The organism is Streptomyces sp. NPDC059874 (assembly GCF_042731135.1).
Lineage (GTDB): Bacteria > Actinomycetota > Actinomycetes > Streptomycetales > Streptomycetaceae > Streptomyces.
On record NZ_JBHWJY010000032.1, the window covers coordinates 1 to 56,426 of the forward strand.

Annotated in this window: 48 protein-coding genes and 1 tRNA gene (1 of these 49 running past the window's edge); 31 read left to right on the forward strand and 18 right to left on the reverse strand. The window is 72.1% G+C overall.

Annotated elements, in window-relative coordinates; all coding sequences use genetic code 11:
- Nucleotides 1–206: 206 nt before the first annotated feature.
- Both ACFV9H_RS19660 and ACFV9H_RS19665 read left to right on the forward strand, forming a co-directional pair.
- On the forward strand, nt 207–1,136 hold the full coding sequence (locus tag ACFV9H_RS19660; RefSeq protein WP_385399684.1) for an NUDIX hydrolase: 930 nt from the start codon (nt 207–209) through the stop codon (nt 1,134–1,136).
- Nucleotides 1,133–1,981, forward strand: a complete 849-nt coding sequence (locus ACFV9H_RS19665; protein WP_385399686.1) for an MBL fold metallo-hydrolase — start codon at nt 1,133–1,135, stop codon at nt 1,979–1,981. The genes ACFV9H_RS19660 and ACFV9H_RS19665 overlap by 4 nt, the downstream gene beginning before the upstream one ends.
- Here ACFV9H_RS19665 and ACFV9H_RS19670 read toward each other — a convergent pair.
- The gene (locus ACFV9H_RS19670) at nt 1,978–2,784 is read right to left on the reverse strand and encodes a nucleotidyltransferase domain-containing protein (protein WP_385399688.1); all 807 of its coding nucleotides are present in this window, start codon (nt 2,782–2,784) and stop codon (nt 1,978–1,980) included. The genes ACFV9H_RS19665 and ACFV9H_RS19670 overlap by 4 nt on opposite strands.
- Before the next feature lie 121 nt (nt 2,785–2,905).
- Complete coding sequence (locus ACFV9H_RS19675) at nt 2,906–3,580, reverse strand: Crp/Fnr family transcriptional regulator (protein WP_003981529.1); 675 nt, start codon at nt 3,578–3,580, stop codon at nt 2,906–2,908.
- Between the two features lie 278 nt (nt 3,581–3,858).
- On the opposite strand from ACFV9H_RS19675, the gene nth reads away from it, so the two are divergent.
- The 3 genes from nth to ACFV9H_RS19690 all read left to right on the forward strand — a co-directional run bounded on the left by nth (nt 3,859) and on the right by ACFV9H_RS19690 (nt 6,725).
- A complete protein-coding gene (nth, locus tag ACFV9H_RS19680) occupies nt 3,859–4,698 on the forward strand; it encodes an endonuclease III (protein ID WP_385399840.1) in 840 nt (279 codons plus the stop codon).
- Nucleotides 4,699–4,804: 106 nt separating this feature from the next.
- Entirely contained in the window at nt 4,805–5,509 is a 705-nt protein-coding gene (locus tag ACFV9H_RS19685; protein WP_385399690.1) for an NUDIX hydrolase, read from the forward strand.
- Between the two features lie 13 nt (nt 5,510–5,522).
- A complete protein-coding gene (locus ACFV9H_RS19690; RefSeq protein ID WP_385399693.1) occupies nt 5,523–6,725 on the forward strand; it encodes a MarP family serine protease in 1,203 nt (400 codons plus the stop codon).
- A 289-nt stretch (nt 6,726–7,014) separates the two neighbouring features.
- Here ACFV9H_RS19690 and ACFV9H_RS19695 read toward each other — a convergent pair whose 3' ends face one another.
- The 5 genes from ACFV9H_RS19695 to ACFV9H_RS19715 all read right to left on the reverse strand — a co-directional run bounded on the left by ACFV9H_RS19695 (nt 7,015) and on the right by ACFV9H_RS19715 (nt 14,708).
- On the reverse strand, nt 7,015–7,983 hold the full coding sequence (locus ACFV9H_RS19695; RefSeq protein ID WP_385399695.1) for an alpha/beta fold hydrolase: 969 nt from the start codon (nt 7,981–7,983) through the stop codon (nt 7,015–7,017).
- Nucleotides 7,980–8,438: a phage holin family protein gene (locus ACFV9H_RS19700; RefSeq protein ID WP_385399697.1), complete on the reverse strand. Its 459-nt coding sequence runs from the start codon at nt 8,436–8,438 to the stop codon at nt 7,980–7,982. The genes ACFV9H_RS19695 and ACFV9H_RS19700 overlap by 4 nt, the downstream gene beginning before the upstream one ends.
- 72 nt (nt 8,439–8,510) lie before the next feature.
- Complete coding sequence (nhaA, locus tag ACFV9H_RS19705; protein WP_385399700.1) at nt 8,511–9,944, reverse strand: Na+/H+ antiporter NhaA; 1,434 nt, start codon at nt 9,942–9,944, stop codon at nt 8,511–8,513.
- 191 nt (nt 9,945–10,135) lie between these two features.
- Complete coding sequence (gene acs / locus ACFV9H_RS19710; protein ID WP_385399703.1) at nt 10,136–12,133, reverse strand: acetate--CoA ligase; 1,998 nt, start codon at nt 12,131–12,133, stop codon at nt 10,136–10,138.
- A gap of 238 nt (nt 12,134–12,371) precedes the next feature.
- Complete coding sequence (locus ACFV9H_RS19715) at nt 12,372–14,708, reverse strand: SulP family inorganic anion transporter (protein WP_385399705.1); 2,337 nt, start codon at nt 14,706–14,708, stop codon at nt 12,372–12,374.
- A 291-nt stretch (nt 14,709–14,999) separates the two neighbouring features.
- On the opposite strand from ACFV9H_RS19715, the gene ACFV9H_RS19720 reads away from it, so the two are divergent.
- Nucleotides 15,000–16,307 carry a hypothetical protein gene (locus ACFV9H_RS19720; protein ID WP_385399708.1) on the forward strand — a complete coding sequence of 436 codons (1,308 nt, stop codon included), beginning with the start codon at nt 15,000–15,002 and terminating at the stop codon, nt 16,305–16,307.
- Here ACFV9H_RS19720 and ACFV9H_RS19725 read toward each other — a convergent pair.
- A complete protein-coding gene (locus tag ACFV9H_RS19725) occupies nt 16,261–17,292 on the reverse strand; it encodes an ATP-binding protein (RefSeq protein ID WP_385399711.1) in 1,032 nt (343 codons plus the stop codon). The genes ACFV9H_RS19720 and ACFV9H_RS19725 overlap by 47 nt on opposite strands.
- Before the next feature lie 109 nt (nt 17,293–17,401).
- Between ACFV9H_RS19725 and ACFV9H_RS19730 the strand changes: the two genes are divergently transcribed.
- Complete coding sequence (locus ACFV9H_RS19730; protein ID WP_385399714.1) at nt 17,402–18,223, forward strand: oxidoreductase; 822 nt, start codon at nt 17,402–17,404, stop codon at nt 18,221–18,223.
- Nucleotides 18,224–18,596: 373 nt separating this feature from the next.
- Here ACFV9H_RS19730 and ACFV9H_RS19735 read toward each other — a convergent pair whose 3' ends face one another.
- The gene (locus tag ACFV9H_RS19735) at nt 18,597–19,469 is read right to left on the reverse strand and encodes an HAD family hydrolase (protein ID WP_385399717.1); all 873 of its coding nucleotides are present in this window, start codon (nt 19,467–19,469) and stop codon (nt 18,597–18,599) included.
- Nucleotides 19,470–19,984: 515 nt separating this feature from the next.
- Between ACFV9H_RS19735 and ssd the strand changes: the two genes are divergently transcribed.
- The 7 genes from ssd to ACFV9H_RS19770 are packed head-to-tail and all read left to right on the forward strand — an operon-like array spanning nt 19,985 to nt 24,923.
- Nucleotides 19,985–21,133, forward strand: a complete 1,149-nt coding sequence (ssd, locus tag ACFV9H_RS19740; RefSeq protein WP_385399843.1) for a septum site-determining protein Ssd — start codon at nt 19,985–19,987, stop codon at nt 21,131–21,133.
- On the forward strand, nt 21,130–22,278 hold the full coding sequence (locus tag ACFV9H_RS19745) for a TadA family conjugal transfer-associated ATPase (RefSeq protein ID WP_385399720.1): 1,149 nt from the start codon (nt 21,130–21,132) through the stop codon (nt 22,276–22,278). The genes ssd and ACFV9H_RS19745 overlap by 4 nt, the downstream gene beginning before the upstream one ends.
- The gene (locus ACFV9H_RS19750; protein WP_385399723.1) at nt 22,275–23,174 is read left to right on the forward strand and encodes a type II secretion system F family protein; all 900 of its coding nucleotides are present in this window, start codon (nt 22,275–22,277) and stop codon (nt 23,172–23,174) included. The genes ACFV9H_RS19745 and ACFV9H_RS19750 overlap by 4 nt, the downstream gene beginning before the upstream one ends.
- The gene (locus tag ACFV9H_RS19755) at nt 23,174–23,950 is read left to right on the forward strand and encodes a type II secretion system F family protein (protein WP_385399725.1); all 777 of its coding nucleotides are present in this window, start codon (nt 23,174–23,176) and stop codon (nt 23,948–23,950) included. Before ACFV9H_RS19750 ends, ACFV9H_RS19755 begins: the two co-directional genes overlap by 1 nt.
- A gap of 49 nt (nt 23,951–23,999) precedes the next feature.
- A complete protein-coding gene (locus ACFV9H_RS19760) occupies nt 24,000–24,197 on the forward strand; it encodes a DUF4244 domain-containing protein (RefSeq protein ID WP_385399728.1) in 198 nt (65 codons plus the stop codon).
- Complete coding sequence (locus tag ACFV9H_RS19765) at nt 24,184–24,570, forward strand: TadE family type IV pilus minor pilin (protein WP_385399731.1); 387 nt, start codon at nt 24,184–24,186, stop codon at nt 24,568–24,570. The genes ACFV9H_RS19760 and ACFV9H_RS19765 overlap by 14 nt, the downstream gene beginning before the upstream one ends.
- Entirely contained in the window at nt 24,567–24,923 is a 357-nt protein-coding gene (locus ACFV9H_RS19770; protein ID WP_385399733.1) for an Rv3654c family TadE-like protein, read from the forward strand. Before ACFV9H_RS19765 ends, ACFV9H_RS19770 begins: the two co-directional genes overlap by 4 nt.
- Before the next feature lie 141 nt (nt 24,924–25,064).
- On the opposite strand, the gene ACFV9H_RS19775 is transcribed toward ACFV9H_RS19770, so the two are convergent.
- Entirely contained in the window at nt 25,065–27,560 is a 2,496-nt protein-coding gene (locus ACFV9H_RS19775; RefSeq protein ID WP_385399736.1) for a DEAD/DEAH box helicase, read from the reverse strand.
- 81 nt (nt 27,561–27,641) lie between these two features.
- Here ACFV9H_RS19775 and bldG point away from each other — a divergent pair, with 81 nt between their 5' ends.
- The 11 genes from bldG (at nt 27,642) to ACFV9H_RS19830 (ending at nt 43,934) form a co-directional block, all read left to right on the forward strand.
- Nucleotides 27,642–27,983, forward strand: a complete 342-nt coding sequence (gene bldG, locus ACFV9H_RS19780) for an anti-sigma factor antagonist BldG (RefSeq protein WP_008743037.1) — start codon at nt 27,642–27,644, stop codon at nt 27,981–27,983.
- Nucleotides 27,984–28,117: 134 nt separating this feature from the next.
- On the forward strand, nt 28,118–28,558 hold the full coding sequence (locus ACFV9H_RS19785) for an ATP-binding protein (protein WP_385399738.1): 441 nt from the start codon (nt 28,118–28,120) through the stop codon (nt 28,556–28,558).
- A 307-nt stretch (nt 28,559–28,865) separates the two neighbouring features.
- On the forward strand, nt 28,866–31,271 hold the full coding sequence (locus ACFV9H_RS19790) for a sodium-translocating pyrophosphatase (protein WP_385399740.1): 2,406 nt from the start codon (nt 28,866–28,868) through the stop codon (nt 31,269–31,271).
- Nucleotides 31,272–31,433: 162 nt separating this feature from the next.
- Entirely contained in the window at nt 31,434–32,000 is a 567-nt protein-coding gene (locus ACFV9H_RS19795; protein ID WP_385399743.1) for a small secreted protein, read from the forward strand.
- Nucleotides 32,001–32,157: 157 nt separating this feature from the next.
- The gene (locus ACFV9H_RS19800) at nt 32,158–33,687 is read left to right on the forward strand and encodes a methyltransferase (RefSeq protein ID WP_385399746.1); all 1,530 of its coding nucleotides are present in this window, start codon (nt 32,158–32,160) and stop codon (nt 33,685–33,687) included.
- 126 nt (nt 33,688–33,813) lie between these two features.
- Nucleotides 33,814–34,011, forward strand: coding sequence for a hypothetical protein (locus tag ACFV9H_RS19805; protein WP_385399749.1), 198 nt, complete (start codon nt 33,814–33,816; stop codon nt 34,009–34,011).
- Between the two features lie 325 nt (nt 34,012–34,336).
- Nucleotides 34,337–37,165 carry a type I DNA topoisomerase gene (gene topA / locus ACFV9H_RS19810; RefSeq protein ID WP_385399752.1) on the forward strand — a complete coding sequence of 943 codons (2,829 nt, stop codon included), beginning with the start codon at nt 34,337–34,339 and terminating at the stop codon, nt 37,163–37,165.
- Nucleotides 37,166–37,488: 323 nt separating this feature from the next.
- Nucleotides 37,489–40,713 (forward strand): dTMP kinase, encoded by a 3,225-nt coding sequence (tmk, locus tag ACFV9H_RS19815; protein ID WP_385399754.1) that lies wholly within the window; start codon nt 37,489–37,491, stop codon nt 40,711–40,713.
- Between the two features lie 76 nt (nt 40,714–40,789).
- Nucleotides 40,790–42,001 (forward strand): DNA polymerase III subunit delta', encoded by a 1,212-nt coding sequence (locus tag ACFV9H_RS19820; protein WP_385399757.1) that lies wholly within the window; start codon nt 40,790–40,792, stop codon nt 41,999–42,001.
- Between the two features lie 190 nt (nt 42,002–42,191).
- Nucleotides 42,192–43,751 carry an alpha/beta hydrolase gene (locus ACFV9H_RS19825; RefSeq protein ID WP_385399759.1) on the forward strand — a complete coding sequence of 520 codons (1,560 nt, stop codon included), beginning with the start codon at nt 42,192–42,194 and terminating at the stop codon, nt 43,749–43,751.
- Nucleotides 43,752–43,860: 109 nt separating this feature from the next.
- Nucleotides 43,861–43,934, forward strand: a tRNA-Thr gene (locus ACFV9H_RS19830).
- A 99-nt stretch (nt 43,935–44,033) separates the two neighbouring features.
- Here the strand turns inward: ACFV9H_RS19830 and ACFV9H_RS19835 are convergent.
- The 5 genes from ACFV9H_RS19835 to ACFV9H_RS19855 form a co-directional block, all read right to left on the reverse strand.
- A complete protein-coding gene (locus ACFV9H_RS19835; RefSeq protein ID WP_385399761.1) occupies nt 44,034–45,233 on the reverse strand; it encodes an ABC transporter permease in 1,200 nt (399 codons plus the stop codon).
- Nucleotides 45,223–45,933 carry an ABC transporter ATP-binding protein gene (locus tag ACFV9H_RS19840; RefSeq protein WP_385399763.1) on the reverse strand — a complete coding sequence of 237 codons (711 nt, stop codon included), beginning with the start codon at nt 45,931–45,933 and terminating at the stop codon, nt 45,223–45,225. The genes ACFV9H_RS19835 and ACFV9H_RS19840 overlap by 11 nt, the downstream gene beginning before the upstream one ends.
- A complete protein-coding gene (locus ACFV9H_RS19845; protein WP_385399766.1) occupies nt 45,930–47,327 on the reverse strand; it encodes a peptidoglycan-binding domain-containing protein in 1,398 nt (465 codons plus the stop codon). The genes ACFV9H_RS19840 and ACFV9H_RS19845 overlap by 4 nt, the downstream gene beginning before the upstream one ends.
- Nucleotides 47,328–48,281, reverse strand: coding sequence for a hypothetical protein (locus tag ACFV9H_RS19850; RefSeq protein WP_385399768.1), 954 nt, complete (start codon nt 48,279–48,281; stop codon nt 47,328–47,330).
- A gap of 119 nt (nt 48,282–48,400) precedes the next feature.
- Complete coding sequence (locus tag ACFV9H_RS19855) at nt 48,401–48,739, reverse strand: hypothetical protein (protein ID WP_385399770.1); 339 nt, start codon at nt 48,737–48,739, stop codon at nt 48,401–48,403.
- 327 nt (nt 48,740–49,066) lie between these two features.
- Between ACFV9H_RS19855 and ACFV9H_RS19860 the strand changes: the two genes are divergently transcribed.
- Nucleotides 49,067–49,216 (forward strand): hypothetical protein, encoded by a 150-nt coding sequence (locus ACFV9H_RS19860; protein WP_385399773.1) that lies wholly within the window; start codon nt 49,067–49,069, stop codon nt 49,214–49,216.
- Nucleotides 49,217–49,339: 123 nt separating this feature from the next.
- On the opposite strand, the gene ACFV9H_RS19865 is transcribed toward ACFV9H_RS19860, so the two are convergent.
- Nucleotides 49,340–49,591 (reverse strand): hypothetical protein, encoded by a 252-nt coding sequence (locus ACFV9H_RS19865; protein ID WP_385399775.1) that lies wholly within the window; start codon nt 49,589–49,591, stop codon nt 49,340–49,342.
- 7 nt (nt 49,592–49,598) lie between these two features.
- The gene (locus ACFV9H_RS19870) at nt 49,599–50,063 is read right to left on the reverse strand and encodes a hypothetical protein (protein WP_385399778.1); all 465 of its coding nucleotides are present in this window, start codon (nt 50,061–50,063) and stop codon (nt 49,599–49,601) included.
- Nucleotides 50,064–50,280: 217 nt separating this feature from the next.
- Here ACFV9H_RS19870 and ACFV9H_RS19875 point away from each other — a divergent pair, with 217 nt between their 5' ends.
- From ACFV9H_RS19875 to ACFV9H_RS19890, 4 genes are all read left to right on the forward strand, one after another.
- Nucleotides 50,281–51,486, forward strand: a complete 1,206-nt coding sequence (locus tag ACFV9H_RS19875; protein ID WP_385399780.1) for a serine hydrolase domain-containing protein — start codon at nt 50,281–50,283, stop codon at nt 51,484–51,486.
- Nucleotides 51,487–51,555: 69 nt separating this feature from the next.
- Nucleotides 51,556–52,026, forward strand: a complete 471-nt coding sequence (locus ACFV9H_RS19880) for a GNAT family N-acetyltransferase (protein ID WP_385399783.1) — start codon at nt 51,556–51,558, stop codon at nt 52,024–52,026.
- Nucleotides 52,027–52,082: 56 nt separating this feature from the next.
- Nucleotides 52,083–52,598: a SigE family RNA polymerase sigma factor gene (locus ACFV9H_RS19885; RefSeq protein WP_385399786.1), complete on the forward strand. Its 516-nt coding sequence runs from the start codon at nt 52,083–52,085 to the stop codon at nt 52,596–52,598.
- A 77-nt stretch (nt 52,599–52,675) separates the two neighbouring features.
- Nucleotides 52,676–53,947, forward strand: coding sequence for a hypothetical protein (locus ACFV9H_RS19890; RefSeq protein WP_385399789.1), 1,272 nt, complete (start codon nt 52,676–52,678; stop codon nt 53,945–53,947).
- A 1-nt stretch (nt 53,948) separates the two neighbouring features.
- Here the strand turns inward: ACFV9H_RS19890 and ACFV9H_RS19895 are convergent, their stop codons facing one another.
- A complete protein-coding gene (locus tag ACFV9H_RS19895) occupies nt 53,949–55,619 on the reverse strand; it encodes a bifunctional 3'-5' exonuclease/DNA polymerase (protein WP_385399791.1) in 1,671 nt (556 codons plus the stop codon).
- A gap of 243 nt (nt 55,620–55,862) precedes the next feature.
- On the opposite strand from ACFV9H_RS19895, the gene ACFV9H_RS19900 reads away from it, so the two are divergent.
- A protein-coding gene (locus ACFV9H_RS19900) for a DUF2786 domain-containing protein (RefSeq protein ID WP_385399794.1) crosses the window boundary here: on the forward strand, nt 55,863–56,426 show its start. It continues 657 nt past the right edge of the window; only the first 564 of its 1,221 coding nucleotides appear in the window; it begins with the start codon at nt 55,863–55,865; its stop codon lies beyond the right edge, outside the window.

Below are 56,426 nucleotides of genomic sequence, written 5' to 3' on the forward strand. Positions count from 1 at the left end.
GGGCTGGATTGTCCTGGCGGACGACAGGAGCGAATCCAGCCCCTCCGGCGTTTGAGGAGCGGGGGGTCGGGGCGGAGCCCCGGGTCTTTGAGGCGCGCGCGGCAGGCGGCTGTAGCCGTATCCGGCCCCGCCGGGCGGAGCCCAGGGAGGCCGGGCGCAGCCAAGGGGCCCTCGAACATCGGGGCGGATGGTCGTAGCATCCCGGCATGCCGAATCAGCAGCAGGCGCAGCCCACCCCGCCCCCCGCCGGAGGCCAGTGGTACCCCCCGGAGTGGCCCGACCGCATCCGCGCGCTCGCGGACGGTTCCCTCATCCCGGTGGAACCGAAGCGCGCCGCCACCGTCATGCTGCTGCGCGACACCACCGCCGGCCCCGCCGTGCACATGCTGCGCCGGCGGGCCTCCATGGCCTTCGCCGGAGGCGCGTACGCCTATCCCGGGGGCGGAGTGGACCCCCGCGACGAGGAGCACCAGGTCGGCTGGGCCGGGCCCAGCCGGGCCGAGTGGGCCGAGCTGCTCGGCACGGACACCCGCACCGCCCAGGCCATCGTCTGCGGAGCCGTACGGGAGACCTTCGAGGAGGCCGGCGTCCTGCTCGCCGGGCCGAGCGCGGACACCGTCGTCGGGGACACCACCGGCGACGACTGGGAGGCCGACCGCGAGGCCCTCGTGGCGCGGGAGCTGTCCTTCGCGGAGTTCCTCGACCGCCGCGGCCTGGTGCTGCGTTCCGACCTGCTCGGGGCGTGGGCACGCTGGATCACCCCGGAGTTCGAGCAGCGCCGCTACGACACCTGGTTCTTCGTCGCCGTCCTTCCCGAGGGCCAGCGCACCCGCAACGCCTCCACCGAGGCCGACCGGACCGTCTGGATCCGCCCGGCCGACGCGGCCGCCGGATACGACAAGGGCGAGCTGCTGATGATGCCGCCCACGATCTCCACCCTGCGCTCCCTGGAGCCGTACGGGAGCGCCGCGGACGCGCTCGCGGGGGCCCGCGGCAAGGACCTCACCCCCGTGCTGGCCCGGGCCGCTCTGGAGGGCGGGGAGCTGATCCTGAGCTGGCCGGGCCACGACGAGTTCACCAAGCGCGTCAGCGCCGGCCCCGGCTCCGGCCCCACCCGCCCCGGAGGCACCGAGTGACCGACGCCGCCGCACTGCCCGGACAGCCCCGCGGAGTGGTCTCCTCCGGGCCCGCGACCGCCCGCGCGGTGAACATCCTGGCCCCCAACGCCTCCGCGATGACGCTGGACGGCACCAACACCTGGCTCCTGTCCGAGCCCGGCTCCGACCTGGCCGTCGTGATCGACCCCGGCCCGCTGGACGACGTACACCTGCGCGCGGTCATCGCCGCCGCCGAGCAGGAGGGCAAGCGGATCGCCCTCACCCTGCTCACCCACGGCCACCCCGACCACGCCGAGGGCGCCGGCCGCTTCGCCGAGCTCACCGGCACCAAGGTCCGCGCCCTGGACCCGGCCCTGCGCCTCGGTGACGAGGGCCTGGCTGCCGGGGACGTGATCCGGACCGGCGGGCTGGAGCTGCGCGTGGTGCCGACCCCCGGGCACACCAGCGACTCGCTCTGCTTCCACCTGCCCGCCGACCGGGCGGTGCTGACGGGCGACACCGTCCTCGGGCGCGGCACGACCGTCGTCGCCCACCCCGACGGCCGCCTGGGCGACTACCTGGACTCCCTGCGCCGCCTGCGCTCGCTCACCGTCGACGACGGCGTGCACACCGTCCTGCCGGGCCACGGGCCGGTGCTGGAGGACGCGCAGGGCGCCGTGGAGTTCTACCTGGCCCACCGGGCGCACCGGCTCGCCCAGGTCGAGACCGCCGTCGAGAACGGCTTCGTCACCCCCGAGGCCGTGGTCCGGCAGGTCTACGCGGACGTGGACCGCTCCCTGTGGCCGGCGGCGGAATGGTCCGTCCGGGCGCAGCTGGAATACCTCCAGGAGCACGGCCTGATCCCCGGCGGCCCCGAGCTCTAGGCCGAACGGGGGGTCTTCGTGCCGTGCCGGGCCGTGTACTCGTCCGCGAGCCACGGTCCGAGGTCCTCCACGTACGCGCGCAGCACCGCCGGGTCCGCGACCGGATCCAGCGCCACGGCGGCCGCGGCCCGCATCTGCGCCGCGCGCTCGGGGTAGTACAGGCCGAAGACCTCCGCGGACTCGGTGAGGTCGCTGGTCCAGCCGCCCCACCGGGGCATGACCAGCGTGAAACCCGTCCGGACCAGCTGCCGGGCCCAGGCGCGGCTCAGCTTGCGGAGCTCCTCCGGGGTGGACGCGGTCTGCGCCTTGGCGCGCCAGGCGGGCAGCCGCTCGGCGAGATCACCGTTGGTCTCGCGGGCGAGGAGGCTGTCGGGACGGTAGCGCGGCAGGTGCTCGGCCAGGTCCGCGCCGAGCAGCGGGGTGCACAGGCAGGCGAGGAACCAGCCCAGGTCGAATCGTTCCGCCTCGCTCAGCAGGGTGTCCTTGCCGAAGAGCAGGAGGCCGACTCCGTCGATCTCCGCGAATTGCTCGTCGAGCCCGCGCGCCAGGACCTCGGCGGTGTCCCGGTCCTCGGCGGCGGGCTCGTGGTTCAGGGCGAGCAGCAGGTCGAGGTCGGACCGCCCGGGCCGGGCCGCCCCGCGCGGCACGGACCCGTACAGGTAGGCGCTGTGCAGCCGGCGTCCGTACGCCTCGACGATCCGCTCCCGCGCGGCCGCGACGACCTCCCGGAACTCGTCCTGCACCTGTCCGAGCGATCCCTCGCGCTCGAAGTACCCGTACGCGTCCAGCCCTCTGTGCTCCATGCCCTCACTGTGCCGGTCCCCTCGCCGGGGGCCTCTGGCCGAAACGCCGGGCGCCGCACTCGGACGTGCGAAAGGGGCCCCGCCCATCCGGGCGGGACCCCTCACACGGCCAAGATCAGCGTCAGCGGGACCGCTTCGCGAGCCGCTCCACATCCAGCAGGATCACCGCACGCGCCTCCAGCCGCAGCCAGCCGCGGCCGGCGAAGTCGGCCAGCGCCTTGTTCACGGTCTCGCGCGACGCGCCGACGAGCTGGGCCAGCTCTTCCTGCGTGAGGTCGTGCACGACGTGGATGCCCTCCTCGGACTGCACGCCGAACCGGCGCGACAGGTCCAGGAGCGCCCGCGCCACACGGCCGGGAACGTCGGAGAAGACCAGGTCGGACATCTGGTCGTTGGTCTTGCGCAGGCGGCGGGCGACGGCGCGCAGCAGCGCGGTCGCGACCTCGGGCCGGGCGTTGAGCCAGGGCTGGAGGTCGCCGTGGCCGAGGCCGAGCAGCTTGACCTCGGTCAGCGCGGTGGCGGTGGCGGTGCGCGGGCCCGGGTCGAAGAGCGACAGCTCGCCGATCAGCTCGCCGGGGCCGAGGACGGCCAGCATGTTCTCGCGACCGTCGGGGGAGGTGCGGTGGAGCTTCACCTTGCCCTCGGTCACGACATACAGCCGGTCGCCGGGGTCGCCCTCGTGGAACAGGGCGTCACCGCGTGCGAGGGTCACCTCGCCCATGGAGGCGCGGAGCTCCGCGGCCTGCTCGTCATCGAGCGCCGCGAAGAGCGGGGCGCGCCGCAGAACGTCGTCCACGAGTCTCTCTCCTATGTCGACCAGCTCAGGGGACCGGTCCCCCATTTTGCCGGACGGCTCAAACAGTGCGATCAATCACTACCAAGGATGCCGGACGGAGGCCCGTGCTGTGCGGTGAGCGACCAATCGGGGTGGTGTTACCGGAGGTCCGGGCGGGTGTCAGCGCCCGGCCTTAGGCTGGCCGGGTGTCCAATAAGCCGGTGAGAGCACAGGCCAAGGGGTCCGCGGGAGTGACGGCGACCCACGATTCAGCCGTGGGCGAACAAGCCCCCGCGGAGGTGTCCGCGAAGCCCCGACCCGCCCCTCAGGGCAAAGGTTCGGCCAAAAAACAACAGGCTGCCAAGCCCGAATCGCACCTGGCCATGGTGCGCAGGGCCCGCCGCATCAACCGCGAGCTGGCCGAAATCTATCCGTACGCCCATCCGGAGCTCGACTTCCGCAATCCCTTCGAGCTGCTCATCGCGACGGTGCTGTCCGCCCAGACCACCGACCTGCGCGTGAACCAGACGACCCCGGCCCTCTTCGCCGCCTACCCGACCGCCGAGGACATGGCCGCGGCCGTTCCCGAGGATCTGGAGGAGCTGATCCGGCCAACCGGGTTCTTCCGGGCCAAGGCCAAGTCCCTGCTCGGCCTCTCGCAGGCCCTGCGGGACAACTTCGGCGGGGAGGTCCCGGGCCGGATAGAAGACCTCGTGACCCTGCCCGGAGTCGGCCGCAAGACGGCGAACGTGGTGCTGGGCAACGCGTTCGGCGTCCCCGGGATCACCGTCGACACCCACTTCGGCCGGCTGGTGCGCCGCTGGAAGTGGACCGATCAGGAGGACCCGGAGAAGGTCGAGGCGGAGATCTGCGCGATCTTCCCGAAGAGCGAGTGGACGATGCTCTCGCACCGTGTCGTCTTCCACGGCCGCCGGATCTGCCACTCGCGCAAGCCCGCCTGCGGCGCCTGCCCGATCGCCCCGCTGTGCCCGGCCTACGGGGAGGGCGAGACCGACCCGGAGAAGGCGAAGAAGCTGCTCAAGTACGAGAAGGGCGGTCAGCCGGGCCAACGCCTGACCCCACCCCCGGACTACCCGGGCCTGCCGGCCCCGGCAAGATCCAGCCCCTCCGGCGTTTGAGGAGCGGGGTGCGGGGCGGAGCCCCGGCAACGGCGCCGCAGCTGTAGGAACGAATCGGGACCCGGACCGCGTTTGGCGGTGTGGGAGAACACGGACAGGGGTGCCTATGACGCGCGGTACACGGGACGAGACCACAGCTGCGGCCGGCCCGGCCGTCTCCACTGCCGGCCTGCCCGATTGGCTCGCCCCCGTCGCCGAGGCGGCCCGCTCCGTGGAGGGTCCGCAGCTGAGCCGGTTCCTGCCCCCCGCCGACGGCCGCGGCCGGCAGTCGGCCGTGCTCGTCCTCTTCGGCGAGGGCCCGCGCGGCCCCGAGCTGCTGCTCATGGAGCGCGCCGGGACCCTCCGCTCGCACGCGGGGCAGCCGTCCTTCCCGGGCGGCGCCCTCGACCCGGAGGACGGCGACCCGGCCACCACCGGCCCGCTGCGCGCCGCCCTGCGCGAGGCCGAGGAGGAGACCGGGCTCGACCCGTCCGGGGTCCAGCTCTTCGGGGTGCTGCCCAGGCTCTACATCCCGGTGAGCGAGTTCGTCGTGACCCCGGTCCTCGGCTGGTGGCGCACGCCCAGCCCCGTCGGCGCCGTGGACCCGGCCGAGACGGCCCGCGTCTTCACGGTTCCCGTGGCCGATCTCACGGACCCGGCACACCGGGTCACGACCGTTCACCCCGGCGGCCACCTGGGGCCGGGTTTCACCGTCGAATCGGCTCTGGTCTGGGGTTTCACCGCCGGGGTGATCGACCGGATCCTGCACTTCGCGGGCTGGGAGCGCCCGTGGGACCGATCACGGCAGGTCCCGCTCGACTGGCGCTCATGAGACGGTGGCCCACGTGAACGTGCTGGACATCTTGTTGTTGGTCGCCGCCGTGTGGTTCGCGATCGTCGGCTACCGCCAGGGGTTCGTCGTCGGCATCCTGTCGGTGATCGGCTTCCTCGGCGGTGGCCTCGTCGCCGTGTCCCTGCTGCCGCTCGTGTGGGACCGGGTGACCGACAACGGCACCCAGGTGTCCACCACGGTCGTGGTCATCGCCGTCGTCGTGATCATCGTCTGCGCCTCCATCGGCCAGGCCCTGACCACTCACCTCGGCAGCAGACTGCGCCGCCGCATCACCTGGTCTCCGGCGCGCGTGATCGACGCGACCGGCGGAGCCCTGGTCAACGTGGTCGCGATGCTCCTGGTGGCCTGGCTGATCGGCTCGGCGCTCGCCGGGACCTCGCTGCCCACGCTGGGCAAGGAGGTCCGCAGCTCCAAGGTGCTGCTCGGCGTGGACCGCGTGCTGCCCGACCAGGCGAACAGCTGGTTCCTGGACTTCAGCTCCACCCTCGCGCGCAACGGTTTCCCGCAGGTGTTCACCCCGTTCTCGAACGAACCCATCCCCGAGGTGCAGGCGCCGGACCCGGACCTCGTCACCAGCCCCGTCACCGAGCAGGCCAAGCGCTCGATCGTGAAGGTCGTCGGCACCGCGCCCAGCTGCAGCAAGGTGCTCGAGGGCACCGGGTTCGTCTTCGCGCCGGGCAAGGTGATGACCAACGCGCACGTCGTCGGCGGGGTCGGCGAGCCGACCGTGCAGGTCGGCGGCGAGGGCAAGCTGTACGACGGCAAGGTCGTGCTCTACGACTGGCAGCGCGACATCGCCGTCCTGGACGTGCCCAAGCTGAAGGCGCCCGCGCTGGAGTTCACCGAGAAGGACGCGGTGAGCGGCAACGACGCGATCGTCGCCGGCTTCCCGGAGAACGGCGCGTACGACGTGCGCGCGGCCCGGGTCCGCGGCCGGATCAACGCCAACGGCCCGGACATCTACCACCGCGGCACCGTCCGACGGGACGTCTACTCGCTGTTCGCGACGGTCCGCCAGGGCAACTCCGGCGGTCCGCTGCTGACGCCCGACGGCAAGGTGTACGGGGTCGTCTTCGCGAAGTCCCTCGACGACCCGAACACCGGCTACGCGCTGACGGTGGACGAGATCCGCGACGACATCCGGATCGGCAAGACGGCCGACCGGCGGATCGACAGCCAGGGCTGCGCCCTCTGAAGTCGCGGACCCGACGTCCCCCTACGTCCGTGGATGGCGCAGGCGCGCCGAGACCCACAGGGCCCGGCGGCGCAGGATGCGCGGAATCCCGAGTCGGAGGTCGTGGCCGTGCCGGCCTGCCCTCTCGTGGGCGCCCGGCGCTGCGGCCGAGCGGTCTTCGTGTGCGGTGTCACCGTAGTCGTGCGTCCAGCCCATACTCCGAGCTGTGCCCGTGCCCCAAGGTCGGTAACCCCTTCCGGGGTGGCCAATTGGCCTATGCGCCAGGCAATTGAATGCTTGTCATATCGGATTAACGGTCCGGTTCGGGGTCTTTGAGCCAATTCACCAACTCGGTGGAGAACGCCACCGGGTCCTCCTCGTGCGGGAAGTGCCCGAGACCGTCGAACAGCCGCCACCGGTACGGGGCTTCGACGTACTCCCCGGAACCGGCCGCGCTCCGCGTTCGCATCACCGGGTCCAGCGAGCCGTGCAGGTGCAGCGTCGGCACGCGCACCGGCCGCTTCATCCGCCGGTTGAACTGGAGCCCGTCGGGCCGCGCCATCGACCGCATCATCCAGCGGTACGGCTCCACCGAGCAGTGCGCGGTGGACGGGATGCACATGGCCCGCCGGTACACGGCGATGTCCTCGTCGGTGATGGACTCCTGCAGCCGGGGACCCGACCACTCCCGGATCAACTCGCCCACGAGGGCACCGTCGTCGGCGACGAGCTGCCGCTCGGGGACGAACGGTCGCTGGAAGCCCCAGATGTGCGAACTGGCCCGGGTCTGACCGAAGTCCGAGAGCATCGCCGAGCGCCAGCGCCGTGGATGGGGCATCGAGGAGACGACGAGCCGGCGCACCAGCTTGGGCCGCATCACGGCCGCCGTCCAGGCGAGGTACCCGCCCAGGTCGTGCCCGACGAGGGCGGCGTCCGGCTCGCCCAGGGACCGTACGACCCCGGTGATGTCGAGCGCCAAATTGGCCGGGTCGTAGCCGCGCGGGGTGCGGTCGCTGCCGCCCACCCCGCGCAGGTCCATCGCGACCGCTCGGTACCCGGCGTCCGCGAGCGCGGTCAGCTGGTGCCGCCACGTCCACCAGAACTGCGGGAAGCCGTGCAGGAGCAGCACCAGCGGCCCGTCACCGAGCTCGGCGACGTGGAAGCGGGCGCCGTTGGCGGCGACGTCCCGGTGCGTCACCGTTCTCCCGCCGGGGAGGTCGAGCCGTACCGCCGTGGCAGCAGTGGGTGGCGTGCTGGGGTCCGGCGTGGGCGCTGTCATGAGGACGAGCGTGCCACACCCACAGCCTGGTCACTCACCGGCCGAGGATGCGGCTTGACGGTCCCGACGAGCGCGGCGGTCTGCTTGACCGAGTCGATGGTCTTCACCGGCGGCTTGACCTTCTTGAACTTGGCGATGGCGAGCAGCCCGATCAGACCCGCCAGCAGCCAGAACGCTCCGCCGACGATCAGGAAGGACCAGGCGAGCCCGAGCCCGAGGTTGTGGATGCCGTAGGCCGCGGCGAAGCTCAGCACCGGCAGGGAGAAGAGCACGAGCACTCCGGCGACGATCGCGGCACCGCTGCCGATGCCCGCGCGCTTGACGTCCTGCTTGATCTCCACCTTGGCGAGGGCGATCTCGTCGTGCACCAGGGCGGACATCTCGGCGGTGGCCGAGGCGACCAGCTGGCCCAGCGTGCGCTCGGCTCCCTGCGCCCCTTGGTCCACTGCGCTCATCGCTCTCTCCCTTTGTCGTCTGCTGCGTGTGCTGCCTGTGTCGCCGGCGGCTGTCCTCCGTCGTCAGTCAGATCATGCCGGACGGTCGGCCTCGTTGCTGGCCCCGGCCGCCGCTTCCGACGCGGCGTGCGCCGCCGCATCGGCCTTGCGGCGGTGTTCCGAGGCCCTCTCCTCGTAGATCTTCGCCATCCGCAGGTGGTACGCCGGGTTGTGCTCCTCGTAGATGTCCGGGATGCCGTCCTGGTCCTCGTCGCGCTCCTCGGCCTCGGTGAGCGCCCTGTACTTGCGGTCACGGAGCTTGAGCAGGACACAGGAGATGATCGCGGCGATCAGGGAGCCGATCAGGACGGCGGCCTTGATCTCGTCGGTGAGGACCGGGTCGCCGGCGAAGGCGAGCTCGCCGATCAGCAGCGAGACGGTGAAGCCGATGCCGGCGAGTGAGGCCACGGCCAGTACGTCGGGCCAGGCGAGGTCGTCGTTCAGCTCGGCCTTGGTGAAGCGGGCGGCCAGCCAGGTGCCGCCGAAGATGCCCACCGTCTTGCCGACGACCAGGCCCAGGACCACGCCGAGGGTCTCGGGCCGGGTGAAGACCTGGCCGATGGACTCGTCGGAGAGGGAGACGCCGGCGGAGAAGAGCGCGAAGAGCGGTACGGCGAGACCGGCCGAGACGGGTCGGACCAGGTGCTCGATGTGCTCGCCGGGGGACTGCTGTTCGCCCTCTTTGGTGTGGCAACGGAGCATCAGGCCCATGGCGACGCCGGCGATCGTGGCGTGGACCCCGCTGTTGTACATCAGGCCCCAGATGACCAGGGCGAGCGGCACGTAGACGTACCAACCGCGGACGCCCCGGCGCAGCAGGAACCAGAAGAGGACCAGGCCGACGACCGCGCCGCCGAACGCCAGGAAGTCGATCTCGTTCGTGAAGAACACCGCGATGATGATGATCGCGAAGAGGTCGTCGACGACGGCGAGGGTCAGCAGGAACGCGCGCAGGGCGGAGGGCAGCGAGGTGCCGATGACCGCGAGGACGGCGAGCGCGAAGGCGATGTCGGTGGCGGTCGGGACGGCCCAGCCGGCCTGCGAACCGTTGCCGAGGGTGTTGACGAGGGCGTAGACCCCGGCCGGGACGGCCATGCCGCAGACGGCTGCGATGACCGGGAGGGCGGCGGCCTTGGGGTCGCGCAGGTCGCCCGCGACCAGCTCGCGCTTGAGCTCGATGCCGGCCACGAAGAAGAAGACCGCGAGCAGGCCGTCGGCGGCCCAGTGCTGGATCGAGAGGTCCAGGCCGAGGGAGGCGGGGCCGATGTGGAAGTCCCTGACGGACTTGTAGCTCTCCGCCAGTGGCGGGGTGTTCGCCCAGATGAGGGCTGCGATCGCGACCACGAGGAGCAGCACACCGCCGACGGTCTCGGCGCGCAGGGCGTCGGCCACGAAGCGGCGCTCGGGCAGCGAGAGCCGGCCGAGGAGCTTGTGGCTCTGGTTGTCGGTGGGCTTGGGCGTGGCCACGGTGGGGCACCTCCGGGGGTCGGTTGGACGGCATGGCGAAGCTCTTTGCCGACCAGACTTCCCGGCGCACCCTGTGGTTTTTACGCTTTCAATATTTTACAGGGTGTACGCGAGGGCGTATCCGGCGATCATCACTTTATGCGCGAAAGGGGCACCCGGCGCGCCGCGCCGGGTGCCCCTTTGGTCGTGTCTCAGTCCTCGCTGGAAGCGCTCGGCAGCCTGCTCTGGATCAGGCTCATCACCGAGGAGTCGGCGAGCGTGGTGACGTCGCCGACGGCGCGGTTCTCGGCCACGTCGCGCAGCAGACGGCGCATGATCTTCCCGGAGCGGGTCTTCGGCAGCTCCTGGACCGGCAGGATCCGCTTCGGCTTGGCGATCGGGCCGAGGGTGGTGCCCACGTGGTTGCGCAGCTCGGCGACCAGCCCCTCGGTCTCCGAGGCGCTGCCGCGCAGGATCACGAAGGCCACGATGGCCTGGCCGGTGGTCTCGTCATTCGCGCCCACCACGGCCGCCTCGGCGACCGAGGGGTGCGAGACGAGCGCCGACTCGACCTCGGTGGTCGAGATGTTGTGGCCGGACACCAGCATCACGTCGTCCACCCGGCCGAGCAGCCAGATGTCGCCGTCCTCGTCCTTCTTGGCGCCGTCACCCGCGAAGTACTTGCCCTCGAAGCGCGACCAGTAGGTGTCGATGAACCGCTGGTCGTCACCCCAGATGGTGCGCAGCATCGACGGCCACGGCTCGGTGAGGACCAGGTAGCCGCCTCCGCCGTTCGGGACCTCGTGCGCCTCGTCGTCCACGACGGTGGCGGAGATCCCGGGCAGCGCGCGCTGCGCCGACCCCGGCTTGGTCTCCGTGACGCCGGGCAGCGGAGAGATCATCATCGCGCCGGTCTCGGTCTGCCACCAGGTGTCCACGATCGGGCAGCGGTCGCCGCCGATGTGCTTGCGGTACCAGATCCAGGCCTCGGGGTTGATCGGCTCGCCGACCGAGCCCAGCACGCGCAGGCTCGACAGGTCGAACTTCGCGGGGATGTCGTCGCCCCACTTCATGAACGTACGGATCGCCGTGGGCGCGGTGTAGAGGATGGTGACGCCGTACTTCTGCACGACCTCCCAGAACCGGCCCTGGTGCGGGGTGTCCGGCGTGCCCTCGTACATCACCTGGGTGGCGCCGTTCGCGAGGGGCCCGTAGACGATGTAGGAGTGCCCGGTCACCCAGCCGATGTCGGCGGTGCACCAGTAGACGTCGCTCTCCGGCTTCAGGTCGAAGACCGCGTGGTGCGTGTACGCGGCCTGCGTGAGGTAGCCGCCGGAGGTGTGCAGGATGCCCTTGGGCTTACCCGTGGTCCCCGAGGTGTAGAGGATGAAGAGCGGGTGCTCGGCGTCGAAGGCCTGCGGGGTGTGCTCGGTGGACTGCCGGCCGACCAGGTCGTGCCACCAGACGTCGCGGCCCTCGGTGAAGGCGGTGTCCTGTCCGGTGCGCCGTACGACGAGCACGTGCTCGACCTGCGGGCACTTGGCGACGGCCTCGTCGATCGCGGGCTTCAGGGCGGTCGCCTTGCCGCGGCGGTAGCCGCCGTCGGCGGTGATGACCAACTTGGCGTCGGCGTCCTGGATGCGGGAGGCGACGGCGTCGGCGGAGAAGCCGCCGAAGACCACGGAGTGCGCGGCGCCGATACGGGCGCACGCGAGCATCGCCACGACCGCCTCGGGGATCATCGGCAGGTAGACGGCGACGCGGTCGCCGGCCTGGACGCCGAGCTCCGTCAGGGCGTGGGCGGCCTGGGAGACCTCGTCCTTGAGCTGGGCGTAGGTGATCGCGCGGCTGTCGCCTGGCTCGCCCTCGAAGTGGAGGGCGACGCGGTCGCCGTTGCCGGCCTCGACGTGCCGGTCCACGCAGTTGTAGGCGACGTTCAGCTTGCCGTCCGCGAACCACTTCGCGAAGGGCGGGTTCGTCCAGTCGAGCGTCTCGGTCGGCTCCGTGGCCCAGGTCAGCCGCCGGGCCTGCTCGGCCCAGAAGCCCAGCCGGTCCGCGTCGGCCTGTGCGTACGCAGCCTCTGTGACGTTGGCGGCGGCGGCCAGATCGGCGGGCGGTGCGAACCGCCGCTCCTCCTTGAGCAGATTGGCCAGGCTTTCATTGCTCACGAGATCTCCCTTTCCCAGGGTGTCCGTTGTGTCCCCGGGCATAGCTCATCAGTCGGTGGCCCGGGTGACAAGGGGTAGCCGACAATTGGTTTAGACCTATATCGCGACTCGGTACCGCGTGGGCACGGCGTGCGAAGACCCCTTCCCGCCGCAGGGTGCGAGAAGGGGCCACACGATTGCACGGATACGGGAGGGTATCGGTTCAGGCGTCGTGCCCAGGTGCCGTGCGCGGGCGTCGTGCGTGGGCGTTGTGCTCGGGCGTCGCGCTCGGGCGTCGCGCTCAGGCGTTCTGACCGACGCTGTCGAAGACCCGGCAGTCGAAGAAGTCCTCGCCTTCGGACAGCAGGTACGCCTGGGCCTCGCCCACGTGGAAGTACATCCCGTGCAGTTCGAGGGTGCCCTCGGTGAGCCGCCTGGCCACCGACTCGTGCGCCTTCAAGTGCTCCAACTGCTGGACCACGTTGGTCAGGCACAGCTGCTCGACGGCGTCCGCCGGGAGCCGTCCGGCGATCCGGGCCCAGGCGTGGTGGCGGCTGGCCATCCGCTCCAGGCTGGGCAGCCCGTGCCGCAGCCAGCGGCGCAGCGGGGTCATCGGCTGCCCGGGAGCGGAGTTGAGCAGGGCCTGCATGGCCCCGCAGCCCGAGTGGCCGCACACCGTGATGCTGTCCACCTTGAGCACGTCCACGGCGTACTCGATGGCCGCCGCGACCGAGTCGTCCGTGGACTCCGCGCCGGGGAGCGGGACCAGATTGCCGACGTTGCGGACGGTGAACAGGTCCCCGGGGCCGCTGGCCGTGATCATGCTGGTCACCAGGCGGGAATCCGCGCAGGTGAGGAAGAGCTGCGAGGGCCGCTGCCCCTCGCGGGCCAGCCGGGCCAGTTCGTCCCGTACGTGGGGCGCGGTATCGCGCTGGAAGGCGCTGATCCCGTTGGCGAGTTGACCGGCTCCGCGCCGCCTGGTCCTCTTCGTCGGAGCGGCAGCGGTCTGCGAGGCCCCCGTGGCCGCTGCCGTGCCCTCTGCCTGGGCAGCCGTAGCGGGCTCCGCCGCCCGGTGGTCGCAGTGGTTCTGCCACGGCGTCCAGGGTCGGCAGCACTGGTGGGTCCCGCGCTGTGTCCCGCCCCGGGGCAGCTCGGCCGACCCGGCGCGGCTGGTGACCTTCGATGAACCCCCGTGCGCCACATGGGACTCCTGCCAGTCGTGCAGGGTCTCGTAGGCCGCGTGGTCCATGAACGAACCGTCCAGCTCGATCACCGCGTGCCCGTGCTGTGGAATCTGGTTAAGGATCCGGCTCAGCCGCGGCACCGCGAGGAAGGTCAACTGGCCGCGCGCCCGCACCCGGTGGACCTCGCCCTCCAGCTCCACGGTGATCCTGGTCCGGGCGAGGCGGTGCAGCGCCAGCGCCACGGCGACCGCGATGCCGATGGCCACGCCCTCCAGGACCCCGCCGAGGACCACTCCCACGATGGTCGTGCCGTAGACCACGATCTCGCGGTGCCGCGTGACGGTGCGCAGGTGCGTGGCGCTCACCATCCGCACCCCCACCGCCATCACCAGCGCGGCCAGCGCGGCCAGCGGGATCAGGTCGAGCGCGGGGACGAGCAATCCCGCCGCGAGGAGCACCCAGAGGCCGTGCAGCATGACCGACCGCCGGCTGACGGCACCCGACTTGACGTTCGCCACGCTGCGCATGGCCCCGCCCGCGACGGGAAGCCCGCCCAGCGCACCGGAGACGATGTTCGCCGCGCCCTGCCCCCGCAGTTCGCGGTTGAGGTCGGCGCGCGGCGGGCGGTTGCACGTGACGCGCTCGGAGGCGATCAGCTTGTCGGTCGCGACGGCGGACAGCAGGGACTCCACACTGCCCACCAGGGTGATGGTCAGCACGGCGGCGATGATGCCGAGGACCGGCCCTTCGGGCAGCTCGGGCAGGGCGTGGCTGCGCCAGGACGGAAGGTCCACCCGGGGTAGGTGGATGCCGGCCAGTGCGGCGAAGGCGGTGGCCGCGGCGACGGCGGCGAGGGTCGCCGGCACCTTGCGCAGTGCCCGGCCCGCCCGTCCGGGCAGCCGCGGCCAGCCGAGCAGGACGAGCAGGGTCAGCAGGCTGACGCCGAGCGCGCCGGGGTGGAGGTCGGCCAACTGGTCCGGCAGGCCGAGCACGTTGGCCACGGCCGAGCTCTGCGGGGTGCCGCCGAGCACGATGTGCAACTGGGCCAGCGCGATGGTCACGCCGATGCCCGCGAGCATGCCGTGCACGATGGCCGGGCTGACCATGAGCGCCGACCGGGCGGTCCGCAGCGCGGCGAGCCCGAGCTGGCAGCAACCGGCGAGCACGGTGATCGCGCAGGTGGTCCGCCATCCGTAGTGCTGGATCAACTCGGCGGTGACCACCGTGAGTCCGGCCGCGGGCCCACTCACCTGCAGCGGCGCGCCGCCGAGCCGTCCGGCGACGATGCCTCCGACCGCCGCGGCGACCAGGCCGGCCTGGAGCGGGGCGCCCGTGGCCAGCGCGATGCCGAGCGAGAACGGGAGGGCGATCAGGAATACCGCGACCGAGGCGGAGAGGTCGGCGGGGAGGTCGGCTGGGAGGCCGGCGGTGCGGTTCTTGGAAGGGGCAGTCATAAGGTCCCGTCTCCTCTGGCCTGGTCTGGCCCGGTCTGGTCTGGGGAGGGGTGAAGCGGCGGGATTCTCAACGCTCAGTAAACGAATGGTAATGGAGAGTAAAGGGGAGTGATAGGTAATACGGGCAAATGGCCCAGAAATTAGCACTCAGGGGTGATTGATCCTTTTATCCGGCTTGTCACACCTTCTTCAAAGCAGACCGCATGGGACGTTGCGGCGCGGAAGCCCTGCGAGGGAACCGCGACGAAGCGCGATGAACCGCGATGGATCTGTGAGGGAGAGGTGGGGCGGATGATCGCCGCCACGAAGAAGATCGCCGGCGGCCTGGTCGCCACGGCCCTGGTCCTGGGGGTCGCCGGGTGCACCGCCTCGGAACCGGCCAAGTCCCCGGCCTCCGGCCCGCAGAACGCCAGGAAGGGGGCGGCCGCCCCCGAGGCCCCGGGCAGCGTCAACCGGCCCATCGGCGACGGCTCGACCGCCTACACCGGCACGCAGCCGAACGTGCGGAAGCCGCAGAAGCTGAAGCCGGGAGAAAAGCCGCCGCAGTTCGTGGTGTTCTCGTGGGACGGGGCCGGCGAGGACAGCCAGAAGCTCTTCTCGCACTTCCGTGAGGTCGGCAAGAAGCACAACGCGCGCATGACGTACTTCCTCAGCGGCGTGTACATGCTTCCCGAGGAGAAGCGCTCCCTCTACACGGCCCCGCAGCATTCGCCCGGCCGCTCCGACATCGGCTTCGGCGACCTCCAGGGCATCAAGGACACCGCCACCCAGGTCCGCGCGGCCTGGCTGGAGGGCAACGAGATCGGCACCCACTTCAACGGCCACTTCTGCGGCCCCGACGGGGGCGTCGGCACCTGGTCGGTGGAGGAGTGGAAGAGCGAGATCAACCAGGCCAAGTCCTTCGTCAAGAACTGGAAGACCAATGCGGGCCTGAAGACGATGGACGCACTCCCCTTCGACTACGACAAGGAGCTCATCGGCGCCCGCACCCCCTGCCTCGAAGGCCAGAAGAACTTCATGCTGGCGGCCAAGGACATGGGCTTCCGCTACGACTCCAGCGGCATCAGCAAGCAGATCTGGCCCAAGAAGACGGACGGTCTCTGGGACATCCCGCTCCAGCTCGTACCCATGCCGGGCCGCGCCTTCGACACGCTGAGCATGGATTACAACTACATGGTCAACCAGTCCGGTACGACCTCCCAGGGCGACCCCTCGCAGCACAAGTACTGGGGCGACCAGATGCGCGACGGCCTGCGCCAGGCCTTCGACCGCGTCTACCAGGGCAACCGGGCGCCGCTGATCATCGGCAACCACTTCGAGTCCTGGAACGGCGGCACCTACATGCGCGCCGTCGAGGAGTCCATCAAGACCATGTGCACCAAGCCCGAGGTCCGCTGCGTGCCGTTCCGCGAGCTGGTGGACTGGCTCGACGCCCAGGACCCGAAGACCCTGGAATGGATGCGCACCCTCGACGTCGGCGAGACGCCGAAGGAGGGCTGGACGAAGTTCCTGACCGCGGGGCCGCCGGCCGCGCCGAGCGCCCCCGCGGGCGTCAAGCCGGCTGCGGAGCCGGCCGATGCTGCTGCGGACGAGGGCTGAGGATCACGTCCATTCCCATCGCGTCCTCGCGGAGCACGAAATCGGGGTCGATCTGGTCCGCCAGGTCGACCCCGGTCTTGGCGTTGCCCCAACTCTCCGCGTTCCTGAGGTGGAAGCGCACCATCTGCTCGGTGTACCGGCCCCAGTCGCGGTGCGCGTACGAGTCGTCGGCGGTGTCCTGGAGGGCCTGCAGGGCCAGCCGGTTGCTCGCCTCCAACAGCTCGAAGGCGGCCGGGCGGCCCTTCTCCATCGCCCGCACCCAGTCGGAGTGCCCGACGGTGACCAGCAGGTCCTCGCCGACCTCGTCCTGGAGGAACTCGATGTCCTCCGGGCCCTGCACCTTGTTGCCGATGACCTTGAGCGCGACCCCGAAGTCCCGGGCGTACTCCTTGTACTGGCGGTAGACGGAGACGCCCTTGCGGGTCGGCTCGGCGACCAGGAAGGTCACGTCGAAGCGGGTGAACATGCCCGACGCGAAGGAGTCCGAGCCGGCCGTCATGTCGACGACCACGTACTCGTCCGGTCCGTCGACGAGGTGGTTGAGGCAGAGCTCGACCGCTCCGACCTTGGAGTGGTAGCAGGCGACGCCCAGGTCGGCCTCGGTGAAGGGCCCGGTGGCCATGAGCCGCACGGGCTCCCCGTCCAGCAGCAGCGTGCGCGCGCACGCCTCGTACACCGGGTTGTCCTCGGTGACTCGCAGCAGGCGCGAGCCGCGGCCGGGCGGGGTGGTCTTGATCATCGTGTCGGCGGACGCGATGCGCGGGTTGGAACCGCGCAGGTACTCCTTGATCAGGGGGAGATGCGCGCCCATGGCCGGGAGCTCGGCGGCCTCCTCCTCGCTGAGGCCGAGCGCGGTGCCCAAGTGCTGGTTGATGTCGGCGTCCACCGCGACGACGGGGGCTTCATTGGCGGCGAGGTGGCGGATGAAGAGGGAGGACAGCGTCGTCTTGCCGCTGCCGCCCTTTCCCACGAAAGCGATCTTCATGTTCACCAAGCGTAGTGGGTCGACAGCGGGGAGTTGTCAAGGTGAGTGAAGAAGACCACTCCAAGGAGGGGTCGGTGCTACGGGGGCGCAGTGCGTAGGCTCCTTACTTATGAGTAGCGCTGCTGACCCGCTGGCCGCACTGACCGGGCTGCCGGGTGTCGCCGATTCCGTGGATTCCGTACGCAAGGCCGTGGACCGGGTCTACGGGCACCGCGTGATGCGCCGCCGGAGCGGCGAGATCACCTCGGAGGCCGCGCTGCGCGGCGCCCGCGCCAGCGCGGCGCTGTCCGGCGCCGACTGGGCGCTGGAGGAGGTGCGCCGTAGGACCGACTTCGGCTCCGAGCCCGAGGCCCGTACCGTCGGCGCCGCGCTGCGGCTCACCGCCGAGGCGGGTCAGTTGCTGAGCATCTGGCGCCAGTCGCCGCTGCGGGTGCTGGCGCGACTGCACCTGGTGGCGACGGGGTCGACGGCGGACGGTGACGTCGTGGGCCGCCCGCGGCTGGCGGGCGAGCCGGTGGACGAGCCCTTGGTGGAACTGCCGCTGCCGAGCGCGGAGGAGGTCGCCGGCCGGCTCGACGGGCTGTCCCGCCTGGTCATCGCGGGTGGTTCCGCTCCGGCGCTGATCACGGCGGCGGTGGTGCACGGCGAACTGCTGGCCCTGCGCCCCTTCGCCACGCACAACGGCCTGGTCGCGCGGGCCGCGGAGCGGATCGTCCTGATCAACAGCGGTCTGGACCCGAAGGCGATCTGCCCGGCGGAGGTCGGTCACGCGGAGCAGGGGCGCGAGGCGTACCTGGCGGCCTTCGAGGGCTACGTCTCGGGTACCGCCGAGGGGATGGCCGCCTGGATCGCCCACTGTGGGCGTGCGATCGAGCTGGGTGTCCGCGAGTCGACGGCGGTCTGCGAGGCCCTGCAGCGGGGCGCGGCCTGAGGCTTTTCTTCCGGACGCGGTCCGGACATGGGTTGCGGCGACACCGTGCTGCTTTGGTGTCGCCGCTGGCATTTACGCCCAGTTACCAAGCGTCCTCGATAGTTGCCCATCAGGTCGGGAACTTTGCCCGTTCCCTGGTGCGGCTGGCCCGTAATCGACGGGTCGACGTCGCGTGGGTGCTCGGCGTTCATGCTTCGGTCCGTGGGCCTTACTGCGTTTTAAAGATGATCCTCTCGGATGTTCTTTGGTCTCGCGGGCCGTTGCTTTATTTGTACTCCGCTTCGGTGCCATGCGAAACCCCTGGCTCCACTTTTTACTTTCCCGGACGAGGTCGGGCGAACCGGACAGCCGATATCGTCGCAGGTCAGGGCGATCAGGCGGACTTGGCGGCCGGCGCACCGGCTCGGCGGCGGCTCGCGTACCAGACCAGCCCGGCGGTGGCGGCTGCCGCACCCACGGCGGCCGCGGCGACGAGCGCGGGCCGTGTGGGCATCGACAGCCCGGGCAGCCGCTGCTTGAGGCGCACCGGTCTGTCGAAGACCAGTACCGGCCACTCCCGCGCCAGAGCCTCACGCCGCAGTGCCCGGTCGGGGTTGACGGCGTGCGGGTGCCCGACCGCCTCCAGCATCGGGATGTCGGTCGCGGAGTCGCTGTACGCGTAGCAGCGGTCGAGGTCGTAGCCCTCGGACTCCGCCAGCTCGCGGACGGCCTCCGCCTTCGTGGGTCCGTACGCGTAGTACTCGATCTCACCGGTGAAGCAGCCGTCCTCGCCCACGACCATGCGCGTGGCGACGACCCGGTCCGCGCCGAGCATCTCTCCGATCGGCTCGACCACTTCCGCGCCGGAGGTGGACACGATCACCACGTCGCGGCCCGCAGTGTGGTGGGCCTCGATGAGGGAGGCCGCCTCGTCGTAGATGATCGGGTCGATGAGGTCGTGCAGGGCTTCCGCGACGATCTCCCGCACCTGCTGCACGTTCCACCCCTTGCAGAGGCCGGACAGGTACTCCCGCATCCGCTCCATCTGGTCGTGGTCGGCGCCGCCGGCCAGGAAGATGAACTGCGTGTACGCGGTACGCAGAACGGCTCGGCGGTTGATCAGGCCGCCCTGGTAGAAGGACTTGCTGAACGTCAAGGTGCTCGACTTCGCAATGACCGTCTTGTCCAGGTCGAAGAAGGCTGCGGTACGAGGCGAGGAGTGCGGCAAGGGCTGATTTTCCACGCCCCGAGCATATGCGCCCACCATTCGGCGTAAGGTGTGGCGCGTGGGTTTGCCTGAGAAGGCTCTCGGGTACACCATGGAAGTCACGGATCGTTCGCGACCGTGCTAACCCGGTCTGGCTCCTCCCCCCCCGAGTCGGACCGTGGGGACGACCCCCGCTCTCCCCCCCGGCGGGGGTCGTCGCATGTCCGGACGCGGTTCGCGTCCCTGCCTTCGGCCCCAAGTGACCATCTCCCGGCCCTTCCTCTTGTGCGGGGCCGCGCGTGTCGAAGGCCCTCACCACATCAGACCCGTGACGGTGCGTAGTGGTTCCGCCGCGCTCCGGAACTCACCTGCGAGGGTGACCGGGTTATTCACAATCGGTCCGTTGTCCACAGTTTTCAAGCAAGATCCACTTCTTTTTCCCGATCCCTGCACGGTGATTCCAGCCGCGAAGTCCGCGGTGCTGGATTTGCAGTGAGAAGGGGGCGGAGATCGTGGCGCGATCGAAGTCGTGTGAAACGCGGGCCGGGGCCGTGGCCGGGTCCCCGGCCGGGTCCGTGTCGGGGAGGGCCTCCGGGACGGAGTCGGCCGGTGGGCGGCCGCTGATCATCACCGAGGATCCCCTGCTGCTCGACGACCTGCTGCGGCTGTGCGCCGCCGCGGGCGCCGAGCCGCACGTGCACCACGCGGTACCAGAGCGAATCGGAGGGGGCGACGGGAGCCACGGGAGCGACGGGAGCGGTGGGACCGGGGGGAGCACCGGATGGGAGTCCGCGCCCCTCGTGCTCGTCGGGGACGACGCCGCCCGGCGGGTGCGCGGGGCGCCGCGTAGGGGAGGGGTCTTCCTCGTCGGCCGGGAGCTGGACGACCCCCTCGTGTGGCAGCGGGCGGTGGAGATCGGCGCCGAAGAGGTGCTGCGGCTCCCCGATGCCGAGAGCCGGCTCGTCGACCGCATCGCCGACGTCGTGGAAGGAGCCGGACGGCCCGCGCTCGCCGTCGGCGTGATCGGTGGCAGTGGCGGGGCCGGGGCCTCCACCCTCGCCTGCGCGCTCGCCCTGAGGGCCGCCCGCGCCGGGGAACGCACCATCCTCATCGACGGGGACCCGCTGGGCGGGGGCATGGACGTACTGCTCGGCGGCGAAGCCGCGGAAGGGCTGCGCTGGCCGGACTTCGCGGGCTCGCGGGGGCGGGTCGGCGCCGGAGCCCTGGAGGAGTCCCTGCCCGAACTGCACGCCCTTCGGGTGCTCAGCTGGGACCGCGGGGACCGGGTGGTGGTGCCGCCCGCCGCGATGCGGTCTGTGGTGGCCGCCGCACGGCGCCGGGGCGGAGTCGTGGTGGTCGACCTCCCGCGCCGGGTCGACGAAGCGGTGGCCGAGGTCCTGGCCCAGCTCGACCTGGTGCTGATGGTGGTGCCGGGCGAGCTGCGCGCGGTGGCCGCGGCGGGCCGGGTGGCGGCCGGGGTGCGGATGGTGGCGCGGGACGTGCGCGTCGTCGTGCGGGGCCGCTGCCCCGGCGGGCTCGATCCGGAGGTCGTGGCCGGGCTGTTGGGGGCGCCGCTGGCGGGCGAGGTGCCGGTCGAGGTGGGGCTGCCGGGGCGGGTGGCCGAGGGGGAACCGCCGGGGGCGCAGGGGCGCGGCGCGCTGGCCCGCTTCTGCGACGGTTTCTGGCAGCGCGTGCTCGGCCCCGTCCAGGGGGTGCCGGCATGAGCGCGGTGCTGCTGGACGCGGTGCGCAGGAGGCTCGCCGAGAGTGGAGCGGAACCGACTCCGGCGCGGGTGGCGGCCGCTCTGCGGGCCCAGGGCCGGCTGCTGGGGGACGCGGAAGTGCTCGGGGCGGCCGCCGAGTTACGGTCCGAACTGGTCGGAGCCGGTCCGCTGGAGTCGCTGCTCGCCGACCCCGACGTCACCGATGTGCTGGTGGCGGCCCCCGACCGGGTGTGGGTGGACCGCGGCGGCGGGCTGGAGCTGACCGGGGTGACCTTCGCCGACGCTCAGGCCGTACGCAGGCTCGCCCAGCGGCTGGCCGCCGTCGCCGGGCGACGCCTGGACGACGCCCGGCCCTGGGTGGACGCCCGAATGCCGGACGGCACCCGGCTGCACGCCGTCCTGCCCCCGGTGGCGGTCGGGTCGGCCTGCCTGTCGCTGCGGGTGGTGCGGCCCCGCGCCTTCACCCTGGAGGAGCTCGTCGCGGCGGGCACGCTGCCGCCCGGCGGGCACCGGCTGCTGCGGGCGATCGTCGAGGCCCGGCTGTCGTTCCTCGTCTCCGGCGGTACCGGGACCGGCAAGACCACCCTGCTCAGTGCCCTGTTGGGGCTGGTCGGCCCCGGCGAGCGGATCGTGCTCGCCGAGGATTCGGCCGAGCTGCGCCCGGACCATCCGCATGTGGTGCGGCTGGAGGCCAGGCCGGCCAACCAGGAGGGCGCGGGCCTGGTCACCTTGGCCGACCTGGTCCGGCAGGCGCTGCGCATGCGGCCCGACCGGCTGGTGGTCGGCGAGGTCCGGGGCGCCGAAGTCTCCGATCTGCTGGCTGCCTTGAACACTGGCCACGAAGGAGGCTGTGGCACTGTCCACGCCAACGCCGCCGCCCATGTCCCGGCCCGGCTGGAGGCCCTCGGGACGGCTGCCGGGCTCGATCGGGCCGCCCTGCACAGCCAGTTGGCGGCCGCGCTGAACCTGGTGGTCCATCTGGCCCGGGACCGGGCGGGGCGGCGCAGGGTGGCCGAGGTGCACGTGCTGGAACGGGATGCCGCCGGGCTGGTCGTGACCGTACCGGCGCTGCGCTGGGCCGCGCGCGGGTTCGTACGGGAGCAGGGCTGGGAGCGGCTGGCGCCGCTGCTGCGGGGTGCGCGATGAGCGCCTGGGCGGGGCCGGCGGGACTGGCGCCCCCGGTGCCGGTCTTCGCCGGGGTGCTGTGCGCGGGGGCCGCCGCATGGGTGTGGGCCGGGGGCGACGGGGTCTCCCGGCGGGCCCGGCTGGTGCTCGCGGGAGGCGGCCCGATGCTCCGGACCGGGCCGGTGTTCAGGGAGCGGTGGGCGCTTGCCGTACGGGTGCGGGTGGCGGGCCGGCGGGAGTGGGCCTGCCTCGGGGCCGGGCTGCTGGTCGCGGTGCTCGGCGGATCGGTGGTGCCCCTGCTGGCGGGAGCGGCCGTGGTGCCGTTGGTGCGGCGGTGGCTGCGGGTCCGGGCCCGGGAGCGGGCCAGGGAGGCGCGGGCCGTCGAGGTGGCCGACCTGTGCGGAGCGGTGGTGGGCGAGCTGCGAGCGGGTGCCCAGCCCGGGCAGGCGCTGACCGCGGCCATACGGCGGACGGTGGCGGGCCCCGGCGGCCCGGCTGCGGCGGAGGCGGGAGTGCTGGCCGCCGCTGCGTTCGGCGGGGACGTTCCGGGCGCACTGCGCCAGGCGGCGCGGGAGCCCGGCGCGGAGGGGCTGGCCGGGATGGCGGCCTGCTGGCGGGTGTCGGTGGACGGCGGTGCGGGCCTGGCCGCCGGGCTGGACCGGCTTGAGGGCGCCCTGCGCGCCGAGCGGGACCGGCAGGAGTCCTTGCGGGCCCAGCTGGCGGGGGCGCGGTCGACGGCGGTCGTGCTCGCCCTGCTGCCGCTGGTGGGCCTGCTCATCGGCACCGGGCTGGGTGCGGACCCGCTGCGCGTGCTGCTGCACACCCCGGTGGGGTGGGGCTGCCTGCTGGCGGGTGGGGTGCTGGAGGCGCTGGGGCTGCTGTGGTGCCGGCGGATCGTGCGGGCGGGGGAGCGGTGATGGGCGGCTTCGTGATCCACAGGCTGGGGATGACGCCGTGCCTGGCGGTGGCGGCGCTGTGCGTGGCGTCGGCGGTGGTGGCGCGGATGAGGGCGCGGGCGGCCCGGCGCAGGATCGCGGTCCTGCTGGGGGCCGAGGCGGGCCCGGGTAGACCGGCGTTGCCCTTCCGGCTACGGGGCGTGGTGGCGGGCTGGACCGGGCCGCTCGGGGCGCTGCTGGCGGGCTGGGTGCTCGTCGGCGGAGTGGTGGGGGCTGCCGTGGGCGCTCTGGCGGCCTTCGGGGCATGGCGCTGGGGGGCACGGGCACGGCCGCCCGCCGGCGTGGATCCGCGGGAGGCGGAGCGTCAGCTGCCGTTCGCCGCAGACCTGTTGGCGGCCTGCCTGGCGGCGGGAGCGGGTCCGGTGGAGGCCGCGGAAGTGGTGGGGGAGTCGCTGGGCGGCCCGTTGGGCGAGCGGCTGGCGAGGGCCGGTGCCGAGCTGCGGCTCGGCGGTGAACCGGGCGCCGGGTGGGGGAGGTTGGCGGAGATACCGGGTGCCCGGCCGCTCGCGGAGTGCCTGGAGCGGGCCGCCCGTACGGGGGCGCCCGCGGCGGAGCCGGTATCCAGGCTCGCCTCGCACCTGAGGGCGGACCGGGCCCGGCAGGCGGGAGCCCGCGCGCAGCGGGCGGCGGTTCTGGTCACCGCGCCGGTGGGGCTGTGTTTCCTGCCCGCATTTCTCGCGATCGGGGTTGCGCCGGTGGTGATCGGAATGGCCTCCGGTCTCCTCTCGAACAACTGACGCCACATTGATCACGTACATCAACAGCGAAAAACAACAGGAGGTTGCCATGAGGATCATCTGGTTTCGTGTGCGGGCTGCACTGAGCGGTCGCGGGAGCGATGCGGGGATGTCCACATCCGAATACGCCATGGGCACCATCGCGGCCTGTGCGTTCGCTGCGGTTCTGTACAAGGTGGTGACGAGCGAAGTCGTCTCCACCGCACTTCAGTCGACCATCGGGAAGGCACTCGATGTGCCGTTCTGAGACGGAATCCCGGGCGCCGCGCGAAAGGGGAGACCGCGGATATGTGACGGCGGAGGCCGCGTTGGTGATTCCGGCTCTGGTGCTGTTCGCGGCTCTGTTGGTGTGGGCGCTGATGGCGGCTGCCGCGCAGATCCGGTGCGTGGACGGCGCCCGGGCCGGCGCCCGGGCGGCGGCCCGGTCGGAGCCGGCCGAGGTCGTGGTGGCGGCGGCCCGGGCGGCCGCGCCTTCGGGAGCGGAGGTGGAGCTGGAGCGGGTGGGCGACCTCTGGCGGGTCCGGGTGGCGGCGCGGGCACCGGGTCCGGGCGAGCTGCCGGTGCGGCTCGGCGCGCAGGCGGTGGCCCTGGCGGAGGACAGCGTGGGGCCGCCGCCGTGAGCCGGGACCGGGGTTCGGCCACGGTGTGGGCGGTGCTGGTGGTCGCGGTGCTGGGTGCGGTGTTCGGCGGGGTGCTGCTGCTGGGGCAGGCCGTCGCGGCCCGCCACCGGGCGGCGGCGGCCGCGGACCTGGCAGCCCTCGCGGCGGCGGCGACCTGGGCCCACGGCCCGGAGGCGGCCTGTGCCACGGCGATACGGGTGGCCCGAGCGCAGGGTGCGGAGCTGGCGGGGTGCCGGGTCCTGGGCGAGGTCGCCGAGGTCGGGGCCCGCCCGGCCACGGGGCCTTTCACCCCCACGATCCGGGCCCGTGCCGGTCCGCCCGAGGCCGCACCGGTCCTCCCCACCGGTGGATGAAGCACGAGTGCGGAGCAGGGCCAGGTCTCGGGAAGGCGCGGGGTGCGGTGAGCCGGGCTCCGCGCAGCGGCGCCCCGCCCCGTGCGTGCCCCTTCCGGGGGCCTGGGCGCACCCAGGGCGGCCCGGGGCGGGCCCCGTGGGCTAGGGCCGGGAGGGGGCCGTGGCCGGGCCTGTCGGGCCCGGGGGAGCCGGTGCTTCGGCGAGGAGGCGGGTGAGGAGACGGATGGCGCCGCGCTTGTGCAGGGGGTCGTTGCCGTTGCCGCACTTGGGGGACTGGATGCAGGACGGGCAGCCGGCCTCGCACTCGCAGGCGGCGATCGCGTCGCGGGTCGCCGTCAGCCAGGCGCGGGCCGTGTGGAAGGCGCGCTCCGCGAAGCCGGCGCCGCCCGGGTGGCCGTCGTAGACGAAGACCGTCGGAAGGAGGGTGTCGGGATGCAGCGGCACGGAGACGCCGCCGATGTCCCAGCGGTCGCAGGTGGCGAACAGCGGGAGCAGGCCGATGGAGGCGTGCTCGGCGGCGTGCAGGGCGCCGCCGAGGATCTCCGGATTGATCCGGGCCTCGTCGAGCTGGTCCTCGGTGACCGTCCACCACACGGCCCTGGTGCGCAGGGTGCGGGGCGGCAGGTCGAGCTTGGCCTCGCCCAGCACCTCGCCGGTGATCAGCTTGCGCCGCAGATAGGAGACGACCTGGTTGGTGACCTCGACGGAGCCGTAGCAGAGCCGCCCCGCGCCCCAGGGGACCTCGGTCTCGGTCTCCAGGACGGAGATGGAGGTGGTGTCGCGGGCGGTGGTGGAGAAGGGCGGGTCGGCCTCCTCGACCAGGGCTGCCGAGTCCTCCAGGTCCAGGTGCTTCACGAGGTAGGTGCGGCCTTGGTGGAGGTGGACGGCCCCGTCGTGGACGGCGGTGTGCGCGGCCGACTCGTCGACCGTGCCCAGCAGCCGCCCGGTCGAGGCCTCGACGATCTGCACCGGGCGGCCGCCGCCGCCCCGGATGTCGGTCAGGTCCGAGGCCCGCTCCCGTCGCGTCCAGTGCCAGGCCGTGGGCCGCCGGCGCAGCAGCTTCGCCGCTTCGAGCTGGGGCAGGAGTTCCTCGGTCGCCGGGCCGAAGAGCTCCAGGTCCGGCTCGGTCAGCGGCAGCTCCGCCGCGGCGGCGCACAGGTGGGGCGCGAGGACGTACGGGTTGTCCGGGTCCAGGACGGTGGCCTCCACCGGTTGGCGGAACAGGGCCTCGGGGTGGTGGACGAGGTAGGTGTCGAGCGGGTCGTCGCGGGCGATCAGCACGGCCAGGGCGCCCTGGCCCGAGCGCCCGGCCCGGCCGGCCTGCTGCCACAGGGAGGCCCGGGTGCCCGGGTATCCCGTGATCAGGACGGCGTCCAGGCCCGAGACGTCCACGCCCAGCTCCAGGGCGGTCGTGGCGGCCAGGCCCAGCAGCTCGCCGGAGTGCAGGGCCCGCTCCAGGGCCCGGCGCTCCTCCGGCAGGTATCCGCCACGGTAGGCGGCCACCCGCCGGGCCAGCGACCGGTCCACGTCGGCGAGCCGTTCCTGGGTGATCACGGAGATCAGCTCGGCGCCGCGCCGGGAGCGTACGAAGGCGACGGTACGGACTCCCTGGACGACCAGGTCGGTCAGCAGGTCGGCGGTCTCGGCCGTGGCCGTACGGCGTACGGGCGCGCCCTTCTCGCCGCGCAGCTCGGTGAGCAGCGGGGGCTCCCAGAGGGCGAACACCACCTCGCCACGCGGAGAGGCGTCGTCGGTGATCTCGATCACCGGCACCCCGGTCAGCCGGGACGCGGCCGTCGCCGGCTCGCTCGCGGTGGCGGAGGCGAGCAGGAAGACCGGTTCGGAGCCGTAGCGGGCGCACAGCCGCCGCAGCCGGCGCAACACCTGTGCCACGTGCGAGCCGAAGACCCCGCGGTAGGTGTGGCACTCGTCGATCACCACGTAGCGCAGTGCCCGCAGGAAGGAGGACCAGCGCGGGTGGGCCGGGAGGATCCCGCGGTGCAGCATGTCGGGGTTGGTCAGGACGTAGTTGGCGTACTGGCGCACCCACTCGCGTTCCTCGACGGGCGTGTCCCCGTCGTAGACGGCGGGCCGGACGGCGTTGCCCAGCGGGGCGGCGAGTTCCCGTACGGCCCGCCGCTGGTCGGCCGCCAGGGCCTTCGTGGGGGCCAGGTACAGGGCGGTCGCGCCCCGTCCGTTCGGCGCCTCCGCGCCGTCCGCCAGGGCGGACAGCACGGGGGCGAGGTAGGCCAGCGACTTGCCCGACGCGGTGCCGGTGGCGACGACCACCGATTCGCCGTCGAGAGCGTGCTCGGCGGCCGCGGCCTGGTGTTCCCACGGGTGTTCGATCCCGGCGGCCTGAATGGCGGCTACTACATCCGTTCGGATGCGGTCGGGCCAGACTGCATGACGGCCCTCCCGAGGGGGCAAGTGCTCCGTATGGGTGATGCGCGCAGCCCGGGAAGGCCCCCGGGACAGCCGGTCGAGGACCGTGCCGGGGGTGGGTCGAGGGTCCGCGGGTGGCGTGGGCCGCCTGGGACGGTGAGTATTGGCCATTGGAACCGAGTGTGTCATCGGCGTGCGGGACAATGGTCCGAAGGCGTCGTGCGCGCCTGCCGGTAAGTGATTGAATGCCATCGCGGCAGCCAATCCCTCACCTACCTTCGGGTGGGGAGGCCCCTGGGGGGCGCCGCTCGATAGCAAGGTGCTGGAGGATCCGTGGACCTGTCCCTGTCGACTCGCACTGTCGGCGACCGTACGGTCGTGGAGGTCGGTGGCGAGATTGATGTGTATACCGCGCCCAAGCTGCGCGAGCAGTTGGTCGAGTTGGTGAACGACGGCAGCTACCACCTGGTTGTCGACATGGAGCGAGTGGACTTCCTCGACTCCACCGGACTTGGTGTGCTCGTGGGAGGCCTCAAGCGCGTCCGCGCGCACGAGGGTTCGCTCCGCCTGGTGTGCAACCAGGAGCGCATCCTGAAGATCTTCCGCATCACCGGTCTGACCAAGGTGTTCCCGATCCACACCACTGTGGAAGACGCCGTCAACGCCACCGACTGACGGCTCCGAGGCCGCCCGCGGGACGTCTTCGGCGCCCTTCGGGCGGTGAGGAGCCGACGAGGAGAACGGGGGTACCGGGCCACGGTTGGCCCGGGCCCCTGTCAAGGCACGCCCGTAGTCCGAGGGGGACGCGCATGGCCACCGTTGAACTGCGCTTCAGCGCCCAGCCCGAACACGTCCGGACGGCCCGCTTGGTCGCGGCCGCCGTGGCGCGCAGGGCGGGCGTGGAGGAAGCCGTCCTCGACGAGGTCCGCCTCGCCGTGGGCGAGGCCTGCTCGCGCGCCGTCGGACTCCACCGCAGCAACGGGCTGACCGCGCCCGTCCGGGTCGTGCTGACCGAGGAGGAGAAGGTGTTCTCCATCGAGGTCGGCGACGAGGTTCCCGGACCGGGCGGCGGCCCGGACGCCGCCGTGCCCGGCATCGAGGCGGCCCTGGACGCCGATCTCGACGGCGAGGACGAGATGGGCCTCGCCGTGATCAGCGGGCTCGTCGACGATGTCGAGGTGACCACCGGGGAGTCGGGCGGCACCATCCGGATGAGCTGGCCCGTGTCCGGGAGCTCCGACCTCGCCTAGGTCCGCGGCTCGCTCGCCCGGGTCCGTGGATCCACGGATCCATGGATCGGCGGAGGGCAGGACACAATCGGTCCTATCTTCTGATCTTTATCAAGGCCCTGCTGAGCAGGGCCTTTTTCATGTCCGCTGGATCAATGACCAGGCGTCAATGCCTTTGCCCCATTACCGCTTTCGAGGGTATTGGAGTGACGCGATCTATTGCTGAGGAGCAAGAGAACGCCAATTCCGTTTCCTGCGTACTGTTTTGATCAGGGCGCGCTCCCTACAATCCGTCCACATCTTGAGCTCATCACGTCAAGGAGGACGAATGACGGGGCTCTTCACCCCCATTGCGCCGGATCGCACGACTGATCTGGCAGCCGCTGTACTCACCGATGACAATCGGCTCATCGTGATCGTCATTGCGGTCGTGGCACTCGCCGCACTCGTCGTCGCGCAGATCCTGGTCCGCCAGGTACTCGCCGCCGACGAGGGAACCGACAGCATGAAGAAGATCGCCGCCGCCGTCCAGGAAGGCGCCAACGCCTACCTCGGCCGCCAGCTGCGCACCCTCGGCGTCTTCGCCGTCGTGGTCTTCTTCCTGCTCTTCCTGCTCCCCGCCGACACCTGGTCCCAGCGGGCGGGACGTTCCGCCTTCTTCCTCGTGGGCGCCCTCTTCTCGGCGGCCACCGGCTACATCGGCATGCGGCTCGCGGTCCGCGCCAACGTCCGCGTCGCCGCGGCCGCGCGCGAGGCCACGCCCGCCGAGGGAGAGCCCGCCAGAGATCTGACAGAGGTCTCCCACAAGGCGATGAGGATCGCCTTCCGCACGGGCGGCGTCGTCGGCATGTTCACCGTCGGCCTCGGCCTGCTCGGCGCCTCCTGCGTCGTCCTGGTCTACGCCGCCGACGCACCCAAGGTGCTGGAGGGCTTCGGCCTCGGGGCCGCCCTGATCGCGATGTTCATGCGCGTGGGCGGCGGCATCTTCACCAAGGCCGCCGACGTCGGCGCCGACCTTGTCGGCAAGGTCGAGCAGGGCATTCCGGAGGACGACCCGCGCAATGCCGCGACCATCGCCGACAACGTGGGCGACAACGTCGGCGACTGCGCCGGAATGGCGGCCGACCTCTTCGAGTCGTACGCCGTCACCCTCGTGGCCGCGCTCATCCTCGGCAAGGCCGCTTTCGGCGACCTCGGCCTGGCCTTCCCGCTGATCGTCCCCGCGATCGGCGTGATCACCGCCATGATCGGCATCTTCGCGGTCTCCCCGCGCCGCAGCGACCGCAGCGGCATGACCGCCATCAACCGCGGCTTCTTCATCTCCGCGGTGATCTCCCTGGTGCTGGTCGCGATCGCCGTCTACGCCTACCTGCCGGCCACCTACAAGGAGCTCGTCGGCGTCGACAACGCCGCGATCACCAACCACTCCGGTGACCCGCGCATCCTGGCCGTCGTCGCCGTCGCGATCGGCATCGTGCTCGCGGCCCTGATCCAGCAGCTCACCGGCTACTTCACCGAGACCAACCGCCGTCCCGTCCGGGACATCGGCAAGTCCTCCCTGACCGGCGCGGCCACCGTCGTCCTCGCCGGCATCTCCGTCGGCCTGGAGTCCGCCGTCTACACGGCGCTGCTCATCGGCCTCGGCGTCTACGGGGCGTTCCTGCTCGGCGGCACGTCGATCATGCTCGCGCTGTTCGCGGTGGCCCTGGCCGGCACCGGCCTGCTCACCACCGTCGGCGTCATCGTCGCCATGGACACCTTCGGACCCGTCTCCGACAACGCCCAGGGCATCGCCGAGATGTCCGGCGACGTCGAGGGCGCGGGCGCGCAGGTCCTGACCGACCTGGACGCCGTCGGCAACACCACCAAGGCCATCACCAAGGGCATCGCCATCGCCACCGCCGTGCTCGCCGCGGCCGCGCTCTTCGGCTCGTACAACGACGCCATCGCCACCGCGGTCAAGGAAGTCGGCGCCAAGGCCGGGGAGATGAACCTCAGCCTGGACATCGCGCAGCCCAACAACCTCGTCGGGCTGATCCTGGGCGCGGCCGTCGTGTTCCTGTTCTCCGGCCTCGCCATCAACGCGGTCTCCCGCTCCGCGGGCGCCGTGGTCTACGAGGTACGCCGCCAGTTCCGCGAGCACCCGGGGATCATGGACTACACCGAGAAGCCCGAGTACGGGCGCGTCGTCGACATCTGCACCAAGGACGCGCTGCGCGAGCTCGCCACGCCCGGCCTGCTCGCCGTCCTCACCCCGATCGCCGTGGGCTTCACCCTCGGCGTCGGCGCGCTCGGCTCCTTCCTCGCCGGGGCCATCGGCACGGGCACGCTGATGGCGGTCTTCCTCGCCAACTCCGGTGGCGCGTGGGACAACGCGAAGAAGCTCGTCGAGGACGGCCACCACGGCGGCAAGGGCAGCGAGGCGCACGCCGCGGTCGTCATCGGCGACACGGTGGGCGACCCGTTCAAGGACACCGCCGGCCCGGCCATCAACCCGCTGCTCAAGGTCATGAACCTGGTGGCGCTGCTGATCGCCCCCGCCGTCGTGCAGTTCAGCTACGGCGCGGACACCAGCCCGACCGTACGGGCGATCGTCGCGGTCCTCGCGATCGGCGTCATCGTCGGCGCCGTGTACGTGTCCAAGCGGCGCGGCATCGCGGTGGGCGAGGACAACGAGGGTGGAGCCGCCGAGCGGGTGGCGGCCCAGCCGGCCGACCCGGCGACGGTCTCCTGACCCTCTCTCCACGAGCGGTACGGGCAGGGCCGGGCAGGGCCGGTCGTACGCCCGAACGGCGGACGGGCGGCGCGGACTGACGCGCCGTCCGTCCGCCTTTGTACGTCACCGGATGGCGGGCGTGTATCTTCCGGGCCGAGAGCCTTCGAAGGGACCAATCCGGTGAACAAGAAGCTTGCGGCCGCCTTGTCGGGCGGCGCGGTGCTGATGCTCGTCCTGTCCGGCTGCGGCGGGGACGACGGCGACGAGAAGGCCAACGCCTGGGCCAAGAAGGTCTGCGACCAGTGGCAGCCCGAACTCAAGAAGATCGAGGCGGCCAACGCCGACATCAAGCGGGTGGCGACGGAGAGCAGCAAGCCGGAGGACGTCCAGAAGACGGACTCGGCGGCCTTCGGGACCATGTCCGAGTCGTACAAGACCATGGGTACCGCCCTGCAGGGGGCCGGAGTTCCGCCGGTCAAGGACGGTCAGAAGACCCTGGACAACGCGGTCCAGGGCTTCGAGTCGACCTCCAAGGGCTACGCCGACCTGAAGACGAAGATGGACGCGCTCGACCCCAAGGACCAGACGAAGTTCGCCGAGGGGCTCAAGGAGCTGGCGGGCGGTCTGGAGGAGGCCACGAAGGGCGGCAAGGACGCCCTCTCCGAGCTGAACGCGGGCGGCCTGGACAAGGCGATGAACAGCCAGAAGGGCTGCCAGGTCGCGGCACCTTCGCCGTCGCCCAAGTAGCGCGGTGGGCTGACGCCCGTCGGCAGGGCGGCCGGGGTCCCGGAAAAGGGGCCGCGGCCGCCCTGTCGTACGCCCGGATGCGGGCCCGGGGGAGCGGCGCCCGCGCCGACAGCCGCGCGGCGCACGGTTTGTCGGTCCCAACGGACACAATGGACGGGTGAGTACCACCAGCCTTCCCTCGCCCGACCGTGCCGCCGAGCTGCGCACCGCCCTGCTCGCCGCCGGCTTCACCGCCGACGGGCTGCTCGACCTGCTCGGCGCCCCCGCCTACGCCGCGCTCGCCCGCAGCGAGACGGTCCCCGCCCTGCGCGCCACGCGCGTCGGCGGTGACGGCCCGCTGCCGAGCCTGGTCCGGCTGTTCCTGCTCCAGCAGCCCGTGGCGTACGCGCACGCCGCGGCCGCCCTGCCCGTCGAGGCGGCCCTGGCCGACGGCTGGCTGCGGCGCGAGGGGGCCGCCGGCGGCGAGGACACCGTGCGTGCCACCGTCGACGTACGCCCGTACGGCGGCCCGGACGGCGAGGATTGGTTCATCGTCTCCGACCTCGGCTGCGCGGTCGGCGGGGCCGGCGGCATCGGCAGCCGCGAGGAGGGCGTCGTTCTCGGCGTCGGCGGCGCCTCCACCACCCTGGCCGGGATCACCGTCCGCATCCCCGTCGGCTCCGCCCTCGATCTCGGCACCGGTTCGGGCATCCAGGCGCTGCACGCCGCCCAGCACGCCACCCGGGTCACCGCGACCGACGTCAACCCCCGGGCCCTGGAATTCACCCGGTTGACGCTGGCGCTGTCCGGGGCGCCGGAGGCCGAGCTGCTCACCGGTTCGCTGTTCGAGCCGGTCGGCGAGGCCACGTACGACCTGATCGTGTCGAACCCGCCGTTCGTGATCTCCCCCGGCGCCCGGCTCACCTACCGGGACGGCGGCATGGGCGGCGACGACCTGTGCCGGACCCTGGTCCAGGAGGCCGGCGCGCACCTCAACCCCGGCGGGTACGCGCAGTTCCTGGGCAACTGGCAGCACGTGGAGGGCGAGGAGTGGCACGAGCGGGTCCGCGCCTGGGTGCCGCACGGCTGCGACGCCTGGATCGTGCAGCGTGACGTGCAGGACGTGACCCAGTACGCGGAGCTGTGGCTGCGCGACGCGGGGGACCACCGCACGGACCCCGCCGAGTACGCGCGGCGCTACGACGACTGGCTGGAGGAGTTCGAGGCCCGCAAGACCAAGGCCGTCGGATTCGGCTGGATCACCCTGCGCCGGACGGACGCGGCCGAGCCCTCGATCGTGGTCGAGGAGTGGCCGCACTCGGTGGAGCAGCCGCTCGGCGAGACGGTCCTGGCCCACTTCGCCCGCCAGGACTACCTGCGCGAGCACGATGACGCGGCCCTGCTGGAGGGCCGCTTCGTGCTGGCCGCGGAGGTGGTCCAGGAGCAGGTCGGCGCGCCCGGCGCGGAGGATCCGGAACACGTGGTGCTGCGGCAGAACCGCGGGATGCGGCGCGCGACCAAGGTCGACACGGTCGGCGCGGGCTTCGCCGGAGTGTGTGACGGCTCACTGAGCGCGGGCCGGATCCTGGACGCGATCGCGCAGCTGATGCAGGAAGACCCGGTCGTGCTGCGGGACCGTACGCCGGAGGCGATCCGGATGCTCGTCGAGCAGGGGTTCCTGGAGCCTGTCGCGGGCGCCGGGCAGTAGCCGCACCCGTGCCGGAACCGGGATGTAACCCGGGGTTCGCCTGATGTATCCCGAGGGCTGAAAGGGTTCTGCTCAGCGGGATCCGGGGGGATCCCGGGAGCGCTTCGGGGGTAAGGGGGAAGCGGCATGGAATACGGCCCGGCGATCTTCGCGGCGACCGTGTTCCTGCTGTTCGGAGCAGCTCTACTGGCCTGGACGGGGGCGCGCGTCATGCAGGGCGCGCCGGTGGCCGAAGGCGTGCGCCCCGTCCTGGCGGTACCACTGCTCCTGCTCGGCGGCGGGGTGTCGCTCGCCCTCGGGGTCTGGTGCTCCGCGCGGCTCTGACGCCGGGGCCGTGGCGGTGTGGACCCGCGTGGGAAAGCACACGTGAAACCCCATGCGGAAGCCCATGTGGAAGCCCGTGCGAAAGTGCGTGTGAGGCACATGGGGGAGTGGGTTCGGGGGCGGGGCCAGACGGCCCCCCGGCCACTCGGTGCGGTGATCGCGAAGGGTCCGCCGCGGCATCCGGGCGGCAGAAACGGCACTTGTCGGGTTACCGTTCGAGTGGCCGTTGCGGGCTTCTGCCGTTTGACACGGGGGCGGGTTGTACCGTCACACTCCGCAGCGTCGCCGTACCGCGACCGAGTGCCGACCGGAGAGAAGAGCCAAGTTGTCCCCGACTAGCGAGACCGCAAAGGGCGGCCGCCGACTCGTCATCGTCGAGTCCCCTGCCAAGGCGAAGACGATCAAGGGCTACCTCGGCCCGGGATACGTCGTCGAGGCGAGCGTCGGGCACATCCGCGACCTCCCGAACGGCGCGGCCGAGGTTCCCGACAAGTACACCGGCGAGGTCCGCCGCCTCGGCGTGGACGTCGAGCACGACTTCGCGCCGATCTACGTCGTCAACGCGGACAAGAAGGCCCAGGTCAGGAAGCTCAAGGAGCAGCTGGCCGAATCCGACGAGCTCTTCCTCGCCACCGATGAGGACCGCGAGGGCGAAGCCATCGCGTGGCACCTGCTGGAAGTGCTCAAGCCCAAGGTCCCCGTCCACCGGATGGTCTTCCACGAGATCACCAAGGACGCGATCCGCGACGCCGTCGCCAACCCGCGCGAGCTGAACCAGCGCATGGTCGACGCCCAGGAGACCCGCCGCATCCTCGACCGCCTCTACGGCTACGAGGTCTCGCCGGTCCTGTGGAAGAAGGTCATGCCGCGGCTGTCGGCCGGCCGCGTCCAGTCCGTCGCCACCCGCCTCGTCGTCGAGAGGGAGCGCGAGCGCATCGCCTTCCGCTCCGCCGAGTACTGGGACCTGACCGGCACCTTCTCCACCGGCCGCGCCGGCGACGCCTCCGACCCCTCGACGCTCGTCGCCCGCCTGAACACTGTCGACGGCAAGCGTGTCGCGCAGGGCCGCGACTTCGGCTCGACCGGGCAGCTCAAGGGCGAGGTCCTGCACCTCGACGAGGCGAACGCGCGGGCGCTCGCCGCCGCGCTGGAAGGCGCCTCGTTCGCCGTCCGCTCGGTCGAGTCCAAGCCGTACCGCCGCTCCCCGTACGCTCCGTTCCGCACGACGACGCTCCAGCAGGAGGCCTCGCGCAAGCTGGGCTTCGGCGCGAAGGCGACGATGCAGGTGGCGCAGAAGCTGTACGAGAACGGCTTCATCACCTACATGCGTACGGACTCCACGACGCTCTCCGACACCGCGGTGTCGGCGGCGCGCGCGCAGGTCACGCAGCTCTACGGCGCCGACTACCTGCCGGAGAAGCCGCGCGTCTACGCGGGCAAGGTCAAGAACGCGCAGGAGGCGCACGAGGCGATTCGTCCTTCGGGTGATCGTTTCCGCACGCCGGCCGAGACGGGTCTGACCGGCGACCAGTTCCGCCTGTACGAGCTGATCTGGAAGCGGACCGTCGCCTCCCAGATGAAGGACGCGGTCGGCAACTCGGTGACCGTGAAGATCGGTGGAACGGCTTCCGACGGCCGCGACGCCGAGTTCAGCGCCTCCGGCAAGACGATCACCTTCCACGGCTTCATGAAGGCGTACGTCGAGGGCGCGGACGACCCGAACGCCGAGCTCGACGACCGCGAGAAGCGGCTGCCGCAGGTCGCGGAGGGCGACGCGCTCGCCGCCGAGGAGATCACGGCGGACGGCCACTCCACCAAGCCGCCGGCCCGCTACACCGAGGCCTCGCTGGTCAAGGAGCTGGAGGAGCGGGAGATCGGCCGCCCGTCGACGTACGCGTCGATCATCGGCACGATCCTCGACCGCGGATACGTCTTCAAGAAGGGCACGGCGCTCGTGCCGTCCTTCCTGTCCTTCGCCGTGGTCAACCTTCTGGAGACGCACTTCGGCCGGCTCGTCGACTACGACTTCACCGCGAAGATGGAGGACGACCTCGACCGCATCGCGCGGGGCGAGGCCCAGTCCGTGCCGTGGCTCAAGCGGTTCTACTTCGGCTCGGAGGACGCCAGCGAGGTCGTGCCGGCCGACGGTGACGCGCTCGGCGGCCTGAAGGAGCTGGTCACGGACCTGGGCGCGATCGACGCCCGGGAGATCTCCTCCTTCCCCGTCGGCGAGGGCATCGTGCTGCGCGTCGGCCGCTACGGGCCGTACGTGGAGCGGGGCGAGAAGGACGCGGAGGGCCACCAGCGGGCCGACGTGCCGGACGACATGGCTCCGGACGAGCTGACGGTCGAGTACGCGGAGGAGCTCTTCGCGAAGCCGAGCGGCGAGTTCGAGCTGGGCGCCGACCCGGTGAGCGGGAACCAGATCGTCGCGAAGGACGGCCGCTACGGGCCGTACGTGACGGAGATCCTGCCCGAGGGCACGCCGAAGACGGGCAAGAACGCGGTGAAGCCGCGGACGGCCTCGCTCTTCAAGTCGATGTCCCTGGACACGGTGACCCTCGACGAGGCGCTGAAGCTGATGTCGCTGCCGCGCGTGGTCGGCGCGGACGCCGAGGGCGTGGAGATCACGGCCCAGAACGGGCGCTACGGCCCGTACCTGAAGAAGGGCACGGACTCGCGCTCGCTGGAGACCGAGGACCAGCTCTTCTCGATCACCCTGGACGAGGCCCTCGCGATCTACGCCCAGCCGAAGCAGCGGGGCCGGGCGGCGGCCAAGCCTCCGCTGAAGGAACTGGGGACCGACCCGGTCAGCGAGAAGCCGGTCGTGGTCAAGGACGGCCGCTTCGGTCCGTACGTGACGGACGGCGAGACGAACGCGACGCTGCGGCGGGACGACGACGTCGAGACGATCACGCCGGAGCGGGGTTACGAGCTGCTCGCGGAGAAGCGGGCGAAGGGCCCGGCCAAGAAGGTCGCGAAGAAGGCCCCCGCCAAGAAGGCCCCCGCCAAGAAGGCCCCGGCGAAGAAGGCGACGGCGACGAAGGCCGCCGCCGCGAAGAAGACGACGGCGACCAAGACCGCTGCCGCGAAGAAGACCACGGCCAAGAAGACGGCTACGAAGAAGACGGCCGCCGCCCCGGCGGACGAGTAACCTCCGGTTCTGCTCACCCGGGCCCCCGTGCGACCGCACGGGGGCCCGCGGCGTCCTGGCTGAGCCCTGCGGGGGCCTTCCCCCACCCCGCCCCTTCCCGCAACCGGGGCTCCGCCCCGCGGGCGGGCTGAAGACAGCCCCGCCGGCGTTTGAGGCGCGGGGGGCCGGGGCAGAGCCAGCGGGGGGGCCGGGGCAGAGCCCCCGCAACGGCGCCGCACCCCCCGGGGACCGGACGGAGCCCCGCAAACAGGTGGGTCCGGGGTCACACCTGACCTTGTCCACAGGCCTCCGCAGCGGCCAAGCGCAGCGGATAGGCTGGGCGGATGACGCGAGCCGAGCAGCCAACGGTCGTGACCGCCCCGGCGAACCCCACCTACGACGAAGCCCTAGCCGCGGATTCCCGCGAGCGAGCGGTGCGCGCACTGCTGCGCACCCCCAGGCTGCGCCGGTTGTGGAGCGCCCAGTTGGTGAGCGGCATCGGCGATGCCCTCGCCCTGCTGGTGCTGGTGCTGCTGGCCCTCCAGGCAGCGGTGTCGGAAGGGGCCTTCGGTGACGGATACCGCGGCGCGGCCCTCGCCGTCGCCGCCGTGTTCGGCGTCCGGATCCTCGCCACGCTGCTCTTCGGCGCGGTCCTCCTCGGCCCGCTCGCGGCTCTCGTCGCCCCCGGCGGCAAGCTGGACCGCCGCTGGACGATGATCGGCGCCGACGGGGTGCGGCTCGCGCTCTTCGTCGTCGCCCCGCTGTGGCTCGACTGGATCCCGGCCCACGCGCTCACGGCGCTGCTGGCCACCGTCTTCGTCTCCGGCGTCGCCGAGCGGCTGTGGACCCTGGCCAAGGAGAGCGCCGCCCCGGCCCTGCTGCCCGCGCCGCCGCCGGAAGGGGCGACCGTACGGCCGCTCCCCGACCACCTCGACGCGCTGCGGCGCCTGACGCTGCGTACGGCCTTCGCCGCGCTGCCCGTCGCCGCGGCCGCGCTGCTCGCCGCGACCCTGGTCGGCAAGGCCCTCGGCCTCGGCGTGGACTGGTTCGCCGACAACCGGGCCGCGCTCGGCTCGTACGTGGCCTCCGGCCTCTTCGCGGCGTCGGTCTCGCTGCTGCTCCCGCTGGTGCTGCCGGACACGAAGACCCCGCGGCCGCGTTCCCCGCTGGAGGGGCTGCGTACGCCCAAGGCGGGCGACCGCCCGGAGAAGGGCCGTACGGGAGCCATCCCGCTGCTCGTCCTGGCCTGCGCGGCCGTCGCCGGAGCGGTGGCCTGCGCCGCCGCCGTCGCCGTGCTGCACGCCTTCGACCTGGGCGGCGGCCCCGCCACCTTCGCGCTGCTCGTCCTCGCCCTGCTCGGCGGCACGGCCGCCGGCATCCGCGCCAACCAGGCCGGCAAGGTGCTGCCCGCCCTGTCCCGGCGCCGCCTGCTGGCCCTCGCCATAGCGGTGACCGGGCTGGCCCTCCTGCTCACCGGGCTGGTCCCGGACACGGCGACCGTGCTCTTCCTGGCGCTGCTCGCCGGACTCGCCGCAGGCGTCGCCGCCAACACCGGTCACACCCTGCTGGACCAGGAGACCGAGGAGTTCCGTCGGGCCAGGGTCACCGAGCACCTCCAGGCGGTCGTACGCGTGGCGGTCGCCCTCGGCGCCGTGTCGGCCCCCGTACTGGCCGCGCTGATCGGCCCGCACCGGCTCACCGGTGGCGAGGTCGTCTTCGCACACGGCGGAGCCGCCTTCACCCTGATGCTGGTCGGCGCCCTGCTGCTGCCCGTCGCCGTGGTGGTGCTCACCAAGGCCGACGACCGCGGCGGAGTGCCGCTGCGCCGCGACCTGCGCGAGGCGCTGCGCGGCGGGGAGCCCGTACAGGCGCCGTCCGCCACCGGCTTCTTCATCGCCCTGGAGGGCGGCGACGGAGCCGGCAAGTCCACCCAGGTGGAGGCGCTGGCCGACTGGATACGGGGCAAGGGCCACGAGGTGGTCGTGACCCGGGAGCCGGGGGCCACCCCGGTCGGCAAGCGGCTCCGTTCGATCCTGCTGGACGTCTCCTCCGCCGGTCTGTCCAACCGCGCCGAGGCGCTGCTGTACGCAGCCGACCGCGCGGAGCACGTGGACACCGTGGTGCGCCCCGCCCTGGAGCGCGGCGCCGTCGTCATCTCGGACCGCTACATCGACTCCTCGGTGGCGTACCAGGGCGCCGGGCGCGACCTGTCGCCGACCGAGATCGCCCGGATCTCGCGCTGGGCCACCGGCGGGCTCGTCCCGAACCTGACGGTGCTGCTCGACGTGTCGCCGGAGGCGGCGCGGGAGCGGTTCACGGAGGCGCCGGACCGGCTGGAGTCGGAGCCGGCGGAGTTCCACCAGCGGGTGCGGGCCGGGTTCCTGACGCTCGCCGCGGCCGACCCCGGGCGCTACCTCGTGGTGGACGCGGGCCAGGATCCGGACTCGGTGACCACCGTCGTGCGCCACCGCCTGGACCGGATGCTCCCGCTCTCCGAGGCCGAGGTGGTCGCCCAGGCGGAGGCCCGGCGCCTCGCCGAGGAGGAAGCCCGGCGCAAGGCCGAGGAAGAGGCCGCGCGCAAGGCCGAGGAAGCCCGGCGACGCGCCGAGGAGGAAGCCAGGCTGGCCCGCGAGGCGGAGGAAGCCCGGATCAAGGCCGAGGCGGAGGCCGCCCGCAAGGCGGAGGAGGAGCGGCTGCGCGCCGAGGAGGCGGCCCGTGCCCGGGCCGAGGCCGAGCGGCTGCGCGCGGAGGCCGAGGAGAAGGCGCGCGCGGCGGAGCAGGAGCGGCTGCGGCGTGAGGCCGAGGAGGAGGCCCGGCTGCGGGCCGAGGCCGAGGAGCGGCGGCTGGAGAAGCAGCGGCGGGCGGAGGAGGCCCTGCTGAAGGCCGAGGAAGCGCGCAGGCTGGCGGAGGCCGCGGCGGCGGAGGTCGCCGCGAAGGCCGCGGCGGCTGCGGCGGCTTCCGCCGCGGCGGCGCCCGCTGCTGCCCCGGCGCCCGCTCCGGCGCCCGCTCCGGCTCCGGCCCCGGCTCCCAAGGTCGGCATGACGAAGGAGCCGCACCCGGATGACGCGGTGACCGTCGAGACCCCGGTGGTCAAGCGGGTCGTGGGGCCGGACGACGTGACGCAGACGGTCCCGGTGCCGAAGGTCGACCCCGCGGCTGCCGAGCCCACCGAGTCGGCCGAACCCGGCGAATCCGCCTCGTCCGCCTCGTCCGCCGCGGAGACGACGGTGTTGCCGCCGGTCCGCCCGACCGACGAGACGGCCGTGCTGCCGCCCGTACGCCCGTCCGGCGCGAAGGGCACCGCGGCGGCCCACTCCGCCACGCGGCCGACCGCCCGGCGCCCCGAGGAGAACCCGGCCGACCGGGTGCCGCCGGGCATCTTCCGGGATTCGGGCAATGACCGGACGCGGGAGATCCCCGTCCTCGACGCCGAGGGCCGGCCGCGCCGGCCCCGCCCGGACTGGGCCGAGGAGACCCCGCTGGACGATCTGCCGACGCTCGCGGACGAACTGCTCGGCCCGCACCGGGACGACGAGGAGGACGGCCGGGGTCCGCGCCGCCGGCGCTGACCTCGGCGGGACCGGATTGTCAGTGCCGCGCGCCACAATGGCTGCACGGAGAGTGAAGTGAAAGGTGGTGGGCGGGATGCCCGTATGGGACGACCTGGTGGGTCAGGAGCGGGTCCGGACGCAGCTCGCCGCCGCCGCCCGCGATGCCGACGCCTTGGTCACGGCCGTCACCGAGGGGACCGCGCAGCCCGAGTCCTCCAAGATGACCCACGCCTGGCTGTTCACCGGGCCGCCCGGCTCGGGGCGGTCCACCGCCGCCCGGGCCTTCGCGGCCGCCCTGCAGTGCACCAGCCCGGACCGCGCGCTCGGCGGTGAGCCGGGCTGCGGGTTCTGCGACGGCTGCCACACCACCCTGATCGGCACGCACGCCGACGTGGAGATCGTCCGTACCGATCTGCTGTCCATCGGTGTGAAGGAGACCCGCGACCTGGTCCGCCGGGCGCAGCTCTCCCCGGCCGTCGGCCGCTGGCAGGTCATCGTCCTGGAGGATACCGACCGGCTCACCGAGGGAGCGGGCAATGTGCTCCTCAAGGCCGTGGAGGAGCCCGCTCCGCGCACGGTGTGGCTGCTCTGCGCGCCCTCGCTGGAGGACGTGCTGCCCACCATCCGCTCCCGCTGCCGGCACCTGACCCTGCGCACCCCGCCCGTGGACGCCGTCGCCGACGTGCTGGTCCGGCGCGACGGCATCGAGCCCACCGTCGCGGCGGCCGCCGCGCGTGCCACCCAAGGGCACATCGGCCGGGCCCGCCGGCTCGCCACCGACGAGGCCGCCCGCACCCGTCGGGCCTCCGTGCTGAAGCTCCCGCTGCGCGTCGACGACGTGGGCGGCTGCCTCAAGGCCGCGCAGGAGCTGGTCGACGCCGCCGCCGAGGACGCCAAGCAGGTCGCGGAGGAGGTCGACACCAAGGAGACCGAGGAGCTGCGGGCCGCGCTCGGCGCCGCTGCCGGCACCGGCGGCCGGATGCCGCGCGGCACGGCGGGCGTGATGAAGGAGCTGGAGGACCGGCAGAAGCGCCGCCGTACCCGTACCCAGCGCGACAGCCTCGACCTGGCGCTGACCGACCTCACCGGCTTCTACCGGGACGTGCTGGCCCTGCAGCTCGGCTCTTCGGTGGCCATCGCCAACGAGGAGATACGGCACGACCTGGACCGGATCGCCCGCGCGTCGGGCCCGGAGCGGACCCTGCGCCGGATCGAGGCGATCATCGCCTGCCGGGAGGCCCTCGACCGCAACGTGGCCCCGCTCCTCGCGGTGGAGGCGATGACGATGTCGCTGCGCGCCGGCTGAGCAGGACTGCCGGGATGCCGTCCAGGTCTCGTTGACCGGCTCACCCGTACGGGCGGACCGGCCGCCGGAGCCGGGAGCGGCCCGGTTCCCCGCCCGCTCCGTGCCCTGCCCGGTGTCGGCCCCGGCAGACGCGGGGTCGTCCGCCGGAGGACGCCCGGTGGCCCGGAGCGGCAGGCCATAGGCTCCGGGGATGGACACCAGTCGCCTGCTGCGTACGACCGGAACCGTGATCGCAGCCGCCGGGCTGCTCCTTTCCGGGTGCACCTCGGACGGGTCGGGAGGACCCCGGGCCGCCGCGTCGTCCACCGGGCCCACCGCCGCCCGGCCGTCCGTCGACGAGGCCGCGCTGCGCCCGTACTACGAGCAGAAGCTGAGCTGGCGGGAGTGCGGTGTCCCCGGCTTCCAGTGCGCCACGATGAAGGCCCCGCTGGACTACGCGAAGCCCGACTCCGGCCAGGACGTCGACATCGCGGTGGCCCGCCGCAAGGCCACCGGCCCCGGCAAGCGGCTCGGCTCGCTCGTCGTCAACCCGGGCGGCCCGGGCGGCTCCGGCATCGGCTACCTCCAGGCGTACGCGGGCATCGGCTACCCCGCGCCGGTCCGCGCCCGGTACGACATGGTCTCCTTCGACCCGCGCGGGGTGGACCGCAGCAGCCCCGTCGAATGCCTGACCGGCCCGGCGATGGACAAGTACACCCAGGTGGACCAGACGCCGGACGACGCGGCCGAGAAGGCGCGACTGGTGGCCGCCTTCAAGGAGTTCGCGGCCGGCTGCCAGACCCGCTCGCAGCGGATCCTGCCGCACGTCTCCACCGTCGATGCCGCCAGGGACATGGACCTGCTGCGCGCGGTGCTCGGCGACGAGAAGCTCACGTACGTCGGGGCCTCGTACGGCACCTTCCTGGGAGCGATGTACGCGGACCTCTTCCCGAACCGGGTCGGCCGACTGGTCCTGGATGGCGCGATGGACCCGTCCCGGTCCGCGCTGGACCTCAACCGGGACCAGACGGCCGGCTTCGAGACGGCCTTCGTCTCCTTCGCCGCGGACTGCGCGAAGCAGTCCGACTGCCCGCTCGGGAAGGGCGGCGAGGAGGCGATGGCGGAGCGACTGAAGGAGTTCTTCCGCAAGGTCGACGCCCAGCCCGTGCCCACCGGGGAGCCGGCCCGCCCGCTGGGCGAGTCCCTCGCGACGACCGGGGTGATCGCGGCGCTGTACGACGAGAGCGCCTGGCCGCAGCTGCGGGAGGCGCTCACCGCCGCCATGAACGGGGACGGCGCCGGGCTGCTGGCCCTCGCCGACACCTACTACGAGCGCGAGCCGGACGGTAAGTACGCCAACCTGATGTACGCCAACGCCGCCGTCAACTGCCTCGACCAGCCGCCGGCCTTCAGCGGCCCCGAAGCCGTGGACGCCGCCCTGCCCTCCTTCGAGAAGGCCTCCCCGGTCTTCGGCGCGGGCCTGGCCTGGGCCTCCCTGAACTGCGCGTACTGGCCCGTGAAGGCCACGGGCACGGCGAAGCCCCTGACGGCGAAGGGGGCCCCGCCGATCGTGGTGGTCGGCACCACCCGCGACCCGGCGACCCCGTACAAGTGGGCCGAGGCCCTGGCGGACCAGCTCGAATCGGGCACCCTCCTGACGTACGACGGCGACGGCCACACGGCGTACGGCCGCGGCAGCGACTGCATCGACACGTCGATCAACACCTACCTCCTGGAGGGCACGCCCCCGACGGACGGCAAGAAGTGCTGACGCCGCGCCCGCGCAGAACCCGGTTCAAGGCACCCGTCCAGACCCTGTAGACTTGGCGCCGCTGCTGATGAGAGCCCCTCTTCGAGGGAACACTTGTCTAACCAGCGGTGCCGCCTTAGCTCAGTTGGCCAGAGCAACGCACTCGTAATGCGTAGGTCTCGGGTTCGAATCCCGAAGGCGGCTCTGTGGAAGCCCCAGGACTCACTCGCCGTGACCTGGGGCTTTTGCTTTTTCAGCAGGTTCCCGGGGCCCGGCGGCCGTGAGGGCCGCCGGGGGTGGGGGTCAGCCGCGGAGGGTTTCGGCCGGGGGGATGCGGGCTGCTGCCAGGGCGGGGTAGAGGCCGGCGAGCATGCCGACCACGGCTCCGATCGGGGGGCCCGCCATCGCGATCCTGGGGTCCAGGACCACGACCCAGTCCTGCACGAGGCTCACGGCCAGCGTGACATCGGTGCCGACCGCCGTCCCGATCAGGCCGCCCAGGACGCCCAGGAGGCCGCTCTCCACCAGGAATTGCCCGGCCACCGCGCGTCGGGTGGCGCCGACCGCGCGGCGTACGCCGATCTCCTGGCGCCGCTCCATCACCGAGACCAGCGTCGTGTTGCTGACCCCGAGCGCGCCGATCAGCAGGGAGACCGCGGCGAGCCCGAGGAAGAGGGCCGCGGTCCTGGCCTCCACGCCGCCGCGGAGCGAGGCCAGGTCCGGGGGGACCATGACCGCGAGGGTGCTCGGGGCCTCGGGATGGACCGCCAGGGGGAGCTGCCGGCCCACCGTGTCGGCGGCGCCCAGGCGGGTCCTGACCGCGATGGTGGTCGGCCCGAACTCGAAGGCGGGGGAGGCCGCCTGGCAGTCGGCGTAGGGGATGACGACGGCCCCGGTCAGCTGGGCGACGCCCGCCGGGGCTTGGAAGACCCCGTAGACCGTGAACGGGACGCCGTCGATGAAGATCTGCGGTGGACCGCTCAGGTCGGGCAGGCCGAGGGCCGACGCGGCGACCGCGTCGAGCAGTGCGACCCGCGGGTTCGGTGCCTCGTCGAAGGAGCGGCCCACGATGCGGTCGACGCCGAGCGCGGTGAGGGCACCGGGCTCGGCCGCGACCATGTTGATCTGCTGCCCGGTCTCGGCGTGGAAGGACGCCGGGAGGCGTGAGAGTGCGGGGGCGCGGGTGGAGCGGCAGTAGAAGCCGCCGGAGACCGTGCCGTCGATGTCCAGGGCCCTGCGGGACGCCGAAGCGTCCGGCCGCTGTTGGGAGTCGGGGAACTGCGCGGAGACCTGGGTCGCCTTGAAGGCGTCGAAGTCGCCGCTCAGTGCCCCGGCCGCGGTGGAGGTGATGCCGGTGGTGGCCACGGCGGCCGCGATGCCCAGCGCGATGCCGAGAACGGTCAGCACGGACCTCTGCCGGCGGCCGGCCACACCGTATGCGGCCTGGAAGAGGATGTCGCGCAGTGCCGTGTGGGTGCGGGGAGGACGACGTCTACGGGGCATGGGGCGCCGCCTGGATCCTGCCGTCCCGCACTTGCAGGATGCGGTCGGCCCGTTGTGCGACGTCCGGTTCGTGTGTGACCACGACCACGGCGTTCCCCTCCGTCACCAGATCCCGCAGCAGGGCCACCACCTGATCGGTGTTCGCGCTGTCCAGATTGCCGGTGGGCTCGTCGCACAGCACGATCCGCGGCTCGTGCACGATGGCCCGGGCCACGGCGACGCGCTGCTGCTCGCCGCCGGAGAGGGTGCCCGGGCGGGCCGAGAGACGGTGGCCGAGCCCGACGCGTTCCAGTGCCTGCACCGCGAGGGCGCGGCGCTCGTGCCGGGGGTGGTTCTGGTGGATCAGGGGCACCATCACGTTCCGTACGCAATCCAAGTAGGGAATCAGGTGGAAGGACTGGAAGACGAAGCCGAGTTCGCGGGCGCGCACCGAGGTGCGGTCCTGTTCGCTCAGTGAGGTGACGTCCACCCCGTTCAGGAGGTGGGTGCCGGTGGTGGGGGAGTCGAGCAGCCCGAGCACGTTGAGGAGGGTCGACTTCCCTGAGCCGGAGGAGCCGGTGACGGCCACCATCTCACCGGGCGCCACGCTCGCGGTGACGCCGGTCAGGGCGGTCACGGGCGGCGTTCCCGGGAACGTCTTGGTGATGTCCCGGAGTTCTATGAGGGGCGGTGGTGGCACGTCCGTGGTGCTCTCGGTCATCGCGCGGGCCCCTTGCCGCCCTGACCGGGGGCGAAGTCCTGGTAGCCGACCAGGACCTGGGAGCCCTTGCGGAGCTCGCCGCTCTGCGGTTTGACCGCGACGCGCCCGTTGACCGTCAGTTCCACCGTGACCGGGACCTGGACCCGCTCGCCCTCCGACACGGCGGTGACGGTCGGCTGTCCGTCGCCGCCCGTCCACAGCGCCGACACCGGTACGACCAGACACTCGGCCGAGCTGCTGCGGAGCTGCACGGCCAGCTGCTGACTCGCGCCCTCGACGGCGTTGGCGGGAGCGGTGTCCAGGGCGAAGACGGCGTCCTGGGTCGTCGTCGAGCCGGCAGCCTTCCCGTCGGAGTCCGCGCCCTTGCCGGAACCCGAGCCGGAGCCCGAGCCGGAGCCGGAGCCGCCGGCGGGTGCGGGTGCGGCGCCGCCGCTCGTTTGTACCGAGAGGAAGCGTGCCTTGCCCCCCGCGCCGGGACCTTCGCCGAGCGTGGCCGTGCTCTGGCCGGTCAGCCGGAGGATCTCCGGGCCGACACTGCCCTGGAGCGGAACCGCCACCTGCCACCCGCCGGTGGCGAGCTTCAGCAGTGCGCCCGCGCCGTCCGATCCGACCGTGGCGGAGACCGAGATCACCCGCGCGGGCAGGGTCGGTACGTAGAACACCTCACCCACCGGTACGGAGGGACTGGAGCCGGTGGCGGCGCCGGTCGTGGCGCCGGTTTCAGGCGCCGGGTTCTTCGCCGTTCCGGTCGCTGCTCCGGTCGCCGACCCGGTCGCTGCCCCGGTCGCCGAGCCGGTCCCGTCCGTCCCTCCCCTGGCCGCGGTCGCGTCCGGCGTCTTCCCCGCCGCGGGCGCGTTCACGGTCGGATAGCCCGCGGCCTGGTAGAGGCGCCGCACGGCGTCGGCCGTGGCCTGGTCGAAGGTCCCCGTCACCGCGGTGCCGTACAGCGGCCGCAGCGCGCGCTGGAGCTGCTGCACGTCGGTGCCCTGGGCGCCCAGGGCGAGGTCGCGGTAGGCGGGAAAGGTGCCGGGAAGGGCGATGACGGGCCGTCCGGAGACCTCGGCGAGCACGGTGCCGGCGCGGACCTCGCTGCCGGGCTTGTTGGGCAGCTTGGTCACCACCGAGCGGCTGGCCCCCGGGGTGGCCGCCGGTCCGGTCACCGCGACCTGATCGGTGACCCGGAGCGTGCCGGTGAGCTTGAGGGACTCGACCAGCGGGCAGGCCGTGGCCTCGGCCGTGATCACCGAGTCTGCGGGTGGCCGGGTCTGGGCCGCGCGCTGGGCGGGGGTACGGGCCTGGGCCGCCGTGTACCAGGCGACGCCGCTGGCGGACAGCACCGCGACGGTCAGGCCGCCCACGACCAGCCGCGTACGTATGCGTCGGAACCTGCTCACTCAGGACCCCAGCATCTTCTGGCCCTGCTTGACGGCGCCAAGCATGATCGTCCGGTACTGCACGAGGTCCGCCTCGTGCTGCGTGAGGTACTGGGCGTTCGCCGCGGACTGGGCCGTGGCCACGGCCTCGTTGAGCCCGGCCTTGGTGCCGCACTGCGCGTCGGCGGTCGCGATCTTGATCTCCTTGTCCAGGGCGGACCGGAGGGCGTCCGGCGCGGACTGCGGGGAGAGGCCGTCGTAGTAGGCCTCCGCCGACTTGCGGGCGTCGACCGGAGTGCCCAGCCCCGGGTATTCGGACTGCGCCATGCACGCGATCCAGGAGTTCTTGGCCTTGATGACCTCGGGGTCGCTCTGGGCGGCCTTCGACTTGGCGACGCCCGCCTGGTTGGTCGCGATCCAGTCCAGTCGGAGATACGCCTTCTGGTCGCCGTACAGCGCCGCGCGCACGGTGCCGAAACACCCGGCGGTGGGAGCGCTTACCTGGCCGTCTCCGAAGTCGTAAGTGGTCTTCTGGTCCTCGGTGCCGATCTGGGCCGTGGTGAAACGCTGCTTTTCCGCATCCGGAAGGCTTTGCCAGGCCCCCTGTTGGGTGGGTACGGAATCGATTGCGGAGGCCGCCAGGCTGGTCGATATCCCGTATCCGGTCTTCTGGGCCTCGGCGAGATCCGGGGTGACGCCCGCGGGCTTCTTGTGTTCGTCCTTCTCCGGCTGCGCCTCCGGCAGCGGGGGAAATACCGTGAATCCCTGGTCCAGCATGCACTTCTTGATCAGCTGGCGTTCCAGCAGGCCGACTTGTTCCTTGACGGACTGGACTTCGTTCAGCGCGGATTGTGCCCGCTGGGCAGCGGCCGGATCGGCTTTCGCGGAGCCGGCTGATGAGGAACTGCAACCGGTTGTTGCTGCCAGAGCGAGGAGCGCGAGGGCGCCGGCGGCGCGGATCCGTCCATTGTGCATGCGAAACCCCAGGGTTGGATGGGCAGTTATACGGGAATGCCGCCCGCCCCCCGACGACGACGTCTTGTCGGCGAAGGGGGCCGGGCTGCGAGAGCTCACTCAGTGCTGACCTGGAGGAATCAGCAGGTGGAGCCGCCCTTCCACTTGTGCGACCGGCCCTCGTCGTTGAGCCAGTAGTCGTAGCTCAGCTGGTAGTTGGGGTTCAGGCAGCCCTGTACGTCGACCCAGCCCTGCCAGTAGTACCAAGTCGCGGGGACGCTCCAGTAGTTTCTCCAGGAGCTGTCGCCGTCACAGATCGCGTTCTGGCCGGTGCACCAGTCGCCGTCAGCGCCCGGGAATCGGTACATGACGTTGCTGGTGCTGAAATTGCTGTCCACGTAGACGCAGAACTCGCCCGAGTAGCAGTTGCGGTCGACGGCCTGAGCGGGCGACGCGAACGCGATGAGCCCCAGAGCCATCGCAAAGGAAAGGAGAATTCCCTTTATCTTGTTCACTTCTGAATCCATATCATTCAATCCACGGCCTGAGGGCATGGCGAAGCCGGCCTGCTACCCCAGGCCATGGAAGGGGTTGATGTCTGATCAGCTCACAAGCTGTCAGGCCGTGATGTGGGACGGCAAGCAAGATCGTGATCTTCCCGGAGACTGGACGGTAACTCTCCGCATGGATCCGGAGGGTCGAAAAAACTACCGTTAAGTACTCGGGCATTGAACCGAGGTTGAGGTGCTGGAGACCGTGAACTCCTCCAAGTGGACAGCCTCCCTTGGTGTGTTCCGTCGGCCGCGATGCGGAAGTCGAGGATGCCGGTGCTCTCGCCGAGGCCGGCCTTCTCCTTCGGCTCGAAGGAGAAGGCCGGCGGGGTGCCGACGCGCCGGATCGCGACCGCGAACTCCTCGGAGCCGCCGGTTCGGTGCGACGGTCAGGACTCCGCGTGAGCGGTGCGTGCGCGGACGGGGAGGCACAGGGTGGATCGGGCGGCACTCGGAGACCGGGCCGTACCGATCTGACCTGAGCGGGATGTTCGAATCCCTAAGGCGGCTCGGATCTACCGCCAGGACTCACTCGTCGTGACCTGGGGTTTGTCCATGACCTTCCGTGGTCCGGGCCAGTCGCTTGAGCCAGGCCCAGCGGGCGAGGCCGCCGACGGCGAGGGTGACGAGGATCGCGCCCCAGTCGATCACGTGGGGGAGTCCGGGGAAGAAGGCGAAGAACGCGAAGGATGCGGCGGCGCCGGTGAGGAAGGCCGTGATGCCGGCGCGGCGGCGTTTGGCTTCCCACGCGGGGTCCTCGGGGTTGGGCTGGCTGGTCATGCGCGGCTCACTTCGTGATGTGGTGGCACTGGCTGACCCGGCGCGTGCCGTTGATGTTGAGGTGTGCGCATGCCTTGCCGTAGCGGGGCAGTGTCTGGGGCGCGTTGTCACGCATCGGGTGGATCTCGCACTCGGTGTGCGTCTTGCCGCGGGAGGTGCGATAGGTCTTGCCGTCGGTGTCCGCGTAGGTGAAGTCGATGCGCCAGTTGCAGAAACCGGCGTTGAGCGCTCCGACGAAGCCGCAGTCGACGCCGGCGTTCTGGTAGGTGATCTTCTTGCCGTCTCCGCGGATGATGTGGGTGAACATGCAGCCGGTTGGAACCGTCATGGTGACGCCGCCTACCTGGTAGTCAAAGCCGGCTACAGGCGTCGAGCCGATGGCGCCTGCGTGTGCATCGGTGGGAGGTAAGACGGTCAGCGCGGCCGCCGTGGTGAGAGCGGCGAAGATCCGGGCCGTGAAGCGCTTGCCCATCGATGTCCCTTCTGGTGGGGAGTGTGTCTCCGGATCGGAACTCCTGTGGTCGGCTCCCGGTTCTGCCCTGTGAGGCAGTCCACTACGAAGAGTGATCAGCGGATTGGTGTGCTGACCGCCCGTAACCGTCCCCTTGGGCCCGGGCTGCGGTCGCCGGGGTAGGGGGGCGGGGCTACGTTGGAGGGGTGGGGGATCTCCGCGGTGGAGGAGGCCCGGCATGGCGACACGGGTGCAGAGGGCGGCGGTCGGGGCGGCCGTGCTCGGGATGGTGATGGTGCCCCTCGGGGCCGGTGCCGGCAATGCCTGGGGTGGAGTCCCCGCGGTCGCGGTGGTCGCGGCGCCCGTTCAGGATGACGGGGAATTCGCGCAGCTCACGCCCGCCGTGGCACGGCAGTTGGACGATGCCGTGCGCAAGGTGATGACCGAGGCCAAGGTGCCCGGGGTGATGGTGAACCTGTCCGCGCCCGGGAAGGGCGAGTACGTGAAGGCCTTCGGGGTCGCCGACAAGGCGAGCGGTGCCCCCATGAAGACGGACATGCACATGCGGATCGGCAGCGTGACCAAGACCTTCACGGTGACCGCGCTGCTCCAGCTCGTCGACGAGGGCAAGGTCGGCCTGGACGACCCCATCGGCAAGTACATCGACGGGGTCCCGAACGGGGACCGGATCACGCTGCGCCAGCTCGCCGAGATGCGGAGCGGGCTGTTCAACTACTCCGCGGATCCCGGGTTCGACAAGGCCCTGTTCACCGACCCGGACCGGGTCTTCACCCCGCAGGAGCTGCTCGCGTACGCCTTCAAGCACCCTGTGCTGTTCGAGCCCGGCGCCAAGTTCCTGTACTGCAACACCAATCTCATCCTGCTCGGCCTGGTGGTGGAGAAGGAGAGCGGGCAGAAGCTCGCCGCCTACGTCAACGAGAAGGTCGTCAAGCCGGCCGGGCTCAAGAACACGCTCTTCCCCACGGGCGCGGAGTTCCCCGAGCCGCACGCCCACGGCTACACGAACCAGACGCTGACCGGGAAGGTCGAGGACGCGACCAACTGGAACCCGTCCTGGGGCTGGGCGGCAGGGGCGATGATCTCCACCCTCGATGATCTGCGGTCCTGGGCGAAGACCATGGCCACCGGGACGCTGCTGACGCCCGCCACCCAGGCCCAGCGGCTGAAGGTCATCGATGCCCTGCCGGGCGCCGGTTATGGTCTCGGCATCTTCGACACCCACGGCTGGACCGGGCACAACGGCTCGCTGCCGGGGTACGAGGCCGTGTCCGTCTACCTGCCGCAGGCGCAGGCCACGCTGGCCATCGTGCTGAACACCGACATCCTCGCCGAAGGCCAGGAGCCGAGCACGCTGTTCGCCGAGGCGATCACCAAGATCGTGACGCCGCAGAACGTCTACACGCTGCCGGCTCAGAACAAGTAGGAGGGCGCCGGCGGGGGTGTCCGTCCCTGTGCGCACAATGAGTTCGGCGCGCAGGGACGGACGAAGGGGATGGATGTGCAGCAGGGTTCGGGGATCGAGTTGCGGGTCGCGGGGCAGGCGGACGTCGAGGTGGCGGCCGGACTGTTCCGCGGGTACCTCGACTTCTACGAGGTGGAGGTGACCGATCCGGACCGGCCGCGCGCCTTCCTCGCCGAGCGGATCGCGAAGGACGAGTCGCTGGTCCTGCTCGCCGATGCGCCGGGCGTCGGAACGGTCGGATTCGCACAGGTGTACCGGGCGTTCTCCTCGCTCACCATGGACACCGCCTGGGTGCTCAACGACCTGTACGTGGCCCCGGAGGGCCGCCGCACCGGCGCAGGTCGGGCGCTGCTGCGCGAGGTGTTGCGCCGGGCGCGGGAGGCCGGGGTGGCCGGGGTGCAGCTGGAGACCGCCTACGACAACACGGTCGCGCAGGGGTTGTACGAGGCGGAGGGATTCGTACGCGAGGAGTTCCACGTCTACTTCCACGAACTCGGGTGAAACATTTCCGGGCCGCCGTCGCGTCCATGGGGTGGAGACTGCGCGAGGGGGAGCGGATGCGACAGGGTCGCAGGGACGGGTTCCGTGAGTTCGCGGCAGGCAGATCGGGGCATCTGTACCGGTCGGCCTGCCTGTTGGCGAGCGGGGACACCCACCTCGCGGAGGATTTGGTGCAGGAGACCCTGGGGCGGATGTACCTGCTCTGGGGGCGGATCTCCCGCATCGACAATCCGGCGGCGTACGCGCAGACGGTGCTGGTCCGGGCCTTCCTGACCCACCAGCGCCGGCGGTCGGCGGGCGAGCGCCCGGTCGGGGAGTTCCCCGATTCGGGTGCGGTGGCCGCCGGCTCCGGTGATCCGGCGTTGCGGCTGACGCTGCTGGAGGCGCTGGGGCGGCTCGCGCCGAAGGACAGGGCGGTGCTCGTGCTGCGCTACTGGGAGGACCGCAGCGTCGAGGAGACCGCCGACGCGATGAACACCAGCTCGGCGGCGGTCCGTACCCGGACCTCGCGGGCGCTCGGCCGACTCAGGGAGCAACTGGGCGGCAGCATCGCGGAGTTCGCGGGCCACTGAGGAGTGGGCGCGGCCCCCGGTCGGGCCGTGCCGGTGCGTTCCTTTCCCCACCCCTGAAACGGAAGGTTTGGTTCCCCATGCCCTTTGAAGATGAGCTCGGCGAAGCCCTGCGGCGTGCGGGGGACGGTTTCACGACCGACCGGCACGCCCTCGTGGAAGCCGGTGAGCGGCGCGGACGGCGGTTGGTGGCGCGCCGCCGGGCCGGCATGATCGGCGGATCGGTGCTGTCCCTGGCCCTGATCGGCGCGGCCGGCGCCTACACCGGCGGCCTGCTGGACGGACCCGGCTCGGACGGTGCGAGCCGCGTCGACGTCGCTGCGCCACCGGCGGCAACCGGCCGGCCCGGCCAGACCCGCGCCCCGGAGGGGAAGCGCCCCGGCGGCGGAACCGGCGCGGTCACCGGCGAACAGCTGCTCGCGGTGTTCAAGGAGCTGCTGCCGGGCGGGAAGCTGACCGACACCGAGGCGCGCGGCACGGACGATGCCCCGTTGGCGTACGGCGTGTACGACGACGGCGCCGGCAAGGCGGCCATCAGCCTCACCCTCTCCCGGGTGGACCCGAACGGCAGCAACGCCCGCCAGATGACCGACTGCGGGGACAAACACCTCCGGGAGTACGACGACTGCGAGGTGGAGCAGCTGCCGGACGGCTCCAAGGTGTTGGTCGAACAGGGCTACGAGTACCCGGACCGCCGCGTGGACACCAAGCTCTGGCGGGCCGTGCTCGTGACCCCGAAGGGCTTCCAGGTCGAGGTGTCGGAGTGGAACGCCCCGGCCGAGAAGGGTGCGGCGATTTCCCGGCCCAAGCCGCCCCTGACCCCCGCCCAGTTGAAGGCGCTGGTCACCTCGGAGAAGTGGAACCCCGCGCTGAACGACCTGCCTGCGGCCGAGCCGGAGCGGGCGGCCCAGACCCCGCCGGACACCGGCGGCCGCCCGGACGCCGCGACCGTCCTGCTGTCCCTGATCCGGAAGGACGCGATCTCGGTCGTCTCCAGGGGTGGCGAAGGGGACTACGCGTACGCCGTGCTCACCGACGGCAAGGGCGACTCCCTGGTCCAGGTCAACGCGCAGTCGAAGATGGGGGATTTGTTGGCCGATCACATGAACGGCCCCGGTGTGACGACGCTGCCGGACGGTACCAAGGTGAAGGTCGAGCAGAAGCCGGGCGAGAAGGGTGGCGCCGGGGTGGTCTGGTGGAGCGTGGACACCCTGCGTCCGGACGGCTTCCGGGTGGTGGTCTCCGCCTTCAACACCGGCAACCAGAACAAGCCCGCCACCCGCAAGACCCCGCTGCTGACCATGGACCAGCTGAAGGAGCTCGCCCTGAGCCCGAAGTGGAGCACCCCCTAGTTCACTTCGCGTCGGCGTAGCACTCCACCACCGCCGTCGTGAACGGGAACCGGACCGGGGTGTCGCCGAAGGTGATCCGCCCGGCCCGGTCCCCGGCGGCGCGGATCGCCTCGGCGACGGCCTCGGCCTCTTCGGCCGGGCAGTGCACGATCACCTCGTCGTGCTGGAAGAACACCAGCTCGGCGCGCATGCCGGCGAGTGCCTGCCGGAGGGCCGCGAGCAGCAGCAGGGCCCAGTCCGCGGCGCTGCCCTGCACGACGAAGTTACGGGTGAAACGGCCGCGGGCCCGGGTGTTGGTCGAGGCGTAGCTCGGGGTCCAGCCGTCGTCCTGGTCCTGCGGGATGCCGGCCTCGCCGTCCTCCGGGGCGCCGACCGGCGGCGGGCAGGTGCGGCCCAGCCAGGTCCGTACGAGCCGGCCCTCCTCGCCTGCCCGGGCCGCTTCGTCCACGTACGCCACGGCCCGGGGAAAGCGGCGGCGCAGGGCGGCCAGGTTCTTCAGGCCGTCCCCGGAGGTCTGCCCGTAGACCGCGCCGAGGACGGCGATCTTGGCCTTGTCCCGGTCGCCGGAGAAACCCTGACGGGAGACGGCGGTGTAGAGGTCCTCCGGCCGCCCGGCGACCTCCATGAAGGCGGGGTCGCGGGAGATCGTGGCGAGTACGCGCGGCTCCATCTGGTCGGCGTCGGCGACGACGAGCCGCCAGCCGGGATCGGCGACGACCGCCCGCCGGATCACCTTGGGGATCTGCAGGGCCCCGCCGCCGTTGGTGACCCAGCGGCCGGTGAGGGTGCCGCCGGGGATGAACTCCGGGCGGAAGCGGCCGTCGTGCACCCAGTCCGCGAGCCAGCTCCAGCCGTGGGCGGTGTAGATCCGATACAGCTTCTTGTACGCGAGGAGGGGCTCGACGGCGGGGTGGTCGAGCTCCTGGATCTCCCAGCGGCGGGTGGACTTCAGCTTGATCCCGGCCTCGGCGAACGCCTTGATGACGTCGGTCGGCAGCTCGGGACGCACCCGGCGGCCGAAGGCGGCGGAGATCCGGTCGGCCAGCTCGGCGAGCCGGCGGGGCTCGCCGCCGCCGGCGTAGCGCTCGCCGAGCAGCTCGGTCAGCAGGGCGCGGTGCACGTCGGCCCGCCAGGGCAGGCCCGCGTGGTGCATCTCGGCGGCGACGAGGAAGGCCGCGGACTCGGCGGCGGTGAGCAGCCGCATCCGGTCGGGGTGGGCAGTGGCGTCGATCCGTTTCGCCTGGTCGGCGTGGACGGCGAGCAGGGCGTCCAGGGGGACGGGGGCGGGGCGCGGATCGAAGAGGGAGTCCTGGGTGCCGGGCTCGGCGGCGCGCTGCGGTGGATCCGGCGGCACGGGGGCGTTGGTGAGCCGGGCCCAGGCGGCGGCGGCCGAGCGGGGCTCGCCGAAGCGGCCCTCGTGGCCGAGGAGGAGCAGCTCGGCGTCTTCGACGTCGTAGCAGCGGTCCACGCGGGTGCCTGCGGCGAGGAGGTGGGGGTAGACGGCGGCGGTGGACTGCCAGATCCAGCGGGTGCCGGGGGGTGCGGTGCGGATCGCCTCGGCGGGGTGCCGGACGGTGATCCGCCGCCCGCCGCCGGCGGGGTCTGCGGGCGCGGCCAGCCACGACCCGTCGCCGTCCTCGGCGAGAGCCCATCGACCTGCGGTTTCGCTCACGGGTGCGAGTGTCCCACCGCGGTCTGACAGTGCGGCGGCGCCGGGCCGTGGCGGGTGCGGGGCGCCGCCCGTGGCTTCCCCGCGGGTCCGCTGCCGGGGCTCCGTCCCGGACCCCGCGCCTCAAACGCCGGCGGGGCTGGTTTTGGCCGGCGTCGGCCTGCAAGTGCGCGCAGCGGAACCGGCCGGATTGCCCGCAGGGCTATTTCAGCCCCGCCGGGAGCCCCCGGCAGTGGCGCTGCACCCATGGGATCGGGCGGAGCGCAGCCACCGGCATGCCAAGCTGAAGGGGTGAGAGACCTTGCCGAGACCGTTGATCGGGCCTTTGCCGTGGCCCTGTACGCCCAGGACGATGCCGGCCTCGACACCGGGGCCTCCCTCCTGGCGGCGGCCCCGGCCGGCTGGGGCGGGGTCGGGCGGGAGTTGCTGGCGCGCGGGGAGGCGTACGTACGGCAGGCCTGGGAGCGGGGGTGGCAGCCGGCCGACGTGCTGCGGCTCGTGCGGCGGGATCTGGACGAGCGGCACGTACGGATAACCGGCGACCTGATAGCCGGGGAGGCGCGCCGCTACGCCCGGCTCCCCGAGCGGTGGACCGAGGCCGAGGTGTGGTGGTCGGGCGACGACGCGTACGCGCAGCAGCTCGCGGCGAGGGAGAAGGCCGACCGGTTCACCCTGGCGACCGCGCTGCTGGAGGTGTTGCGGCTGCTGATCCGGCTGCCCTCCATCGAACCGGTGGGCCCGCTTCCGGGCGACCCCCTGGACGAGCACGAACACGCGCACATCGAGCCCCGCATGCTCGGCCGGATCCGG

What these genes read in the sequence shown, in the direction of transcription:
- ACFV9H_RS19660 (WP_385399684.1), top strand. Translation starts at nt 207, where the DNA reads ATGCCGAATCAGCAGCAGGCGCAGCCCACCCCGCCCCCCGCCGGAGGC.
- ACFV9H_RS19670 (WP_385399688.1), bottom strand. Translation starts at nt 2,784, where the DNA reads ATGGAGCACAGAGGGCTGGACGCGTACGGGTACTTCGAGCGCGAGGGA.
- ACFV9H_RS19685 (WP_385399690.1), top strand. Translation starts at nt 4,805, where the DNA reads ATGACGCGCGGTACACGGGACGAGACCACAGCTGCGGCCGGCCCGGCC.
- ACFV9H_RS19695 (WP_385399695.1), bottom strand. Translation starts at nt 7,983, where the DNA reads ATGACAGCGCCCACGCCGGACCCCAGCACGCCACCCACTGCTGCCACG.
- ACFV9H_RS19700 (WP_385399697.1), bottom strand. Translation starts at nt 8,438, where the DNA reads ATGAGCGCAGTGGACCAAGGGGCGCAGGGAGCCGAGCGCACGCTGGGC.
- acs (WP_385399703.1), bottom strand. Translation starts at nt 12,133, where the DNA reads ATGCCCGGGGACACAACGGACACCCTGGGAAAGGGAGATCTCGTGAGC.
- ACFV9H_RS19715 (WP_385399705.1), bottom strand. Translation starts at nt 14,708, where the DNA reads ATGACTGCCCCTTCCAAGAACCGCACCGCCGGCCTCCCAGCCGACCTC.
- ACFV9H_RS19720 (WP_385399708.1), top strand. Translation starts at nt 15,000, where the DNA reads ATGATCGCCGCCACGAAGAAGATCGCCGGCGGCCTGGTCGCCACGGCC.
- ACFV9H_RS19725 (WP_385399711.1), bottom strand. Translation starts at nt 17,292, where the DNA reads ATGAAGATCGCTTTCGTGGGAAAGGGCGGCAGCGGCAAGACGACGCTG.
- ACFV9H_RS19730 (WP_385399714.1), top strand. Translation starts at nt 17,402, where the DNA reads ATGAGTAGCGCTGCTGACCCGCTGGCCGCACTGACCGGGCTGCCGGGT.
- ACFV9H_RS19735 (WP_385399717.1), bottom strand. Translation starts at nt 19,469, where the DNA reads ATGGTGGGCGCATATGCTCGGGGCGTGGAAAATCAGCCCTTGCCGCAC.
- ACFV9H_RS19745 (WP_385399720.1), top strand. Translation starts at nt 21,130, where the DNA reads ATGAGCGCGGTGCTGCTGGACGCGGTGCGCAGGAGGCTCGCCGAGAGT.
- ACFV9H_RS19750 (WP_385399723.1), top strand. Translation starts at nt 22,275, where the DNA reads ATGAGCGCCTGGGCGGGGCCGGCGGGACTGGCGCCCCCGGTGCCGGTC.
- ACFV9H_RS19755 (WP_385399725.1), top strand. Translation starts at nt 23,174, where the DNA reads ATGGGCGGCTTCGTGATCCACAGGCTGGGGATGACGCCGTGCCTGGCG.
- ACFV9H_RS19760 (WP_385399728.1), top strand. Translation starts at nt 24,000, where the DNA reads ATGAGGATCATCTGGTTTCGTGTGCGGGCTGCACTGAGCGGTCGCGGG.
- ACFV9H_RS19765 (WP_385399731.1), top strand. Translation starts at nt 24,184, where the DNA reads ATGTGCCGTTCTGAGACGGAATCCCGGGCGCCGCGCGAAAGGGGAGAC.
- ACFV9H_RS19775 (WP_385399736.1), bottom strand. Translation starts at nt 27,560, where the DNA reads ATGGCATTCAATCACTTACCGGCAGGCGCGCACGACGCCTTCGGACCA.
- ACFV9H_RS19785 (WP_385399738.1), top strand. Translation starts at nt 28,118, where the DNA reads ATGGCCACCGTTGAACTGCGCTTCAGCGCCCAGCCCGAACACGTCCGG.
- ACFV9H_RS19790 (WP_385399740.1), top strand. Translation starts at nt 28,866, where the DNA reads ATGACGGGGCTCTTCACCCCCATTGCGCCGGATCGCACGACTGATCTG.
- ACFV9H_RS19805 (WP_385399749.1), top strand. Translation starts at nt 33,814, where the DNA reads ATGGAATACGGCCCGGCGATCTTCGCGGCGACCGTGTTCCTGCTGTTC.
- tmk (WP_385399754.1), top strand. Translation starts at nt 37,489, where the DNA reads ATGACGCGAGCCGAGCAGCCAACGGTCGTGACCGCCCCGGCGAACCCC.
- ACFV9H_RS19820 (WP_385399757.1), top strand. Translation starts at nt 40,790, where the DNA reads ATGCCCGTATGGGACGACCTGGTGGGTCAGGAGCGGGTCCGGACGCAG.
- ACFV9H_RS19825 (WP_385399759.1), top strand. Translation starts at nt 42,192, where the DNA reads ATGGACACCAGTCGCCTGCTGCGTACGACCGGAACCGTGATCGCAGCC.
- ACFV9H_RS19835 (WP_385399761.1), bottom strand. Translation starts at nt 45,233, where the DNA reads ATGCCCCGTAGACGTCGTCCTCCCCGCACCCACACGGCACTGCGCGAC.
- ACFV9H_RS19840 (WP_385399763.1), bottom strand. Translation starts at nt 45,933, where the DNA reads ATGACCGAGAGCACCACGGACGTGCCACCACCGCCCCTCATAGAACTC.
- ACFV9H_RS19850 (WP_385399768.1), bottom strand. Translation starts at nt 48,281, where the DNA reads ATGCACAATGGACGGATCCGCGCCGCCGGCGCCCTCGCGCTCCTCGCT.
- ACFV9H_RS19855 (WP_385399770.1), bottom strand. Translation starts at nt 48,739, where the DNA reads ATGGCTCTGGGGCTCATCGCGTTCGCGTCGCCCGCTCAGGCCGTCGAC.
- ACFV9H_RS19860 (WP_385399773.1), top strand. Translation starts at nt 49,067, where the DNA reads ATGCGGAAGTCGAGGATGCCGGTGCTCTCGCCGAGGCCGGCCTTCTCC.
- ACFV9H_RS19865 (WP_385399775.1), bottom strand. Translation starts at nt 49,591, where the DNA reads ATGACCAGCCAGCCCAACCCCGAGGACCCCGCGTGGGAAGCCAAACGC.
- ACFV9H_RS19870 (WP_385399778.1), bottom strand. Translation starts at nt 50,063, where the DNA reads ATGGGCAAGCGCTTCACGGCCCGGATCTTCGCCGCTCTCACCACGGCG.
- ACFV9H_RS19875 (WP_385399780.1), top strand. Translation starts at nt 50,281, where the DNA reads ATGGCGACACGGGTGCAGAGGGCGGCGGTCGGGGCGGCCGTGCTCGGG.
- ACFV9H_RS19880 (WP_385399783.1), top strand. Translation starts at nt 51,556, where the DNA reads ATGGATGTGCAGCAGGGTTCGGGGATCGAGTTGCGGGTCGCGGGGCAG.
- ACFV9H_RS19885 (WP_385399786.1), top strand. Translation starts at nt 52,083, where the DNA reads ATGCGACAGGGTCGCAGGGACGGGTTCCGTGAGTTCGCGGCAGGCAGA.
- ACFV9H_RS19890 (WP_385399789.1), top strand. Translation starts at nt 52,676, where the DNA reads ATGCCCTTTGAAGATGAGCTCGGCGAAGCCCTGCGGCGTGCGGGGGAC.